The following is a 57,294-nucleotide window of genomic DNA, read 5'->3' on the forward strand; positions in this document are numbered from 1 at the left end:
TCTCTGTATACCGTCACATCGATACTACATGTTAATCAGGTACAGATGCTCTACCTGGCCAGAATGCCACAGCCTGACTTCGGTGCCGGAGAAGAGACCCTCGAAGCGGCGCTGTTCAGCGAAACCGAGATCCCCTGGGATGAACTGGCCTTTGAAACCATCAGTAACGCACTGCGGTTCTATTTCGAAGACCGTAAGCAAGATCAGTTCCCGTTGCGCCATGTAGAGATCGGCGCCAACCGCTAAGCTTCTCCCCCTGTTGGTAGCCTGAAATCGCGGCAAATCGTCACACCGGACAATTTGCCGCGCGTCACTGTGTCACGTTCTCAGCCCTGACCGCCCTGCGTATGATCCGCCTCCGTTTGCCATCGGATGCCATAGGGAGCACACGCAGTCATGCCGATCAGATCTTCAGTACCGTTTTTGGGTCAGCCACTGAGCCTCGCTATTGGCACCCTCTTGCTTAGCCACATTGCCCAGGCCGAACAGGTCGAGCAGGCGGAGACTATGGTGGTCACCGCCAGTCGCAGCGAACAGGCCAGCACCGAGGTCCCGCTCAGCATCGGCGTGATTAATGCCGAGCAGCTGGCACTGGATCAGGGTGCCCATATTGAGGACAGCATAAACGCCGTGGCCGGAGCGACCCTGAACCAGCTTTCCGGCAGCTCCTCCCACAACACCGGCATCCGCCTGCCCCTCAACTACGATGGCTACTACCTGTTCCTGCAGGATGGTATCCCGCTGCAATCGGCCGCCTTCTTTAACCACAATGGTCTGCGCTGGGCCAGTTATAACACCAGCGCCGATCAGATCGAGATCCTCAAAGGCGCCGGCACCACCCTCTATGGCGCCGGCGCGGTAGCCGCCACCATCAATGTGCGCAGCGCCGATCCCGCCTTTGAGCCGGAGAGCAGAGTTAAGCTGCTGGCCGGTGAGAACGACTACAGCCAGCTGCAGTTCAGCCATACCGATGCCATCGCGGATGACCAGGCGATCCTGATCGCCGCCTCGGCCCTGCAGGATGGCGGCTGGCGCGATCACACCCGGCGCGAGCGCCAGGAGCTGTTGCTGAAGCATCTCTGGCAGGGCGAGGAGAGTGAGATTAATACCGTACTGCAGCTGTCACAGCAGGAGGATGAGTCCGCCTCCGGCCTGACCCAGGCCCAGTACGATACGGATATAACCCAGACCGGTCTCAGCGATCAGGTACTGGCGACCGACCCGCAGCGCAGCAGCGACTTTATCCGTCTGAGCATGGAGTGGCTCTACAGCGCCAGCGACCAGCTGGAGATCAGCATCATCCCCTACCTGCGCCACAGCACCAATAACTACGTCGCTACCTGGCGCAGCTATACCCCGGTCGGAGAAACGGCGATCGATTCTATCGGCCTGCTGAATAAGGCCAGCTACCAGCATGATGATGGCAGCGAAACCTTCTTCGGTCTCGATCTGGAACAATCCCAATCCGACGAGCTGAGTTACCAGCCCTTTACCGTCACCACCCGCGGCTGGGGGGCCAACACCTATGTCGCGGGCCACAAGTACCGCGACCAGGAGGTGCAGTACCGCAACCTCTCGCCCTACGTTCAGCACAACCGCTTCCTGTCCGATAACCTGCAGCTGCAGGCCGGTCTGCGCTATGACTACAACCGCTATGAGCTGGAAAATAACCTGGCCGAGGCGGATAACGATAGCTACGGCAACCGCCGCCTGGCCGACCGCAGTGACAGCTTCAGCAGCCTCAACCCAAAGCTAGCAGCCAGCTATCGCCTCAGTGACAGCAGCAACCTCTATGGCCGTATCGCCCAGGCGACCCGACTGCCATCCGCCGCAACCCTATACAACCTCAGCAGTGGCGACAGCAAGAGCCTCGCCGGTGGCGTCGATGAGGAGCGCTCTACCACCTGGGAGCTGGGCTACAAGATGACTTCGGAGCAACTCGACCTGACACTGGCCGCCTACCGCATGGAGATCAGGGATGCCATCGTCCGCGCCGAAGACAGCAAGGGGGACAGCTTCAGTACCAATGCCGGTGAAACCCGCCATCAGGGTGTCGAGCTGGAACTGCTCTACCGCTTTGCCCCGCACTGGAGCCTGCAGGCGGCACTGAGCGAATCGCGCCATAAGTTTATCGACTATATCAATGACGGAACCGACTTCTCCGGCAAGGGGATGATGCGCGCGCCCCATACCAAGGGCTCGCTGGCGCTGAACTGGGTACCGGGGGCCCTGCATACCCAGCTACAGCTGGAGCACTTCGGTACTTACTGGATGGATGATGCCAATACCCAAAAGGCACCGAGTTTCACCCTGCTGAACCTCAAGGCGCGCTATAACATCGAGCCTGACTGGCAGCTGTTCGCCCGGATCGACAACCTGCTGGATCGCCGCTACTCCCACCAGACCGAGATCCGCTATGGCAAGGTGCGCTACTACCCGGGCCAGGGCCTGAACGTCAAAGCCGGTCTCGAATACCGCTGGTAAGGAGAGGAAACCATGACTGCAAATCTCTACCGCTGGCACCGCCGCCTGGCGCTATGGGTGTTACTGCCACTACTGTTCTGGGGCCTCAGCGGCCTGCTGCATCCGCTGATGCGCCTGACCCGGCCGGAGGCGGCCACACCGGTGTATATCGCCCCGGCCTGGCCTGCGGCATTGCAATCGGTAGCACTGCAGCCACTGCTTGAGAAGCAGTCGATCGATGCCGTACACAACCTGCGTCCGGTAAAGCTGGGCGATGACTGGCTGCTGCAGGTTATCCCCAGCGTAGCCGGACCCGGCCGGATGTTAGAGCCCTTAAAAGCAGAGGTGGTCGAAGGGGGCAATCGTGACTATGCGATCCAGCTGGCGCGCCACTTCAGCGGCCTGACACAAATAGCAGTCACCAAGGTGACCCGGCTCGATCAGTTCAGCGCCGAGTATCCGCCGATCAACCGCCTGCTGCCGGTGTGGCGGGTGGAGTTTGCCGATCCCCGGGTCACCACCGCCTTTGTTGATATCCGCCAAGACCGCCTCGGCGCCATCAGCGATGATCGCCGCCGCAGCCTGATGGGACTGTTTCAGACCCTGCACGTCTGGTCCTTTGTGCCGCCCGACCACTGGCTGCGCAGCGCGACCTTTATCGGCCTGATGCTGATGAGTAGTTTTATCGGACTCAGCGGCCTCTACCTCTATACTCTGCTGCCGTTTCGCCAACGCAAACAACCACAACACCTGCACTGGCTGCATCGCCTATCGGGCCTGATCATCTCGATACCGCTGCTGATGTTTACGCTGAGCGGTCTGGTGCGCACCCTGGAGAAACAGTTGCCGGATATCCGCGGCATCCAGCTGGCACAATCGGTTCCCAGCATGCAGCTCGATATCAGCCTCGGCAGCCTGATGGCTCAGGCTCCCGGTATCAACGGCGTGCAGCTGCATAATCTGGATGGGCAGTTACAGTGGCAGCTGCTGCGTCTGCGCCAGCCTGCGCTCTGGCTCGAAGGCAGCCAGTTACAGCCAAGACCCGATGGCGAGCGCCGGTTTGCACAGCAGCTGGTGGCAAAACTGGGCCTGAGCAGTGCAAGTCCCCTTTCCGCCCGGCCGATCCGCAGCTACAGGGATGACCCGGATTACGGCTTTATCGACAAGCGCCTGCCGGTGATGGCACTGGCGTATCCCGGACAGACGCTTTATATCGACAGCCGCGATGCCCTGCTCGCCAAGCAGGTCACAGCCGGCGATCAGCTCTTTGGCTGGGTGTTTCGTTACCTGCATAAGTGGCGTTTTGCCAACAGCCTGGGCCTGAATGGGCGCGATAGCCTGATCGCCCTGGCGATCGGGCTGATCTCAGCCAGCGCCGTCACCGGCGGCCTGATGTGGCTGCGGCGCAAGCGCAAGCAGCGCCGCGCCCATAACGAAAAACGGCCCCAGGCAGTGACTGTCTGAGGCCGTAGGAAAGCTAAGCAGAATTGAGGGTCAGGCAGCGCCAACCAGTTCCGGCTCCGGATTACGCGGCTGCCACTGGCTCAGAATCACCCCGCCGATCACCAGACCGGCGGCCATCATCTGTTCGGCATTCAGGGTCTCGCGCAACACTACATAGGCCAGAATCAGGGTAAACACCGGAATCAGGTTAACGAAGGCGGAGGCCTGGCTGGCTGAGATCTTCGAAACCCCCAGGTTATACATGCCGTAGGCGCCGATATTGATCAGCGTCCCCAGATAGAGGATCGCCAGCACCGCCGGCATCTCGAATGTGGTCGGCATACCACCATCCCAGGCATACACCAGCGGCAGAAAGAACACCGATCCGGCAAAGGCCTGCAGCGCCGTCAGGAACCAGCTCGAATAGCGCTGTGACAGATGTTTCAGACACAGGGTATAACCGGTGGCACAGATCATGGCGCAGAATTCGAGGAAGTTACCCAACAACGGATTCGGCGCACTCTCGCTCTGCTCGCCCGATACGCTGAGCCAGATCGCCCCACACACCGCGATCAAAAAGCCCAGCCAGGCACGTCCGTGCAGACGCTCCTTCAGCAAGAAAAAGGCCCCGACCGCCACCAGCAAGGGTAGCAATGAGGTGATCATTCCCGCTTCCATCGCGGTGGTGTTCTGCAACGCCATCGCCTCAAAGATAAAGTAGAGACAGGGTTCCGAGACCACCATCAGCGCCAGGTATTTCCAGTCTCCGGCACGGTATTCAAACTTTGCGATACGGCGGATCACAAACATAAAGCACAGGGATGCCACCGCCATACGGCCGAAGACCACAAACATCGGATCGTAGTACTGGAACGCCAGCTTCAGGGCGATAAAGGAGCTGGACCACAGCAGCATAGCGGTAAACAGGCTGAATACCGGCAACCAACGGGATTCCATCGGCGAGACCTCAGAAAGAAGAAATTCAAAGATATGTTCAGGTTGCAACGGGACGTTGCCAGAGAGGACTAGAATAGCCCCTTCGCTCAACAAGGAAAATTAATAATCCTGATTGTTAATAAGAAATTCTTATTCTAACAACCGATCAGCCAGGTCCCTTCCTGTGCTAGCATCCGCGCGCATTCAACGTCATCTCAACCTCGATACACACTCATGACACTCATACTCTCAACCTGGGTAAAATTCTTCTTCCTGTTCGCACCCTTCTTCGTGGTGTCGATGTTCCTCTCCCTGACCAAGGGGGCAACATCACAACAACGGGGCAAGACCGCCAATCGTGCCGTGATGGCCGCCTTTCTGACCAGTCTGATCCTGTTCTTCTTCGGTACGCCGCTGTTTGAGGTACTGGGCATCACCCTGGACTCATTCCGTATCGGTGCCGGTATCCTGCTGTTCCTGTCGGCGATCAGCCTGGTGCGCGAGGGCGTGCGGGTCAATGCCGAAGTCCCGGACGACCAGCGGGATGATATCTCGGTAGTACCGCTGGCGATCCCGACCATTATCGGTCCGGCGACCATCGGTACTATCCTGGTCTACGGGGCTGAACTGGAGGGGACCGCCGTGCTGGAAGGCCTCGCCGGTATGGTGCTGGCACTGGTGTGCCTGCTGATCCTGCTGCATCTGGCCAGCCGGCTGGAACGGCTGCTGGGCAATACCGGCCTGAATATTCTCAGTAAGGTTACCGGCCTGATCCTGGCGGCAATGGCCTCGGAGATCGTCCTCTCCGGCCTGCAGGGATTTATCAGCCGCAGCGGGCTTTAACTGCTTCCGGCTGATATTCAGATATCCGCTAGCTGCCAGACGTCGTAGGCCACCTCTTCATAGGGGTGAGCCTGCTTCAAGGTCGCCACCGCCTGCCGAATCAGCGCATCACTGCAGACCATTTCCACCTTCCATTCCGGCAATCTCTCGACCTCCCCCTGCTGGCCGTTATGGGGGTTACTGCCTGCCAGTGGCCGGAACTGCCCCTGCCCCAGGGTTTGCCAGCAACAGCAGTCATAGCCGCCAATCCGTCCCACGCCTGCATCAAACAGCGCCTGCTTCACCGCCTCCAGATCATCCTGCGGCACGAAAAAACTGAGCTTGTACATCCGACCTGCCTCTGCCAATAGTCCTGCGCCCAGCTTAACCAGTTAGCGGACTACTGCCAATGACGCCGTCGCTGCCCCTGCGAGCGATACCCCTCATGGTTGCGGTAACGACGCTCGGCCCGGTGATAGCCGTCGCCATAGGAGTGCTGTCTGCCGGAGTAACCCTGGTCATGACCATGGTGACGGAAGCGATAGGGGCGGTAATGATGCGGCCGCTGATGGTGTGGGCGGTAGTAAAATGGCTGGTAGATATGCGGGCGATAGCGGTGTGGCTTATAAGCCCGATAGGAACGGTGGGGCTTGTAGCGATAATAGCCATGGCCGTAACCACGATAATAGCGATGGCCATAACCGGGATAGCTATGCAGCGAGATAGAACCGCCGTGGTAGCCGTGGATGGGGATATGGATGCTGAAGCCAATGCGGCCTGCCAGGTGCAAGGCGGGGTCAGGCAGAGTCGACAAACGACTGAACGGTGGTATCACCTTTTCAGCTGCGTAGCCGGGGTTGTCAGGATAGCCGGATTGAACCTGCGCCGAAGGTATCTCAACCAGCGCATGTGCGTCCATGCCCAGTAACAACACGGATACCCCCAACAGTAAGAACTGTTTCATGGGAGTGCTCCTCACCCTTATTTCAGGGTATTGCATAGCTCCTTTTTAGCGGGCAACGAATGAATAGGGTGTGAATAAAAAATGAACACACCTTAATCATGGACAACAAGCAGCCGTAAAAGGACTGCAGCCAGATCAAAAATAACAGAACCCGGAGCTTAGCCCGACGGGGTTATCTGCTTAAACCGGCAGGGGAATCGGTCAGAAAGGGTAGAAAATCAGCGGCGATGCGGGCGGGAAGAAAGCAAAGACGCATTAGCACGATGGGGCCTGCGCCTTAGCTGAGGAGACCGATCAGATTTCGTCGATCTGGCGACGGATATCTTCCATCTTACGCGCAACCACCTTTTCAAGGTGTTCCAGCTCTTCCAGCAACTGCTCTTTCTTGGTCGCCGTATTGCGGTCAGCGCTTACCAGCTGATCCAGTTCAGCGACAGCACGCAGGAAGTAAGGGGAGGACTCAGTGGTTGCACGGTAAGGCACCAGGCCTTCGTTGACACGGACGTTCTTGTGCAAACGCTTGAACTTGAATTTCTTACTCTTGGCAAACCATTCGCCCTGGTGGCGGTGGAAATAGATCTTGAGGATATCAGTATCACCCTCGATTCGGGATGTGTACCTTTCGATATCGTATGCATCCTCGATTCCCATCTCCTGAAGGGTTTCGAACTGCTTCTGTGCCATGTCCGTTTATTCTCCTAACATCAATGTTTAGTTGAAGAGTCAGGCCAAAGTGCACCGCTGACTCTTTAGATGAGAACACTCTGCGCAGATATTATCTTTTAGGGTATTTAAATCCGGGAGCCTCTCAGCGACGAGTATAGACCCGTTACCTATACGAAGCTGCCCCCGGGGTCGAAATATCTAAATTCTGCGTATAAATACGGAAACTATTTGCGGCTATCCCGGGGGGGAATTTATACCGCCCGCGCGATTGTCTTCTCAGGCTGAATGGGCACAGACCCAATGGGTGCCATCGGCAAAGCGTTGCTGCAGATAATCCACCAGCTGGCGAACTTTCGGCGACAGGTGACGGCTCTGGGGATATACCGCCCAGACAGCGCCATCACGCACTTCATACTCCCGCAGCACCGGCACCAGCTCGCCGCTTTCCAGATATTGCTCGACGTAGTAATCGGGCAGCTGGGCCACCCCCAGTCCCTTACGCACCGCATCGACAATCGCCAGCCCGGAGTTGGCACGCCAGTTACCGCTTACGCGCAGCTCCTTGGTCTTGCCCGCCACCTGCACCTTCCACTGGTCATTCGAGCCGATCAGGCAGTTGTGGCCGCTGAGCTCCTGCAGGGTATGAGGACGCGGATTGCGCTCGAAATAGCTGGCGGCGGCGCAGATATACTCGCGCCTTGAGATCAGCCGGCGCGCCACCAGGGAGGAGTCGCGCAGCACCCCCATGCGGATAGCGACATCGAAACCTTCGCTGATCAGGTCGACACTGCGGTTGCTCAGATGCAGGTCGATCTCCAGCTGAGGATGCAGCAGCATAAAGTCATTCAATACCGGGGCGATAATATGCTCGCCAAACACCGTGCCACAGCTGATCCTCAACAGCCCCTTCGGCGTGCCCTGATAATCCCTGACCAGATCATCCGCCGCACCGAATCCCTCCAGCAGGTGCCGGCACTGTTCGAAATAGACCCGTCCGACCTCCGTGGCGCTGACCTGCCGGGTCGTGCGGAAAAGCAGCTGGGCATCCAGCTGTTTTTCCAGGAAACTGATCAGCCGGCTGACATGGGACGCGGATACATTCAGTTCCCGCGCCGCAGCAGACAGGCTGCCGTGCCGTACCACGGCGACAAAAGCTTCGATGCCTTCCCAACGATTCATTATTGCTCTCCAGCAAAACTCCTTGCCCCGGGGAAGGATGATCCCCCGCATTTCATGCTCTAGACTGCCTAACCTGAATTAATGATGCAATGCCTGCACATCGCCTCGGCAGGCTGGCCCCACTAAGGCTTCAGCATAACGCGCCAGGCCTCCACGCAACCGGACGGATGAATTAGCGAATTGTCGCTCAGATTGATCCCACAGATCCGGGCATTGCCATGTTACAAGAATAAAGCATCACCGAATTAACCAGAAACCGGAGACTCCAATGAAATCACGCGCCGCCGTGGCCTGGGAAGCAGGCAAACCGCTGTCGATCGAAGAAGTAGATGTACAGGGCCCTAAGGCCGGTGAAGTACTGGTGCGCATCGTTGCGACCGGTGTCTGCCACACTGATGCCTTCACCCTGTCCGGTGCCGATCCGGAAGGTATCTTCCCATCCATCCTCGGCCACGAAGGTGCCGGTGTGGTTGAAGAAGTCGGCCCGGGCGTGACCAGCCTGAAGCCGGGCGACCACGTTATCCCGCTGTACACCGCTGAATGTGGCAAATGTAAGTTCTGCCTGTCCGGCAAGACCAACCTGTGCCAGGCGGTTCGCGCCACTCAGGGCAAGGGCCTGATGCCAGACGGCACCACCCGTTTCTCCGTTGGCGGCAAAGAGCTGTTCCACTACATGGGCTGCTCCACGTTCTCCGAGTACAGCGTAGTCCCGGAGATCTCCCTGGCGAAGATCCACATTGACGCGCCACTGGAAAAAGTATGCCTGCTGGGCTGCGGTATCACCACCGGCATCGGTGCGGTACTGAACACGGCCAAAGTACAGGCGGGCGATACGGTTGCCGTATTCGGCCTGGGTGGTATCGGTCTGTCCGTAATCCAGGGTGCCCGTATGGCCGGTGCCGAGCGCATCATCGCCATCGATGTCAACGAAGACAAGTTCGAGATGGCACGTCAGTTCGGTGCCACCGACTGCGTCAACCCGAAAGACCACGGCGCGCCGATCCAGGAAGTGATCGTCGATATGACCGACGGCGGTGTTGACTACTCCTTCGAGTGTATCGGTAACGTCGATGTGATGCGGTCTGCGCTGGAGTGCTGCCACAAGGGCTGGGGCGAGTCGATCATCATCGGTGTGGCCGGTGCCGGTCAGGAGATCTCCACCCGTCCGTTCCAGCTGGTTACCGGTCGTGTCTGGAAAGGTTCCGCTTTCGGTGGCGTTAAAGGCCGCTCCCAGCTGCCAGGCTACGTTGAGGACTACATGAACGGCAAGATCGAAATCGATCCGTTCATCACCCACACCATGGGTCTGGAAGATATCAACAAGGCTTTCGACCTGATGCACGAAGGTAAGAGCATCCGCTCCGTCATCAAGTTCTAATCTGTGTTTAAACGCCCCCAAGAGGCTGAGTAAGAACGTAATGAGCGCAGGCTAGAGAAGGCAAAAAGACACGAAAAAGCGGAGTCAGCGTGCCCTTTGGGCATTACTGAAGTAAATGAGCATTTTGAGTGTCTTTTTAACGCCCTATAGCCAAGTCGCAATAGTTATTACACAGCCTCGACTGAGAGCGTTTCTATCTGGAGAAACCCTGCATGAGTAACTCTATTGCGTTGGAGCTGGTCAGCGCCAACAAGACCGCTGGCGGCTGGCTGAAGCGCTACCGTCACCGCTCCGGCAGCCTGAACTGCGATATGGTGTTCGCCATCTACCTGCCCCCCCAGGCGGAAGAGCAGTCGGTACCGGCGGTTTACTGGCTTTCCGGCCTGACCTGTACCGATGAGAACTTCAGTCAGAAAGCCGGTGCCTTCCGCGTCGCGGCCGAACTGGGTGTCGCCGTGATCTGTCCGGATACCAGCCCGCGCGGCTGTAACCTGCCGGGCGAAGATGACAGCTATGACTTCGGCAGCGGTGCCGGCTTCTACGTCAACGCCACCCAGGAGCCGTGGAGCCGCCACTACCGCATGTATGACTACGTCAGCGAAGAGCTGCCTTCGATTGTCGAAGCCAACTTCCCGCTGACCGAGCAGCGTGCCATCTCCGGTCACTCGATGGGCGGTCACGGAGCGCTGGTAGTCGGCCTGCGTAATCCTGAGCGCTACAGTTCGATCACTGCATTCTCACCGATCAGCAACCCGATGAACTGCCCCTGGGGCCAGAAGGCGCTGGGCAACTACCTGGGCGATAACCGCGACGACTGGAAACCCTGGGATGCCTCGCAGCTGATCGACCGTGCCGAAGTTAAACTGCCGCTGCTGGTGGATCAGGGCACCGAAGATGAGTTCCTGCACGAACAGCTGAAGCCGGAAGCGCTGCAGCAGGCCTGTGCGGTCAACGAGTACCCGCTGGTGCTGCGGATGCAGCCGGGTTATGACCACAGCTACTACTTCATCGCCTCCTTTATCGAAGATCACCTGCGCTTCCACGCCCAGCATATGGGACTGTAACCGGTAACGCCCGGCCGGACGTTCACTCAGTGGACGTCCGACTTATTGAGTTTTATAGCCTTACGAAGCCTTGCCGACTACGTCCATCAGTTTGGAGTAATCGGTAACAACATCATACTTCACTCGATCCTTATCGATCTGCTCGCTCATCTCGACAAAAAACTTCTTGGCGCACTCAATCTTGGTCTTTTCGATCTCACGCAGCTTCATAGATGACATTGTGCCTTTCGTCTCCGCTACAAAGTAAATGTGGCGCACACTACCATTGCGGAATGAGATCGCCCAGTCCGGGTTATAGTCCCCAACCGGAGTCGGAATCAGGAAGCCTCGAGGAAGCTTGGCGTAAACCACGACCTCACTGCTGGTATCCAACTCTTTAACGAACTCACGCTCCACCGCTGAGTCAGTAATCGCGTAGTCGTAAACATGGTTCTTCAGCTTGGCGGAAGCGCGGGAGAAATCCTGGCTTGTTTGATTTGCCGTAAAGATATCGACACTGTAGCGTTCATCTACTTCGTCATAGGCTAGGCGTTCAATAACCATGGCAGCTTTTTGCTCAGTAATCAGCCTGCTGGCTTCTACTATGAAGTGCTCCGGGTTTTGTTGAAACTGCTTGAAAATAGCAGCCTGAATGCCTTTTAGGATCTCGGCAGTGGTTTGCCGGGTCAGTTGGGTGTTTTCTGCCACCTTACCCAACAGGTCATATTTGACGCGTGAGTGGATGGAGTCACCATACTCTGTCGCGGTCTCTTCAACCCTAAAGCCTTCTCCGTTGCGCAGCTGTTCATCGGTGAGTCCGTCTTGCTGGATGCCTTTACGCACCCAGTATTGCAACGGTGTTACACGCAGCTCTGTATCCAGTGCACTGATGCATTTACGGACCAACTCGTCAGAATCAAAATCCACCTTGTAAACCGCTTTACGATTAATCCGCTCCCAAAGTGCCCGGAACTCTTTCTTATCGAAGTTGGCATTGAGTGGATTGGTTTTCGGCTTGCGACCGTCATCCACCTGGGGTAACTGAGCATCGCTAAAGACGCTGTCAATCAGCTCGAATACCTGATCGGCATAGGGTTGAAGATCGTCCGGCAACGCAGCCAGACTGCTCTCTTCCCTGGACTGCAGGTACAGGTCGGCAATATGATCCGCGTCGTCGGTGTAATCGTTCTTCAGCAGGTAGCGGTAGATCTGTTTGGCCATCACCGCAGTGACTTCAACCTCGCCGTCTTTGGTATTCAGTATCTTGCCGGTAAAGTAGTCCTCATTTGCCTGCCGTGGGCGGGCGGTTAATGTCTCGGTGATCTCCTGCTGAAGGCCAGCAACAAAGTCCGTATAGCTTTCGCTGGCAATGACCGTCAGTACGTTGATGTCATGAACCACCGCTGGGTGGTCCATACGATCGCCATGTTTGTCCACCGCCAGGCGCAGGCCGCGCCCGACTTCCTGACGGCGTGAAATGGTATTATCGCTGTGCTTGAGCATACACATGACAAACACGTTGGGGTTGTCCCAGCCTTCTCGCAAAGCAGAGTGAGAGAAGATAAAGCGTGTAGGCTCCTCGAATGACAGCAGACGCTCTTTGTCCTTCAGAATCAGATCGTAAGCATCCACATCATCGGAATCGACCGACCGGGCGCCAACCTTAGGGTCTTTTAGCCGGTTGGTTTTCTTATCGATCGAGAAGTAGCCGTTATGAGTCTTCTCGGCTGCAATCTGCTCCAGGTGCTTACGGTAAGCTTGGTTATCGATTGCCAGCTCAGACAGATATTCATCCTTCAGCAGCAGGTACTCTTCCTCAAAGATTCGCGCATACTCACCTTTTTCATCGCCCTGCTCGTAATCACGGTATTTGGCCACTTCATCAATGAAGAACAACGACAGCACTTTGATTCCCTGAGCAAAGAGCTGCTTTTCCCGATCCAGGTGGGACTTAATGGTCTCACGGATCTGGATGCGACGTACATCTCGCTCCGAGACATCACCGTGGGCTTCACCCGCCTTCAACACGATGCCATTAGTGAACTCAACGGTATCCGTGTTGTAGTCTATCTGACTAATGGTAAAACCATCCCGGTATTGATCCAACTCACCTGACTCCACAAACAGGTCGTCGCGAAACGCCAAGCGGCGTAACTGTCGCTTTATCTCACCGGACTTCAGCTTTATCTCAAGCTCGATACGGGCCACAGGCGCTTTTTTCGATATATCGATCCCTTCCAGGTATAGGTAGGCGTTAGTACCGGCCAGGCCGCGAGTCTGTATGCCACGTACCGCAATCTTTTTGACCAGCTTCTGGTTGTAGGCATCCAGGGCGTCCAAGCGGTGTATACGATTGTGCTGGGTTTTGTGGGTAGCCGAGTAGCGCAGAATCATCAGTGGATTAAATCGAGGTAGTGCTTCCTGGGTGGCCTTGCCCTCCATCTTTTGCGGCTCGTCCAGAATCAGTATTGGCCGGTTAGCTGCGATAACCTCAATAGGCTTGCGCGACTGAAAATCATCCAGTTCGTCATAAATACGCCGGTTATCCTTTCCTCGGGCATTGAATGCCTGGATGTTCATCACCATCACATTGATGCCAGCATCCGATGAAAAGCTTTCCAGCTCGTGCAGACGTTTGGAGTTGTAGATAAAGAAACGTGCCTTCTTACCGTAGCTCTCGGTAAAATGATCGGCGGTAATCTGCAGCGACTTATACACTCCTTCTCGGATAGCGACTGAAGGCACCATAATGATGAACTTGCTCCAGCCATAGCGCTTGTTCATCTCAAAAATGGTCTTGATATAGCAATAGGTCTTGCCGGTGCCGGTCTCCATCTCTACATCCAGATGCAACCGTGTAGCGGCCAGGGCCCGCTTCTTGTAATCGGCTTTCACCGATACCCGATTGCCTTTCTTGTCGTAGGTGGTAAACCCGGTCAGAGCGTCTGTGACAGACAGATTCTGTCGGCGCTGTACCTTCTGAATATTTTCCAGTACCTGTGCTTCGGTCAGAGCCAGATCCGTATTCTTGAAGCCCTCTTCAAACGCGCTCGCCTGTGCTCTATGGCCAGGATCAATACGATAAGTAATGCCATCAACCTTCGGCTGTCCAGCGAAACATTCCACCACGGATTCGACCGCATTCGTCTGGTAGGCTTGGGTTTTGAATTTGAGCTTCATGCTGTTCTCTATTTCTGCAAAAGTTCTGCATTCTTTTCTGCAAACAACCCTTGCAGAAAAGAATGCAGAAAGCAGTATCTTATTGTTTAGTAAAACAATTTACAGAGTAATATATCTACAAAGGTATGATTTTATTCTGCAAGTTTCCAAATAGGGCTACGGCGTGATCCCGTATTACGAATACGCCCCTGACGCCTCAGTTTGGTCAGTAAGTTGCCGATTTTGTGCTGTTTCTGCTCCAGAGAGAGCCCGTCGCTTAGCTTATCTAACAGCAGTTTATCTATTTCGGCACGCGATGCCTCGCCAAACTTTCCAAGATAATCCGTCAGTAATTTGGCATAGAATTCATCGTCCTGAGCGCGGGTTCGAATGTAATCCGCTTTACCCGCGGTTGCCTTGGCTACTTTTGCAGAGACATAGACGTTGGGCTTACGCCCCTCAATCAGTCCCTCACGCCTAAGCCGTGTCACAGCCTCATCAGGGATCGGCAGCTTTTTCTGCACACGATCCAAGGCCAATATATCCGCCAGTGGCAAGTCAGTCTTCTGAATCAGTAATCGGCTATAGGCCGGGTCAACCACGCTACCGTAAATCGTTAGCTTCACTGCATTTGATGCGCTCAGGTCATAATCCGGCATAGGGAAGTACCGCCGTACCTGACGGGCATACATGTCGTGGATGCCGTAGCCCATGGTATCAATCATATTGAACTCAGCCATCGCCTGGGCCAGAAAAGGATTTCGGTAACGGCGCGGAACCCGGTTCCCTTCCAGATAATCGCTCGGCTCACCCTCAAAAAAGAGGCCGTCATTTTCAAAGATCAGACGGTCCGGTTGCTCAATCACAACCACGCGAGCGTTGCGGCTGTAATCCTGATGGGCGATGCAGTTGTGCAGAGCCTCCAGTACGATCTTCTGGTCATACTTGGAGACCTCTATTGGCACCAGTTCATCCTCTGGTAAAAGCCTGAGCTGAATATTGCGAATACGCTGGTACAACTTGGAACTGTTTAACAGAAAAGGTGGCGTAAAGTGCTCATACGCCCGCTCCGGCCCCTCCAGTTTCCAGGTCATCTGGGCTGGATGCGGTGAAAGTCTCCAGGCCGATTCTGCTTTACCCAATAGCAAAAGTGCGGCGCGGGTGATTTGGCCATTTTGAGTGATACGCGCACGATCCAGAAAGGTTGTCAGCGGCCAGCTTGCCACCTCTTCTGCGGTGAAGCGGTTGGCATATTTTTGAGCGAAAGCTTCCCGTGCTTTTTGGACGGCAGCACCATCCAGGTCATCCAAGGAAGCATCCGCAACCCACTGTGCCGTCCAGTCCTGAGAGATGGTCTGCTGACGAATTTCGTCCTGCTTGTCCAGACCCAGAGGGCTCAGGCTTTCGCCCGCCCTAGCGTAGTAATGGCCTTTCCATGCGATGGGGATACCACGGGGGGCTGCCGGAATTTCGAATAGCACCACACGCCCCGCCGCGTGGCTCAGCACATGTATTTCGCGGAAAGTTACGCTGGGTTCCGTGCATTGGGCCATTTGCTGCTTTAGCCCTTGCAGGCGCTCAGGGTCTTCGCGGTAGTTGGAACCCATCACACTACGGCTTTTATTGTCTACCCCAAACACCAACCAGGCACTGTCCTGCTCATGCAGGTTAGCTTCGTTACTCAGTGCTGAAAAATACTCGCCTATTTTATCGGTCTTATAATTTTCATCCGCCTGCTTGAACTCCACCACCTCGTTCTCCCAGGTGCTGATAAGTTGCTCCAGCAGAGCACTTAGCTCGATTGGCTGCATGCGCTGACCTCAGATCGCTTTGACTTCGGTGGTAGGTGAAAGCTGACGGAAGATCTGCTCAACGTTGATCTTCACCGCATCCGTCTCAAAACCGTTATCACGGAACACTACACGCAGGGGTTCGGACTTCGCCAGCTCCTTAACCAGTGCTTCGCTGATACCCTGATCGAAGCAAGCTACCAGTGCATTATCATCGACATAGAAGACGGTTTTACCCTGAATCGATTCACGGCGTATTGGCAGTGTCAGATCCACCCCCCAATCGACCAGTACCTGGAACAGCAAGTCTTCTGCACTGCGATCAGGCTTAACGTTATCGACCGTATCTAACAGATCGCCCTGGGATAGCTGGTCGGGCCGGTAGTAAATGTCCTTCATACTGGAACTATCCAGCTTGAGAACACGAAAGCCCAGAGGTGTATTCCCATCGCCCTGGAGTTCATTAATGACATTCACCAGGCGTGACCTGCCCATATCGAATATGGTTTTCATTTGAGGCTCGGGAATGCGCAGAGGCTCCGCGATCTGTACGCCGATAAAGCGTCTATTTCCTCCGTCTGTGCGGTTTTGCTCAAGTACGGCATGCGCGGTGCTACAGCTTCCACTAAAGAAGTCCAAAACAATATCGCTACCGTCTGGAGAAGTAGATAACTGTAAAATCCGCTGAATAAGTGCTATAGGTTTAACTGAATTAAAAACATTCTCGGTATTTTCAAAAGGAACATATTTTAGCAGTGTTTTCTTTGCATCTTGAGTATGGCCGACCTCCTTATATACCCATAAAGTCTGAGGAGTCCTGCCAGCAGAAACCTCTGTTAAAAACCGTTTAACAGCAGGTACATTATTTCCACTTTCACCCCACCAAATCCGATTATCAGAGTCAAGCTCCTTGAACTTTTTTTCACTAAACCGCCAATACATTCCTCGTGGAGGTCCGTCTATCAATCTCCCAGATGGACATGTAATAGCATAAACCCCAGCGCTGTAAGGGTTTCTTGCTGAAAGATCTGCCGCTTTCCATACTCCCCTAGGATCATTATCAGGGTTTTTATACCTTGCTTCCATTTCCTCTGTTCTTGGAAGCGCATTAGGAGACCAAGTTTCCTTATTCTTAGCAAAAACCAGAATGAAATCATGATCCTCCGAAAACCATTTGGCTGAGTTTTTCGGGGCATAGACTTTTTGCCAGATAATAGTGGCAATAAAATTTGATTCTCCAAAAATCTCGTTGCCCAGCTTACGAAGGTTGTCTACCTCATTGTCGTCAATTGAGATGAAAACCACACCGTCATCGGAAAGCAGATTTTTAGCAAGGCGTAGCCTTGGATAAAGCATTGATAACCAATCTGAGTGAAAACGGCCATTCGCTTCAGTGTTGGCAATTAAACGGCTGCCCTCTGCATTTCTCTGCCCAGAAGCATCCAGATACTCCCCGGCCTCTTGTGAGTAATCATCGTCGTATATAAAGTCTCGACCGGTGTTGTAAGGAGGGTCGATATAAATGAGCTTCACCCGCCCCACAAAAGATTCCTGAAGCACTTTGAGGACTTCAAGGTTATCGCCTTCAATCAGCAGATTATTGGTACTATCAAAATTTATACTTTCTTCTCTAACAGGGCGGAGCGTTTTCGAGCACGCCTTGTTGGCTGTAACTAGTGCCTCCCGCTTACCCGGCCAATCCAGCCGATAGCGCTCCTGCGGCCCGTCCACAATATGATCACTGAGTTCCTGCTTTAACTGGTCAAAATCGACCGCCAGACGCAGTTCACCGCTGGTTTCATCCCGTGCTTCTGTTACGCAGCCGGGAAACAGCTCGCGGATTTTGGTGATATTGTCCTGACCCAGGTCAGGGCTGTGCATCTTCAATTTTTCCATGGTGGTTCTCTTAACTCTCAGTGGCTCACGGTCAGGGGCCGACTGGACTGCAGCTGCGCCAACTGCTGTTTGACTTCGCGCAGCTCGCGGTTGATGGCGACGCGCTTGTTATACTGTTTTTCGCGCTTTAAACGCGCTTTGATTCGGTCGATCTCTTTCTGTTTGGTATCGATGGCTTCTGCCAGGGCAATCCGCTGCGCTAACGAAGGGACTGCCAGTTCGATGTTTTGTGTAGTGTCGGGCTGGCCGGAAACCTTATAGCCTGGACCTGTATCCCGAACACCGTAGCTGGATGGTGGTACGGACTCTACAACGTTGCTTGCATCGACCAAGGGGCTAAGCAGCAATTTATAAAGCAGTGACAAATCCAGCGCCATTGGCAGCGGCTCACGCTGCGCCTCTTTCGATACCCAGGCGCTTTCAAAGTAACGGCTCAGCGCCCAGCGGCTGTTATCTGTTTCATGGGGGCGTTTGTAGGCAGCAGCCAGCTTGACCTGGCCGCGGTAGGATAACTCAAACAGGATCGGAAAGGGGATCGCCTTATCGATAGCCTGCAGTACCTTGTGATCCAGCCGTGGGGTTTTCAGTTTAACCTGAAATATCTGTATCTCGCTGACCGCTTCGGTCGCCGAGATATTAATGGTTTCCGGGGCCAGCTTATAAGCCCAGGTTAGCTGATCAACTTCTTGTACGAACAGATCCTTGAGCGCTGTTTTGGCATCTGCATGCTGGTAAATCTTGCGTTTAGGTACAGCGCGGCCAAACGCAGCGGTTTGGGGCCAGGCAAAGAGCCTCATGCCGTGGCTCCTTCACTCATGTTACCAACGGTGTCCTCTATCACCAGAAAGGCGATCAGCTCAAAATCATTCAGCCCCGTGATGGAATTGATAAGTGCGCTGGTGCGTCCCCCCCTGAACAGACTGTCGATATCATTTTCTTCCTGCATCTCGATCATCGAGCGAATCGCTTCACTTAACAGATCGGAGTAGGCATCCATCTGACGGCCATCCAGGGTGCGCTGGTTAAATGTGCGACATACATCATGAACAGGCTCAGACCGGCCTTTACAGCTGGACCGAATAAGGTCCAGCAGACGCTTCACATCAGTATGGTCCGCAATCACTTCGCCATCCTCGGCGATATACACCAAATAATAGGGATGAAGTCGGTTCTGCTGGCTGATGTTGACACTGTCGTGCATATTTCTCAGTGCGAAGATCACACCTGGCTGCAACCCTAGCTCAGGCTGAGCAGGGACTACGGCGTGCATGCCCAAAGGCACGCCATCCAGCTCTCCGTGCGTCTTAACATAGTTAAGCAGATCCATACGGAAGTCATTCAGCCCCAGGTCGGTAATGGATATGCCGGTCTTAACATCCTCCAGCTCGATGACTTCGTCCTGAAGCCGTTTGAGCTGCTCCTTACGGTAGGCGATATCGCTGGATTTGGCCGTCAACACGTTGTCATCACCAGTGGCGGTGATATCGGTAATCACCATACGGTTTTCAACGCGTTCCTTGAGGTTGATATATTCATCCAGGCTAATATCGGGCCAGTAGTTAACGAGCTGAACCTGAGCGTTGGGGGAGCCTATGCGATCGATACGGCCAAAACGCTGGATGATGCGTACCGGATTCCAGTGAATATCATAGTTGATCAGATAATCACAATCCTGCAGGTTCTGGCCCTCTGAGATACAGTCGGTGCCAATCAGTATATCCAGTTCCGCGAATTCGTTCGGCAGGGCGATCGCCTTGTCCTTGGACAGAGGTGAAAACAGTGTCAACAGACTCTGAAAGTCGTAGCCCTTTTTCAACGTCGACTTAGGTGCATCTGAACCAGTCACTTTGCCGACATTCAGGTCGAGCTGCTGGGCCAGCGGAACCAGGTTTTCATAGATATACTGGGCAGTGTCCGCAAACGCTGTAAAGATCAGCACCTTACGATTGCCAGGGTTGATCGGCTGTTCAATCTTCTGCTGGATCTGCTGCAGAAGGTGCTGCAGTTTGGCATCGTCTTCAGGAGCGACCTTACTAATGGATTCTAGTAGAGCGTTGATTCGTTCGAGGTCTGTCGATAGTTCATACCGCCAGGATGGCAGATCCATATCAGCCAAACTGATCTTGACCTTCTTACCGACAGTAAAGTCATTAAGCCCGGATAGATCTTCGTCATCCGGATCAAAAGAGCTGAAATCGGACAGGTCATCGCCTATGTCTGCATTGAGGCCGCTGTATTCGAATGTATCAATCGCTTCCAGCGTATTCAGGATATTGCTCTGGAGGACACCTAGGGTCTTTCTGAACGCATAAATAGAGCTTTCCAGCCGCTTTAGCAGGTTCGTGGTCATCAAGGCCTGCAGACTGCGTTCACGGTCAGCCTGCCTTAACTTGCCTTTGCCACCTTCAACCTGGGTATCGTACATCTCTTCGTATTTACGCAATCGGCTGGGCAGGATATAGCTGATTGGCGCGTAGACAGCCAGCCTGAGCAACGACAGCTGGGCAAAAATGGTGTTGAGATCGGCAATATCACGCCGCGTGGTGATCGGGCAACGAAACGATAAGGGTTTACGGCGCTGCGGGAATTGGCCAATTTCACTTGTGTCATAAAAGGTCTGGATATGCTTGCGTGACCGGGCAATGGTCACAGCGTCCAGCAACTCGAAAAAATCGAAATCAAGGGCCTTCAGAATGGATGCAGCGGTGCGTTCTTCTGCCGGCAGGACAGACCATCCGTTAAAGGTTTTTTGCGCCCTGCGGAATATTTCTTCCACACTGGTACGGATATTGAGGTGCTGGCCAAGCGCATCAGAGTCGCCTTCATAGGCCAGAGCCAGTTGGTTGCGCAGATCAGTAAAGCGATTATTAACCGGGGTGGCTGATAGCATTAGTACCTTAGTTTTCACTCCGGCCTGAATCACCTTGCGCATTAGCTTCTGATAGCGAGTTTCCCGGTCGCGGTAGACATCGTTGTTACGGAAGTTGTGAGACTCGTCGATAACCACCAGGTCGTAATTGCCCCAATTCACCCGGTTTAGTGGGATACCGAAAGATTCGCCAGCGGTGCGCGACAGGTCAGTATGACAGAGCACATCATAGTTAAACCGGTCTTTGACGAAAATATTGGTGGTCAGGTTGCTGTTATAGTTGCGCCAGTTATCCGCTAGCTTTTTTGGACAGAGCACCAGCACTGAGCGGTTCCGAAGCTCATAATACTTGATGACTGCGAGCGCCGTGAACGTCTTGCCCAACCCCACACTGTCGGCCAATATGCAGCCATTATGGGTCTCAAGCTTGTTGATAAGGCCAGTGGCAGCATCTTCCTGATAGTTGAAGAGTTTGTTCCAAACTTGAGTATCGCGATAGCCGGTCAGGTCTTTGGGCAGCACGTCCTCGTCAACATCTTCCAGAAAATCGCGGAAAATGTTGTAGAGCATGGTGAAGTAGATGCGCTCCGGCGAATTTTCCTGATAGACAGATTCGATATGATCGCAAATGGCAGCGGTCACATCCTGAACCCTGTTCGGATCAGACCAGATCTGGTCGAACAGATTCAGGTACTGTTTGGCATGTACCGGGTCATCCATGCGGTGGACAAAGTTGGACGTGGCATCGCTGGACTGATATCCAAGATCCATTGCGGTAAAGCCATTGACCGGCATATAGGCCACGCTCTCACCCTGTTGCTCCACATGTACGAATGATTGCATGGAGGCCTTAGTTTTGTTTGAGCGAAAGGTGACTTTCTTACGTATCCATGCAGCGCACTCACGAGCAACGGCACGTTGCGTGAGCTTATTGCGAAGTTGAATCTCGAATTCGCTGCCGTAAAGCCGGGTTTCCCGGTGTTTCATAGGGATAAAAAACTCACGACGCTCCTTCTTCATACGGTCTGTCACTTCATTGGGTACGAAGGTGGGTGCGGTGAAAATAAACTCCAGACTGTCAATATTTGAAAGCTCGGATTTAAGAGCTTCAAATGCATAGATGGAAAAACAAGAGGCCGCAATTTTCAGCCTGGAGTCCGGTGTGATTTGTTCCTTAAGGTCATCACCGAGTAGACGGTTGATGTTGTCGATCATCTCCAAAATCGGCCCTCCCATGGGCATGCCATGCCTGGCTTAACACTTCATCAATGATACATACCAAATGAACCTCAGCAGTCTTGCTATCAGAGTCGCTCTGATGAGAGATGTCATCGATCAGATACCGAATACACCAAGTCACAGCATAGGGCGCTTATCCAAGCACTAAGCCTGTAACAATACGAATTCTAGTGGTGTGATGAGGTACAGAAAAAATTCTGTCTAAGTCCATTATCCGGGGTAGTTTACCGAACTTGAACGCTTTTGAAACAAAAGCCACCCTGGGCGCAGACGATCAATCTGACCTTTATTGATCGTCTGCGCCCAAAGTTATTTGATCCCGAACACCCTGATATCAGTGGACGTCCGGTATCTCCAGATCATTCAGCAACACCGCCCGCATGCCGGATTCCAGCGTCACGCAGTATTCATAGTGTGGATGGTCGACGCCGAAGCTGAGTTCCTGCCCCAGTCGCAATGCCCTGCAGGCTGCCGGATCGAGCTGAAAGCGCAGAAAATGCACGCTGGAGGTCTTCTCTGCGCTATCACGCGGCATATCCTCATCGGCAATCGCATAAACCCTGGCCTGGCCTTCGAGCTGGAACCAGAGATGTCGCTCGATGCCTTGCAGTCTCTTCAGTGCCTTGCGGCGCTGCTTGATGTCGGTATATTCGATCAGCAGGGTCGCCTTCCAGTTATCGCCATCGGGAATCAGTGGGTTGTAGGTATCCAGTTCCTCCTGAATACCATCCGGCTCGAAAATCCGTTCCGCCCTTAACATCTCCTGCACCTGATACTGCATGGTGAGGCGATCCTCAAACATCAGCCGCAGATGCTCTCCGAGACGGATCTGGCGACGCTCTTTATGGGCGATCATCTGACGCCGGAACTCACCCCGACAGCGGGCATACTCCTCCAGACTCCAGAGATCATTCACACTCAGGTGCTTCATTGCTGCCTCCTCAGATTCCGTAGGCGATACGGAGCAGTGACAGAGGGTGGTGTGGCAGGGGATCGCCTTCCGCCATTGAGGCGATATGCGTGGCGGCCATCGGGCAGTCACTGGCAAAGTAATCCGCCTGCTGCTGTTTCAGCTTGCGCGCCACCGGACGACCGATCTTCAGTGCCTTGTCGTAGGTCTCCGACTTCACACCGTAAGTACCGTCATGTCCGGAACAGCGCTCGATCGCATGCACGCGGGTATCCGGCACCAGCTGCAACACATCCCGTGCCCGGATACCGACATTCTGCACCCGCAAGTGACAGGCAATCTGATAGCTGATATCCCCAAGTATGTACTGGAAATCTGTTTTTAGCATACCGCTGCGATGACGCCGCCAGAGGTACTCGAACGGATCATAGAAAGCCGCCGCCACTTTGGCGACCGCTTCATCATCGGGAAACAGCAGCGGCAGCTCCTGCCGGAACATCAGTACACAGGAGGGCATCACGGCGGTCAGGTCGCAGCCCTGGTCGACCAGTTCGGCCAGCATCGGTACGTTTTGCCGCATCGCCGCGGCCACCGATTCCAGGTCGCCCAGCTCCAGCTTCGGCATACCGCAACAGCGCTCGGCCGGGGTCAGGCGCACCGGGATATCGTTGTACTGCATCACCGCCACCAGGTCTTCGCCCACCTGAGGCTCGTTGTAGTTACCGTAGCAGGTCGCGAACAGCGCCAGCTGGCCGCGGGTATCCTTACCGGGATGGGGCGTGATATGCCGCAGCTGGGGCGTCACCCGCTTACGCATCGTCTGGTGATGATAGACCGGCAGATTTGCATCCCGGTGGATGTGCAGGTTCTTCTCCAGCAAGCGGCGCGCCAGCGGGTTTTTATTGGCGGCATTGACGGTGATATCCAGCAGGGGGATCGTCGCCAGCTTAGCGATCGCATCCGTGTTGCTGATCAGGCGGTCGCGCAGCGGGGTCTGGTGCTGCCGGAAGCTGACCGCCTTGGCCCGCAGCATCAGGTGAGGGAAATCCACGTTCCAGGGATGGGGCGGGACATAGGGGCACTTGGTCATATAACACATATCACAGAGATAGCACTGCTCTGTGACCTTGCTGAAGTCAGCCTTATCAACACCGTCAACCTCCAGGGTGTCGGACTCATCCACCAGATCAAACAGGGTGGGAAAGGCATCGCAGAGATTGACGCAGCGGCGGCAGCCATGACAGATCTCGAACACCCGCTCTAGCTCGGTATTCAGGTCATCAGGGTCGTAGAAGGTTTCATCCTGCCAGTCGATCGGGTGCCGGGTCGGGGCCTCCAGGCTGCCCTCGCGCTGAGGTTTATCAGACATAAATATCTCCCGCAGGCCGGCAGGCGGAAAACACAGCGCCTGCCGGCCCGGCTATCGGTTCAGGAAAAAGCAGGGCCTGATCAGTCGAGGGTATCCAGTGCTTTCTGGAAGCGGTTGGCATGGCTGCGTTCAGCCTTGGCAAGGGTTTCAAACCAGTCGGCTATCTCATCGAAACCTTCATCCCGCGCCTCTTTTGCCATACCGGGATACATATCGGTGTATTCATGGGTCTCACCGGCGATGGCCGCTTTAAGGTTATTCGGGGTCGCGCCTATCGGTAGTCCGGTGGCGGGATCTCCCACCTCTTCGAGATATTCCAGATGGCCATGGGCATGGCCGGTCTCCCCTTCGGCGGTGGAGCGAAATACCGCAGAGACATCGTTATAGCCTTCCACGTCCGCCTTGGCGGCAAAATAGAGGTAACGGCGGTTAGCCTGGGATTCACCGGCAAATGCATCCTTCAGATTCTGCTCCGTCCTGCTACCTTTGAGTGACATGATGTTGCCTCCTCTGTTGTCGGGATCACATACAGCTTAGATGGCCGGGTTAATGAACACTAAATAAAGAATGGCAATTCAATAAATAGAATCTGTCTATAATTTAACCATCGACATCCGAACCATCACCTCAGGGATGAGCTCAGATATGTGAACTCATGCTTGCATCACTGCGCCAGCTGTTGCTGACCCTTTTTCTACTCTGTAGCGCCATGACGACACCGGCTGAAGAGCCGGCCGCGCCGGCCGCTGTGCCGCAGGGACAGATCTGGCAGGTCGGCATCAATGGCGTGATCGGCCCCGCCACCTATGACCTGCTCAGCCGTACTCTGGAGGATGCCCGGGACGCGTCGGTGTCGCTATTGCTGATCACCATGGATACGCCGGGAGGGCTGGATAAGGCGATGCGCGGCATGATTCAGGATATTATCGCCTCGCCGGTACCCGTGGCGACCTATGTCTCCCCCAGCGGGGCCCGCGCCGCCAGCGCCGGTACCTATCTGCTTTACGCCAGCCATATCGCCGCTATGGCACCAGCCACCAACCTCGGCGCCGCCACTCCGGTGCAGATCGGCATGCCCGCCCAGCCCAAGCCACCCAGCAGTAAAGAGCAGGATCAGCCGCCCGACAGCGCCGGTGCGATGCAGAAGAAGATTATCAACGATGCCAGTGCCTATATCCGCGGCCTCGCCAACCTGCATGGCCGCAACGCCGACTGGGCTGAAAAGGCGGTGCGTGAGGCGGCCAGCCTGGACGCCGCCAAGGCACTGGAGCTGAAGGTGATCGACCTGATCGCCCGCGACCGGGACCACCTGCTGCAACAGCTGGAGGGACGGCAGATCAAGCTGCTGGGCGAAGCCTATACCCTGCACACCCGCGGCTTCGCCGTGCAGGAGATCACCGCCGACTGGCGCCATGAATTCCTGTTGATTATCACCAACCCCAATGTGGCCTATATCCTGATGCTGCTGGGTGTCTATGGTCTGCTGATGGAATTTTATAATCCCGGCGTCGGCCTGCCCGGCATTATTGGCGGTATCAGCCTGATCACCGCACTCTATGCCTTCCAGCTGCTGCCAGTGAGTTACGCCGGTATGGCACTGATCATTCTGGGGATCGCCCTGATGGTAGCCGAGGCCCTTTCGCCCAGCTTCGGCGTGTTCGGCTTTGGTGGCGTGATCGCCTTTATCTTCGGCTCGGTACTGCTGATGGATACGGAACTGCCCAGCTTCCAGATCGCCCTGCCGCTGATCGCCGCCTTCAGCGTTTTCAGTATTGCGGTCTGCATCTTTGCCCTGGCAATGGCGCTGAAGGCCCGCAACAGCAAGCTGGTCAGCGGCAGTACTATGCTGGTCGGCCAGCAGGCGCAGGCTCTGTGCAACTTCGGCTGCGGCAGCGATACAGACGAAAGCGGCAAGGTGAGCCTCAACGGCGAGATCTGGAACGCCCGCAGCTACGATCCGGTCCACACCGGCGACCGGGTAAAAGTCACCGCCATCAAAGGACTCTGGCTGGAGGTGATCCGCAATGGCCACGATCACAACGGAGACTCCTTATGATCAGTTACTATTTCAGCCTGGCGCTGATCACCCTGGTGCTGGCGCTGCTGATCAGCGCTTTCCGTATCCTGCGGGAATATCAGCGCGGCGTGGTGTTTATGCTGGGGCGCTTTTACCGGGTGAAAGGGCCGGGGCTGATCATCATCATTCCGCTGATCCAGACCATGGTGCGGGTGGATATCCGGACAGTGGTGCTGGATGTACCGACCCAGGATGTGATCTCCAGAGATAACGTCTCGGTTCGGGTGAACGCCGTGGTTTACTTCCGGGTACTGGACGCCCAGAAAGCGATTATCAATGTCGAGAACTTTCTTGAAGCCACCAGCCAGCTGGCACAGACCACCCTGCGATCTGTACTGGGGCAACATGACCTGGATGAGATGCTATCCTCGCGGGATATGCTCAATAAGGATATCCAGTCGATCCTCGATGCCCAGTCCGACGACTGGGGAATTAAGGTCAGTAATGTCGAGATCAAACACGTCGACCTGAATGAGTCGATGATCCGGGCGATCGCCAAGCAGGCCGAGTCCGAACGTGAGCGACGCGCCAAGGTGATCCATGCACTGGGCGAACAGGAAGCCGCCGAGAAACTGCGTGATGCAGCAAGAATCCTGGCAGAACAGCCTCAGGCGATTCAGCTGCGCTACCTGCAGACCCTGACCGAGATCGCGGGCGAACACAGCAACACCATCGTCTTTCCGCTGCCGGTTGAGCTAAGTCAGGCTCTGGGGTCTGTAATCAGCAAAAGGGAGTAAACCCTGCCGCAGTCTTATTGCACCCTTTCGCAGCAGCAGGCAGGATGTAGCCTTTCAGTCCCGTACTCTGCCGCTGCAACCGGCATAGCCAAAACGGGCTTACCAGGGATAAATACACAGGGAAAGGATCCGATGAATACCCAGAATCAGTGTAAGTTTGTCTTTACCGGCTGTGTCGGCGCCGGTAAAACCACCGCTATCAAAACCCTCAGTGATATCCCGCCGGTCCAGACCGAAGCCCGTCCCAGTGATGAGGAGATCGCCGCCCGTAAGCCAACCACCACGGTGGCAATGGATTATGGCCGGATGACGCTGAGCGATGGCTATATCATCAATCTCTACGGCACACCGGGCCAGCGCCACCTGGAGTTTATGAGCGATATCCTCAGCCAGGGCGCGGTGGGACTGGTTATCCTGATCGATAACAGCCACGGCAATCCGCTGGCCGAGCTGGATTATTATCTGCAGGCCAACCATAAGTTCCTCGCCAACGGCCACTGCATTGTCGGCGTCAGCCATATCGATAAAGCCGGCGGCCTCGAAGTAGCGGACTATCAACAGCATCTGCAACAAACCGGTGCCCGCTGGCCGGTCAGCGCTGTGGACAGTCGCGACCGCCAGCAACTGCTTGATCTGCTCGACCAGTTACTTGAAGCCATGGAAAGCGATGAACTGAAAGAAGCCTGAGCCAGCGGCAGGCAAAAAATAACCCGCAGCGGGGGAGCGGCGGGTTATTGGGGGGATGAGTTGTCTGGGGACAACTCGGGAAATCAGATCCGGTGCCGCTCGCCCAGATAACGCCACTCCTCTTCAGGCCACCCTGATACGCCGCAGGACAGCAGCATTAGCGTCCAGGACGAGCCATCAGAAGCGGTAGATAGCTCCCAGCGACGCAGCCCAGATGACCTCTTTATCTACCAGCGGAGAGTTCTGCACCTCTTTATCCAACCAGGCATAACCCACATCGTGCAGCAGCATCCAGTTTTCAGTCAGTTCATACTGCATCTGATAGCCGACATAGGGATGTACTGAACTGTCCGCCGTATACGCCGCCCGGCTGGCCGTCACTTCGTTGCTGCGGACACCAAAGTAATAGTCGGTAAAGTCAGAACTCAGATACTGCACGCCGGCAGCCGGCTCGAAGGTAAAGCGATCGCTCAGTTCCAGCGCCAGGCTGTAGCCTATATCGACGCTGTACCCCTTGTGACTACCGGAGATATCATGCACCAGCGTGGCTGACAGCACACCTGGCCCCGCATCCAGATCGGCACTGAGACCGAAATCGATACTGTCGTCACGCTCTGCCATACCGGCAAACACCGCAGAATAACTGCTGTCGAAGCCGCTACCGGCAGAGGTCAGCACCAGATAGACATTCAGCGGCCGTTCCTTCTCGCCGTAGATACGGTAACCCAGGTCACCGTCGGAAAAGCTGAAGTCTTCACCCTCATAGCTCAACAGCGGTACGACGCCGTCTTCATCATCGAAACCCTGGTAGGGCGAATCCATTTTATAGGCGGCTATACCGACCGCGAACTCACCTGCAAATGCGCTGGCATTCGTCAGCAGCGCGGCTGCGGCGGCCAGAGCCAATGTGGTCTGTTTCATCTTGCTTGCCTCAGTCACTTGAAACCATTGAAGTGAGGCTATGATCGCAAGCTGCGCCAGCTGACAATATCCTGGCTGTGTAAGGCTATGTATTCAGGCTGGGATACAAAGCTCGGGAATCAGCATGCTTAGCCCGCGGGCAGGCAGAGGCTAACCCGGGCGCCGCCCAGTGGCGATACGCTGACCTCCACATGCCCACCGTGCTGCTGCATAATTTCGCGCACAATCGACAACCCGAGGCCATGCCCGCCGGTGGCGCGGGTACGGGCACTGTCCAGCCGCTCGAAGGGTTCGAATACCCGTTCGCGATCTGCCGGAGGAATACCCGGACCGTCATCATCCACATGCAGGCAGAAACAGGGCGGTAATTCTTCCAGCCGGATAGCGATGCGGGACACAGCATGGTTATCGGCATTACGGATCAGGTTACTCAGGGCACGCAACAGCAACCGGCCATCGATACTGGCCGGCATCGGCCGCCGGGCGGGCGTCACTGTCAGGCAATGGTGGCAGCTGCGTTCCAGCCGGGACTGCTGCTCCAGTAACCACTGATCCAGCAGCACCGCCTGCATCTCCAGCTGGATATCATTGCGCTGCATACGGGCATAACTGAGTAGTTCATCCACCAGTTCATCCAGCTCGGTCAGATCCTCCTCCATCCCTTCACTGTACTTCTGGTGCTCCTGTACGGAGAGATCATAGTCCAGCAGCTCCAGCTGGCAGCGCAGCCGGAAAATCGGCGTCCTCAGTTCATGAGCCACGGCATTGGTGAGACGTTTATGGCTGGCGATCAGGGATTCGATCTGCTCCGCCATACAGTTAAACGCATGATTCAGCCCGGCTACCCGCAAGCTTCGGTTTTCCGGTGCCCGGGCACTGAAGTCCCCCTCGGCAAAGGCCAGCGCGGCCCGCTCCAGATGTTTCAGCTTGCGATGCAGCATAAATACCATCAGCGCCAACACCAGCCCTAGCGTGGTGAGCACGCCAATCACCGAAATTTTCGACACCAGCTCTTCTGCCTGACCTAGCCGCGAATCGGGATTAAGCCGGACGCTGAAGATGTCATTGAGGGATTCGATGCGAAAGTAAGCGATATCATCATCGCCGTCGTCTGTTTCCTGAAACATAATCTGCCCCTGCTCCAGCGCCCGCCGGATCGCCGGGTCCAGCTGTTGCGGACTGATCCGCTCCAGTATCTGGTCATTGGCCTCGGCGACACGCCGGGCAGCCTGCAGGGTAGCCTGGTCCCCTTCATAGGGATGCAACCGGTCCAGCACCTCCAGGTACCCCCGGATAGTGCTGCGGGTGTCCTCCACCGCAAAGTCATACAGCATATGCTGCGCCAGGGCGTTGATGGTGAAGACATAGCCGAGCAGAGATCCTACGATCGCCACGTAGAAGGTGATGAAGAGTCTGGCCATAGGGGCACCTAAGCAGGCAGATCGGAGAATGGGTTACAGAGCCACTGTCATTCTGGCATGGCAGGAAATTCGGCGTCAGCTGCGACTCTGTATGGGTTTGTACAGATCCTTACCAACTGTCGGGCACAAACATATAGCCTTTACCGCGCACGGTAATAATCCGATTCGGACGGGCCGGATCATCGGCCAGCTTACGCCGCAGCACCGCAATCTTATTGTCGATGGTACGGTCGACGCCGTCATAGTCGATACCCCGGGTCAGCTTTACCAGCTGGTCCCGTGACAGAGGTTGTCCGGGGCGATCGGCCAACAGCCAGAACAGGTCGAACTCACCCGGCGTCAGGCCGACCACCTCACCCGCCAGCAGGCACCGGCGACGGGTCTGGTCCAGTCGCAGCTCACCGAAGCTAAGCTGGCTCTGCCCAGCCGGAGCCGTATCACTGCCTCCGGCAGCCACCTCAGTCACGCCGGGCGCTGTCGCTGCCGCCTGCAATACCGCAGCAGGATCGGCAGCCGGCTCGGCTAACCGGCGCAGCAACATCCGGATACGTGCCAGCAATACCCGGGGCTGTAATGGCTTACAGACAAAATCATCCGCGCCCATCTCCAGCGCCGCCACCTGATCCATATCGTCATCACTGGCGGTCAGGATCATAATCTTGCCACTAAACAGAGGACGCACCTCGCGACAGGCACTGAGGCCATCCAGGCCCGGCAGCATCAGATCCAGAATCAGCAGATCCGGTTGGTAACGGCTGATTAACTCGCGCGTTTCACCACCGTTATGGCCCACCACAACCTCAAAGCCATTCTTCTCCAGGTAACGGCTCAGGAGCTGGGTCAGCTTCTCATCATCTTCGATCAGCAGTATGCGAGGCTGCATCCGGTATATCCCTTAGTCAGTAGCTACTGATTTATAAGCGGTTGCCCAGGCACTGGCAAGGTATTTCAGTCTGACAGGATACCGGACAATTGCAGGGATCTCCGAGTCTCGTCTTACCCGATTCAGCAGGGTCGGCTGGTTGCACGACACAACCTGAAAGACCGTACCCGGTCACGCGGGTCAGACCTTGATAACCGCATCGCCAATGCGAATCTCACCACTGCTGATAATGCGGGCACAGATACCGCCGTGTCCCAGCATCGCGGCGACCGCCCCCTCCCCCAGCGCCTTCTCCATGCGGGAACAGGGATGACACCAGGCACCGGCCTCAAACTCAGCCCCGCCAATACGAAAGCGCTGGTGACGCAGTGCCGACAGGTTAATGCCGGAAATCACCAGATTCCGCCTCAGCATCGCCGGATCAATATCGGCTAGTCCCATAAAGTGTTCGATCTGGCCGATATACTCACGACTGATCAGGGTCACCTGTCGGCCTGATCCCGGTGTGCCCTGACAGCGCCGGTCGCCCTCCAGGCCCAGCCCCTCTAGCGCCATCACCTGCTCGACCCTGAGCATCGGCAGCTTATGTCCGGGCCGCAGCCCGATCCACTCCAGTCGTCCCGGCGGCAGGTTCTGTGTAAAGCGACTGATCAATCGGCCCTGGGTGTTCATCAGCTTTTTCTCCGGGAGTAGATCTTGCACACAATAAAAAACCCGCCATAGCGGGTTCTTGCAGCATAGCACTCAGGCCTGCGGTATCAGTTCAGGTCCAGCACGTCCTGCATGCTGTAAACGCCGTTATCCTTACCTGCCAGCCATTTGGAGGCACGCACTGCGCCCTTGGCAAAGGTCATACGGGAGCTGGCCTTATGGGTGATCTCGACGCGTTCGCCTTCGGTGGCGAACAGCACGGTGTGATCACCCACCACGTCTCCGGCACGGATAGTCGCGAAGCCGATCTCTTTCTTCGGACGGGCACCGGTCTGGCCTTCACGACCATAGACAGCACACTCTTTCAGGTCGCGTCCCAGGGCATCCGCTACGGCCTCACCCATGCTCAGTGCGGTGCCGGATGGGGAATCTACTTTGTGGTGATGGTGCGCTTCTACGATCTCGACATCGTAGTCATCGCCCAGCGCCTTAGCGGCCATCGCCAGCAGCTTGAAGCAGAGGTTTACACCGACACTCATATTGGAGGCGAATACCACCGGCATCTTATCGGCGTAGCTGTTCAGTTCGGCCTTCTCTTCGTCGCTCATGCCGGTGGTGCCGATTACGATCGCCTTACCATTGGCGGCACAGAACGCCATATTGCCGAGGGTAACCTGAGGCGCTGTGAAGTCGATCAGGATATCGAAGTCATCCTTCGCGGCTTCCAGAGAGGTGACAATGCTGACACCCAGTTTTCCGACACCGGCCACTTCACCGGCATCAGCACCTTCCAACGTACTGCCCGGCTCGACAATCGCCGCGCCCAGCTCGACGCCTTCTGCCTGACAGATCGCTTCGATATTGGTTTTACCCATACGACCGGCTGCACCGATCACCGCAATTCTGATCATCTCTTTTGTTCCTGTTCCGTAATCGCGGCGCGCTTAACTGGCGGTTCCGCTTTTCTGTTCGTCGTGGGTAAAGTTCTGGTCCATATCCAGCGCCGGCTTTTCGCACTCCGGACGCCCCACCACTTTTGCCGGTACACCCACTACCGTGGTATGGGCCGGTACATTTTCCAGCACTACTGAACCGCCACCCACCTTAGCTCCGGCGCCGATCTCGATATTGCCAAAGATCTTGGCACCGGCAGCGATCAGCACACCTTCGCGAATTTTCGGATGACGATCACCTGACTCTTTACCGGTACCACCCAGTGTGACGTTCTGCAGGATAGAGACATCATTCTCGATGACACAGGTCTCACCCACCACAATGCCGGTAGCATGGTCAAACATCACCCCGGAACCGATCTTCGCCGCCGGGTGGATATCCACCTGGAACGCTGTACTGATACGGCTCTGCAGATAGAGCGCCATCGACTTACGGTCATGGCACCACATACAGTGGGCGACACGGTATGACTGCAGGGCGTGGAAACCCTTGAGGTACAGCATAACGGTAGAGAGTTTGCCAATAGCAGGGTCGCGGGTGCGCACGGCCTGCAGGTCGGCACAGGTGGAGCGGATGATCTGGCATTCACTTTTGAATGCGTCTTCAATCAGTCCGCGCAGGGCCACCGCCGGCATAACGTCATCCGCCAGCTTCACCGCCAGAAGGTAGGAGAGCGCGGAGGCCATATTATCGTGGCCGATAATGGTGGAGTGAAAATAGCTCGCCAGAAAAGGTTCGCGTTCGGCTTCCTGACGCGCCTCTTCCTGGATTTCCTTCCATAGAGCATCTGCATCTACAGGAGTTGGAATCATGATGCCTTCAACCTTGTTACTTACCTGAAGGGCAAAAAGGGAGCTTAGAGCTCCCTTTCACTGTCAGGTCATATCTTCAAAGAACTTCTTCACAGAGTCAAAGAAACCGTGTTTCTTCGGGCTGTGTTTGTGGTTGCCCTGATCCATCTCTGACTGGAAGTCACGCAGCAGATCTTTCTGGCGGCTGCTCAGCTTCACCGGCGTTTCGACCACGACACGCACCAGCAGATCACCGGTAGAGCCGCCACGGACAGGCGCCACGCCCTTACCCCGCAGACGGAACAGCTTACCGGTCTGGGTTTCGGCCGGAACCTTCAGCTTGACGCGGCCATCCAGCGTCGGTACTTCCAGCTCGCCGCCCAGGGCGGCATCGACAAAGCTGATCGGCACTTCACAGTAAAGGTGCTTACCGTCACGCTCAAAGATCGGATGATCAACCACGTTGACCTGAACATAGAGGTCACCGGCCGGGCCACCGTTGGTGCCGGCTTCGCCTTCACCGCCAAGACGGATACGATCACCGGTATCAACACCCGCAGGGATCTTCACCGACAGGGTCTTGGTCTTCTCTTTACGGCCACGACCGTGGCAATCGCCACACGGATCGGAGATCACCTTGCCTTCGCCGCGACAGGTTGGACAGGTCTGCTGCACAGAGAAGAAACCCTGCTGCATGCGTACCTGACCGGCGCCGCCACAGGTGCCACACACCTTAGGCTGGGTGCCCGGCTTGGCGCCGGAGCCATCGCAGGTTTCACAACCCACCAGGGTCGGAACCTTGATGCTCTTCTCTATACCGCGTACCGCCTCTTCCAGTGTCAGGTCGAGGTTGTAGCGCAGGTCTGCGCCGCGCTGCACGGAACTGCGTCGACGGCCACCGCCGCCTCCACCACCGAAGATATCACCGAAAACATCGCCGAAGATATCGCCGAAACCGCCGTCAGCACCGCCACCGAAGCCACCCTGGCCATTGACTGCGTCATGACCATACTGGTCGTAGGCGGCCTTCTTCTGTGCATCAGACAGCACTTCATAGGCTTCATTCACCTCTTTGAAGTTGTCTTCCGCTTCCTTGTCATCCGGGTTACGGTCCGGGTGATACTTCATCGCCATACGGCGGAAAGCTTTCTTGATATCCCTGTCGGAGGCGTCGCGGGATACCCCCAGTACTTCGTAATAGTCTCGTTTTGACATAGTCCGAATCTGCTGGTCTGTCAGGCCTCAGTCAGGCTGAAAATGCCTGTGGGCCGGATACAACAACGCGGACTGATGTCCGCGATGCCTGAAATAAGCCCGCAACGGCCAGAGGCCATTGCGGGTTGGTGTAAAAGGTCAGCGAGCAAGAATTACTTCTTGTCGTCTTTAACCTCTTCAAACTCGGCATCTACAGCGTCGTCTGCCGGCTTATCAGCCTGCTCGCCGCCTTCCTGCTGAGCTTCTGCCTGTTCTGCGGCGTCAGCGTACATCTTCTGAGCTACACCGGAGATCGCTTCAGTCAGCGCTGCAGTCTTGCTCTCGATCGCATCTTTGTCGTCGCCTTTCAGGGCTTCTTCCAGTTCAGCGGTCACTTTTTCGATGTTCGCTTTCTCTTCCTCAGTCGCCTTATCACCGGCTTCTTCCATGGTTTTCTTCGCAGAGTGAACCATAGCGTCGCCCTGGTTACGGGCCTGAGTCAGTTCTTCGAACTTCTTATCTTCCTCAGCATGCGCTTCGGCGTCGTTTACCATCTGCTCGATCTCATCATCGCTCAGACCGGAAGAGGCCTTGATAATGATGGACTGCTCTTTACCCGTCGCCTTGTCCTTAGCAGATACGTTGAGGATACCGTTAGCATCCAGGTCGAAGGTTACTTCGATCTGAGGCATACCGCGTGGTGCCGGCGGAATGTCGGCCAGGTCGAAACGACCCAGGGACTTGTTCTGTACCGCCTGCTTACGCTCACCCTGTACAACGTGAATCGTTACCGCAGTCTGGTTGTCATCCGCAGTCGAGAAGATCTGGGACTTCTTGGTTGGGATAGTAGTGTTCTTCTCGATCACCGCTGTCGCCACGCCACCCATAGTCTCGATACCCAGCGTCAGAGGCGTTACGTCCAGCAACAGCACGTCTTTGACGTCACCGGCCAGTACCGCACCCTGGATAGCCGCGCCCATTGCAACAGCTTCGTCCGGGTTCACATCTTTACGTGGCTCTTTACCGAAGAACTCTGCAACTTTAGCCTGAACCATTGGCATACGGGTCTGACCACCCACCAGGATCACTTCGTCGATCTCGGAAGCAGACAGGTCGGAGTCTTTCAGTGCTACGCGGCAAGGTTCCAGAGAACGCTGTACCAGCTCTTCTACCAGAGACTCCAGCTTGGCACGGGTGATCTTCACATTCAGGTGCTTAGGACCGGTCGCGTCGGCTGTGATGTATGGCAGGTTCACGTCAGTCTGCTGGGCAGATGACAGCTCAACCTTGGCTTTCTCAGCAGCTTCTTTCAGACGCTGCAGAGCCAGCGGATCGTTGTGCAGATCGATGCCGGATTCTTTCTTGAATTCGTCCGCCAGATACTCGATCAGGCGCATATCGAAGTCTTCACCACCCAGGAAAGTGTCACCGTTAGTCGCCAGTACTTCGAACTGGTGCTCACCGTCGACTTCAGCGATTTCGATGATGGAGATATCGAAAGTACCGCCACCCAGGTCGTATACGGCTACGGTCTTGTCACCCTTGGACTTGTCCATGCCGTAAGCCAGTGCTGCTGCAGTAGGCTCGTTGATGATTCGCTTAACTTCCAGACCCGCAATCTTACCGGCATCCTTAGTTGCCTGACGCTGCGCATCGTTGAAGTATGCAGGCACGGTGATTACAGCTTCAGTCACCGCTTCACCCAGGTAGTCTTCTGCAGTCTTCTTCATCTTCTTCAGAATTTCTGCAGACACCTGCGGCGCAGCCAGCTTGTTGTCTTTTACCTGAACCCAGGCATCACCGTTATCCGCTTCGATGATTTTGTACGGCACCATTTTGATGTCTTTCTGTACAACATCATCTTTAAAGCGACGGCCGATCAGACGCTTGATCGCGAACAGAGTGTTGTTCGGGTTAGTGACCGCCTGACGCTTCGCCGGCTGACCTACCAGAATCTCGCCATCGTCGGCATAAGCGATGATAGACGGGGTAGTACGATCGCCTTCTGCGTTTTCAATTACCTTGCTCTTATCACCATCCAGGATAGCCACACATGAGTTAGTGGTTCCCAGGTCGATACCGATGATTTTACCCATTCGTTTAAGCTCCAGTTCTGCTCGCTTGCCTCGGCAAGCTGTCAATCAAATTCTTAACTTGAAATCTATATTGGTGCGGTTGCTCAGCTTTCAAGGGCTGAAAAGCAATTTTTATTCGCCTTTTGCTACCATCACCATGGCCGGACGAATCAGACGCCCGTGCAACGTATAGCCCTTCTGCATCACGGCGATAACTGTGTTTGGCTCGGCGTCAGGCGCGGGCACCATAGACATCGCCTGATGCAACTGCGGATCAAAGGTTTCGCCCATCGGGTTAACCTGATCCAGGCTGAACTTAGCCATGCCGTCGATAAACATCTTCAGAGTCATCTCAACGCCTTCGCGCAGCGCCTGTGATGCTTCATCTTCGCCGGCGGATTCAAGCGCGCGTTCCAGGTTGTCAGCCAGCGGAAGCAGTTCGTTGGCAAACTTCTCGAGACCAAACTTATGCGCTTTCTCCACATCCATCTCGGCACGACGACGAATATTCTGAGACTCAGCCTGCACCCGCAGCATCTGGTCTTTCAATTCGGCAATCTCTGCCTGTGCAGCAGCCAGTTGCGTCGCCAGTTCAGCAGCGTCCGGCAGCTCAGTTGCTTCGGCCTGTTCAGCCGCAGCGTCAGACTCGGCGGCCTGTTCGATTACCTGCTCTTCTACCGGAGTCTCGGTTACGTCCGCCTGGGTCTTTTCTTCGTTTGCCATCGGTTTTCTCCAACTTGATCCACAGCTAAATCATTTCTGCCGCTTTATATGGGGTTATAAGCCAGGTATTCAACACCCTCTGATGATTAATTTTTTGTTGAATCGTTGCACATCATTCAAATTTACCTTATACAGTAAAAAACACTGTATAAAAAAACAGGCATTCAAAGATGCTCAGCCAGCTCACTATCCGAAATTACGCTATCGTTGAAGCACTGGATCTCGAACTCAACGCCGGTATGACCGTGGTCAGCGGCGAAACCGGGGCCGGTAAATCGATCATGCTGGACGCCCTGGCGCTATCGCTGGGCGCCCGCGCAGAGAGCGGTGCCGTGCGGCCGGGCGCAGAAAGGGCCGAGATCATCGCCAGCTTTGAGATCCGCGAGATTCCGGAAGCCCGACTCTGGCTGCAGCGGAATGAGATGGAGCAGGAAGGGGAATGCATCCTGCGTCGGGTGATCACCCGTGAAGGCCGCTCGCGCTGTTACATCAACGGCCGCCCCAATCCGATCAGCGCGGTACGCGAACTGGGTCAGTACCTGGTCGATATCCACGGCCAGCATGAACATCAGCGCCTGCTGCACAAAGAGCACCACCGTACCCTGCTGGACCAGTTCGCCGGCAGCCAGGCGCTGGCCGACTCCGTCCGCAAGCGCTTTAATCTGTGGCGTAAGCTCAGAAACGAGCTGAAACAGCTGACGGAACAAAGTGCCGAACAGGCCGCCCGGGTTCAGTTGCTCAGCTACCAGATTGAGGAACTTGACCAGCTGGCGCTTGCGGAGGGCGAGCTACAGTCCCTGGAGCAGGAACAAAAACTACTGGCGAACGCCGGTGATATACAGAATCAGGGTTACCAGTTGTTACAGATCGCCTGCGAAGGCGATGGCGATAACTGCCTGCAGATGCTGAACCGCTGCCAACAGCTGCTGGCAGGGATCAACAGTGAGTCTCCGGCCCTGGCGCAGGTCACCGAGATGATCAACAGCGCCCAGATTCAGATCGAAGAAGCCGGTCATGAGATGCGCCACTTCCTCAACGGCGTCGAGCTGAACCCTTCACGTCAGCAAGAGGTGGAAGAGCGCCTCAGCGTCATCTACGAGATTGCCCGCAAGCACCGTCTATTGCCGGAACAACTGGCAGACTTTCATCGCGGCCTGCTGGAGGAGCTGCGCGGCCTGAGTCGCTCCGACGAAGAACTGGAACAACTACAGGAAGAGGTAAACCTGGCTCGTCAGAGCGGTGCAGAAGCCGCCCACAAGTTAACAGACAAACGCGCCAAAGCAGCCCGGAAGCTCGGCAGGCTGATCGATCAGCAACTCCATAGCCTGGGCATGCCCGCCGCAGAATTTACCATCGCTCTGCAAAGCACAGAGCAGCCCGAACTTAGTGCCAACGGCTTTGAAGAGATTGAGTTTCTGATCAGCACCAACAAGGGATTACCCGCCAAGCCTCTGGCAAAGATCGCCTCCGGCGGTGAGTTATCACGAATCAGCCTGGCCATTCAGGTGATCACCGCTCAAACCAGCTCGACCCCTACCCTGGTATTCGATGAGGTCGATGTCGGGATCGGCGGAGCCATCGCAGAGGTGGTTGGACGCATGATGCGTGAACTGGGTGAACGCACACAGATCCTCTGCGTTACCCATCAGCCACAGGTTGCCTCTCAGGGACACCAGCACCTGTTCGTCAGTAAGAAAGCTCAGCGCAACAATACCCAGACCCGTATCAATCAGCTGGACAGCGACCGTCGGGTACAGGAAATTGCCAGGATGCTGGGCGGTATCGATATCACGACCCGCTCAGTTGAGCACGCCCGTGAGATGCTGGGATTCGAGTGACCCAACAAAACACAGGGTTTTTGCAGGCATTAAAAAAGCCAGCAGATGCTGGCTTCTTCAGACGCCCGAAAGAGATTTACTCGTCATCACCCTTAAAGATACCGTACAGGTAGATCGTACGGTCAGTCACGGTGAAGCCGAGGCTTTCAGCAATTTCGTCCAGCAGTTCGGTCAGGCGCGGATCATTAAACTCTTTTACCTTGCCGGATTTAACGCAGACGATGTGATCGTGTTGCTCATCACGCGCCAGCTCAAACACCGAGTGCCCACCTTCAAAGTGATGACGGTGTACCAGGCCGGCTGCCTCAAACTGAGTCAGCACCCGGTAAACGGTCGCCAGGCCCACATCTTCTCCCTGAGACATCAATAGCTTATAGATGTCTTCCGCACTGAAGTGGTCACCCTCTCCAGCCCGTTCCAAAATCTGATAAATCTTTACACGTGGCAGGGTAACTTTCAGACCTGCTTTGCGTAACTCCTGGTTTTCGAGCGCCATAATAATTCTCTATACTGTTCATAACACGGAGTGATAAACTCTATTATCCGCGTTTACAGACGATAGTGGAAGCCAGTTTCAGATGCAAAAACTTCTTGTTAGCCTTTTTTTAACTGCTTTTCTGGCAGGTTGTTCAGGCTTTCCCGGCGTATATAAGATTGATGTCCCTCAGGGCAATGTTATTACTCAGGAAATGGTCGACCAGCTCAAACCCGGACTGACCAAGCGCCAGGTCCGCTTTGTAATGGGCTCGCCACTGGTGGAAGACAGCTTCCATAGCGACCGCTGGGATTACATCTATACCCTGCAGAAAGGCGACGGCAGCTATGAAAAGCAGCAACTGCGCCTGTTCTTTGAGGGTGACAAGCTGAGTTCACTCAACGGCGACTTCCGCCCCTCACCCGGCAACTGATTCTGCGAATCAGTCTCGTGCAGCCTTCTCTTCAGCCTCTTTCTGAGCTTTCATCTTGGCTGCGCGTTTTGCCCGCGCTTCCTTAGGATCTGCAATCAGCGGCCGGTAGATCTCAACCCGCTGACCATTTTTCAATACCGTGGTTTTAGGGTCCCGGATCGACTTGCCAAAGATCCCCATCGGATCGTTTTCAGGATCGATCTGAGGATACACCTCCACGATGCCGGACTTAATCACCGCCTCATAGGCCGTGCACTCCTCATCCACCTGTAAAGCGATAATTTTCTGCTCTGTCGGCAGGGCAAACGCCACTTCCACCACCATCATGATGCTAAATCCTCAGACGTAGATTTTGTCGGCGCGGCTGACAAAGGCATCCACCATTGAACTTGCGACCTGGTTAAAGACTTTACCCATCGCCAGCCCGGTCAGCTTACCGGAGAAGTCAAAATTAAGGTTCAGGGCCACCTTGGACGCTTCTTCACTGAGCACAGTAAAGGTCCAGACACCTGAGAGGGAAGAGAAAGGCCCGTCCACCAGTTCCAGCGTCATTTCAAGCGGACGCTTCAGGCGGTTACGGGTAGTGAAGCTGTATTTGAGGCCGCTTTTGGCCAGATGTAAGGTCGCAACGAGTTCATCCTCGCTGCGACTGATCACTTCAGCTGCTGCACACCATGGCAGAAACTGTGGATAGGATTCCACATCATTGATCAGATCAAACATCTGCTCTGCGGTGTGCAGCACAAGCGCACTGCGCTCAACCTGCGTCATACTGAGACCTCGTCAATTCAAGTAGCGCGAGATTATACGCTCTTTGCCACGCTATTTCAGAGGTCTCAACGTCAACTTAACTTACAGGTTCAGACAAAAGACGATGCCCACTGCGATTGGTGCCACAAAACGTACCAGCACATACCACAGTTTATAGACGCCATCAGACAAGCCCAGTTCCTCTTTGCTGGCATGCTGCTTAACGAACCAGCCCGCAAACACTGCGATAAAGATACCACCCAGCGGCAGCATAATATTCGCGGTTGCGTAGTCCAGCAGGTCAAACATGTTCTTGCCGAACAGAGTGAAGTCAGACATGAAGTTAAAGGCACCCAGACAGGTGATACCCAGCCCCCACACCAACAGCCCCAGGATAATACAGGCCGGCAGACGCTTGAGGCCGAACTTCTCTACCATAAAGGCCGCTGCAGGCTCGATCAGCGAGATCGCCGAAGTCCAGGCCGCAACACCGACCAGTACGAAGAACAGGAAGCCAAAGATCTGACCACCCGGCATCTGACCGAAAGCCACCGGCAGGGTTACGAACATCAGGCCCGGGCCTGCGCCCGGATCCATTGAGTTGGCAAATACGATCGGGAAGATGGCCAAACCCGCAATCAGAGCCACGATGGTATCCATCGCCGCAATCGTCAGTACCGTACTACCGATTTTGGCTTTCTTCGGCATATAGGAGCCGTACGCCATGATCGATCCCATACCCAGTGACAGAGTAAAGAAAGCATGCCCCAGGGCAACCAGTACCGCTTCGCCAGACAGCTCAGACGGATCGAAATGGAACAGGAAGTCGAAACCCTGTGCAAAGCCGTCAGTGCTCATGGAATAGCCCAGCATTACCAGCAGCAATACGAACAGGGCTGGCATCATGATGCGGGTAGCACGTTCCAGACCTTTGTTCACGCCACCGGCGACAACTGCGATCACCATCACTACGAAGACTGTGTGCCAGATCAGCAGGGTCTGCCAGTCGGCCAGCAAGCCGTTAAAGATCTCGCCCGCCTGCTCAACACCTACGCCGACCATATCGCCGGAACCCATCAGCGCGATATAGTGCAAAACCCAGCCGGCAACGACAGAGTAGAAGGAAAAGATCATAAAACCGGCCAGTACGCCCATGATCCCGACCAGCGACCAGTTCGGCGAGCGTCCGGATTCTATTGCCAGATCACGCATAGCGTTAATCGGGCTCTGGCGGGAACGACGGCCAATGAAGACCTCCGCCATCATGATTGGCACACCGACCAGCAAAATACAGAACAGGTACATCAGAACGAAGGCACCGCCACCGTTCTCGCCCGTGATATAAGGGAATTTCCAGATATTACCAAGACCGACGGCCGAGCCAGTTGCCGCCAGGATAAAGATCCAGCGGTTAGCCCAGGCACCATGGATAGACTGCTTCTCTTGCATGGTTATAGTTATCTCTACTATTTAAGTCATTAATCTTACGCACAACGTAGTATTGGCCATACCAAGGGCGATGTCTCCGGGACTGGCAGCTAATACCAGCAATGACACATTCACCGACTTCCCTAACTTAGTCGACCCGCCGCAGTCCAGATGTCCCCCTAAAACCGCAACTAGAGTCGCCAGCCAACCCACGAAAGGGCGCAGATTGTCCAAATATTATCCGCCAGCGCAACCTCTACAGTCATACCAGTTGCAACTTTCCTGCAAAATTACGTAGTACTACGGTAACAAAGGCCAAAGCGGCGCTTTTCCTGACCCCTCCGGCTCTATATAATCCCCCGCCATGGCTAAGAAAAAGAAATCCCAATCCGGTGGCAACACCATCTGTCTGAACAAAAAAGCACGTCACGAATATCACATTCAGGATAAATTCGAGGCGGGCCTTGTGCTGACTGGTTGGGAGGTTAAGAGTTTGCGCGAAGGACGCGCTCAGCTGATCGATTCTTACGTGATCTTTGAAGGTGGCGAGGCCTGGTTGGTCGGCGCGCACTTCACTCCACTGAAGACGGCCTGCCACTATGTGGTGGCTGATCCGCTACGCGACCGTAAACTGCTCCTGCATAAACAGCAGATCGACCGACTGGTTAACGCAACCCAGGCCAAAGGCCATACCTGCGTAGCCCTGGCGCTCTACTGGAAACAGGGCCGCGTTAAGTGTGAGATTGCCCTTGTAAAAGGTAAGCAGCTTCACGACAAACGTGAAACCGAAAAAGAGCGTGACTGGAACCGTCAGAAGCAGCGTATTCTGGCAGCAAAGTAAAAAACGCTGTATTTTCTTAGGCTTAAACCAGCTATACTGGCTGGTATATGGGGGTGACTTGGCTTCGACGCTGGTTACAAAACCTCAGGTGCATGTCGAGTTTGTAGTGAATCTCGTAAATCCGTCACTACACAGTTATAGTTGCTAACGACGATAACTACGCACTAGCAGCCTAAGGGCCGCTACGCCATGCTCAGGGCGTCTATGACCTGAGATTATATGGTGTCATTATTTGTAGACTCGCCCGGCGGCTTTGTCTCAAGCCAAACGGTTAAAACTTAAAGAGGCTCGCCCTAAACACCCTGGCTCTCGGGTCGTGATGGGTTAATTGAGTAGAGATGCCTAAGCATGTAGATCTTGTGGCGGCGGATTGGCGGACGCGGGTTCGAAACCCGCCACCTCCACCAAATACCATACAAAGAAGGCTATCCGACAGGATGGCCTTTTTTGTGCCCGCTGTCCCGTCCTGATAGCCGTTGCCCTCTGGCTACATCAGATTGCGGAAGACTGATGAAGGTGAACCCCGGCAGCCTTATCAGCAGCGGAGGGGCATCTTCACAATGACTGCAGAGGCCCTCAGCGCCCCTGCAAGACTGTCAGTTGAAAAGATCCACAGCCTGATTGCCCCTCTGAGGCATCCCGGTATACTCGTGCAGAGAGCCTTCAGCCGGGAAAACCTATCTGACCATGTACCAGCCCTCGACTATTCAGTTCCCTGATACCGCACCCTGCCTCGATTATGAGATGCTGCAGCACACCCGCCTGCCTGATAAGGATAGTTACCAGAAAACATTGAAAAAGCTGCAGAAGCGAATGCTGCAGGTACAACAGGCATATCACCAACAGGGGCACCGGGCGATTATTGTCTTTGAGGGCTGGGACGCCTCCGGTAAAGGCGGCGCTATAAGGCGCCTGACTGAGAAGCTGGATCCGCGTGGCTTTAGGGTACACCCGATAGCGGCCCCGGAAGCCGATGAGCAGAGCAAGCATTACCTGTATCGCTTTCAGAAGCGGCTGCCTAATGCAGGCAGCTTCGCGATATTCGATCGCTCCTGGTATGGCCGCGTCCTGGTGGAGCGGATTGAGGGCTTCGCCTCAAAGCCTGAATGGCAACGCGCCTATCAGGAGATCAACGAGTATGAACGCATGCTCAGCGACGACGGTGTCCGCATTATCAAGCTATTCCTGCATATCGATCCTGACGAACAGCTCAGCCGCTTTGAAGAGCGCCTGAATAATCCGATAAAGCACTGGAAACTGACGCCCGAAGATATTCGCAACCGCAGTCGCTGGGCAGAGTACGAACAGGCCAGCAACGAAATGTTCCGGCATACCTCCACCCTGAACAACCCGTGGCAGATCATCGCCGCCAATCATAAATGGTCCGCCCGCATTGAAGTACTCAGATATGTTACGGACAGGCTGGCCGAAGACATCGACATCACACCCGCCCCGCTGGATCCGGAAGTGATCCGACAGGCCTGTGAACAACTGGGGATCAGGCCGCGTTGATCAAGCAACTATCCTCCCCGGCAGCCGAAGACCAACTTACCGACCAGCTCATTTTCGTTGACCTGGAGACCACCGGCCCTTCACTCACCACGGACCAGATCATCGAGATCGGCCTGGTCTGGTACGAAAACGGCAAGGGCTGGCAGCACTGGCAGCAGCTGCTTAACCCCGGAATCGCCATTCCGCCGTTTGTCAGGAACCTGACCGGTATTAGCCAGGCTATGGTAGACGACGCTCCGGACTTTACTGAGATGGCCGCCGAAATCAGAGAGAAGCTGAAAGGCCGTATACTGGTCGCCCACAATGCCCGCTTTGACTATGGCTTTCTGAACCGCGCCTTCTGCCGGGAAGGAACGCCCCTGAGCCAGCGCCACCTCTGTAGCCTGCGACTGGCCCGCAGCCTGGAACCTGAGCAGCGCAAGCATGGCCTGGATGCGCTGCAGCAACGCTGGCCAATCCGTATCGAGAGCAAGGACCGTCACCGGGCTCTGGGTGACTGCCTGCTGGTCGCTCAGCTATGGCAGCAATGGCAGCTGCACTATGGTCTGACGGAGCTGGAGACACTGACCCGTCAGAGCTGGCGCGAAACTCACTTGCCGCCGGAGATCAACGCAGAGATGATCGGGAAGATTCCAGCCACGCCGGGGGTCTACCTGTTTTACGGCGAAAATGACGCCCTGCTATATATCGGCAAAAGCATCAATATGCGCGAGCGGGTGCTATCACACTTCTCAGAGGCACTGCGCAGCAACAAAGAGATGAAGCTGAGTCAGCAAACCCGTCGTATAGAACATATCCCCTGCGCCGGGGAGCTGTCCGCACTGCTGTTGGAATCAGAACTGATTAAGCAGCGCCAGCCAGTCTACAACCGCCGCCTGCGCCGCAGTCGCCACCAGTTCAGCTGGTATCTGCAACCCACCCCGGAAGGCTTCCTGCAGCCCCGTCTGATCGACCTCAACGACAGCCTGCATAAGGGGATCGAGCACTGCTACGGCATCTTCAAGAAAGCATCGAATGCCCGTGAAGCCCTGCAGGGTCTGGCTAAAAAACACCACCTCTGCCTGATCCATAGCGGGTTGGCAAAAGGCCCCGGCCCCTGCTTTGGCTATCAGCTGAAACAGTGCAGAGGGGCCTGTACCGGCGAACAGACCACGACGGAGTTTAACCAACAGCTGATGCTGAGCCTGCGTAGCATTCAGATCGCCTGGTGGCCATTCAGAGGCGCGATCGCAATTCATGAATACAACCAGGAGAACTCTCTGGAGTGCTGGCACCTGATTAACCAGTGGCACTATCTGGGGGCAGTCAGCAAACTGAGCGAAGCAGAATCAAGACTCAGCGCTGCCGAGCATTCGCCCTTCGATCTGGATTGCTACCGCATCCTGCAGCAACAGATGCGAAAGCTGGAGCGCGAGCAGCTCATTGTATTCGAATAACAGCAGGCTATTTTCCGGCGCAATTTGACCGGGGTCAAAATAAGCGCCAATTGCAATATCCCTGAAATATCAGACCCGCACTATATGCCCACTACAAAGAAGAGGACATATAGATGACACATCACCATCTAAAGGCGCAGCTGGAACAACTTCTGCGCGACGGCTACTCCATCGAAGATATCCGTAGCCTGGTAACGGCACCAAAAAACCTTATGGATCAAGCAATTGCAGCCCATAAATCTGATCGCGTAGCGCAGAAAAAAGCACGTAATCTGCAGCGTAGCCAGGCAGAATATGCGATGTGCCTGGGCAGTCAGCGCTAAGAGGATCGACACCGGAGATCGGTAACAGACCCTTTGGTATCAGACCTTAAGCACTAGCTGTTCAGTCATTGTTCACCCGGATTTGTGTATTTACACTAGTAGTCGCTTTTGCCTAAACTCCTGCCAGCATTACAATAAGGCTGGAGTTACGGAGGCCAAAGGTCTGACACTGTCAGCAATGCTACTCTCGCTGACGGAAAACGACTCCCGCCTCTGCGAACTTTCACTTGTGAGCACTGAAGGAAAACATGATGAAAAAAGCTCTGATCCTGGCTACTGCAGCTGCGCTGCTGATGCCTGCCGCTGCTATGGCTGACCGTACTGGCGAAGAAGTTTACAAAACCAAATGTGCCGTATGCCACGCTTCCGGCGCAGCAAATGCACCTAAGCTGGGCGATGCTGCTGCATGGAGCTCACGCGCGGCCCTGGGAACTGACGCACTGTTGGAAACAGCGAAGAAAGGCAAAGGCGCAATGCCACCTAAAGGCCTGTGCATGGACTGCAACGACGGCGAGCTGAAAAGCGCTATCGAATACATGGTAAACAACTCCAAGTAATCGGTCCGCTGCTGCAGATACTAAAAACCCGGCCTGCGCCGGGTTTTTTGTGTCTCGGGATTCTGTGACGCTAACGCCTAGAAAATATCATCCGGCTTGAGATTCATCAGGTCCGGAGTCTCGCCGTTGCCGAATGCGTTCAGCTTCTCAAGCGACTCCAGGTCGTCTCCCTTCTGAATAATAATCTCCACCCGGCGGTTCTTACCACGCTGTTCAGGCGTGTCGTTCGGTACCAGCGGCTTAGTCGACGCCATCCCTGAGACAGTGAAACGACTCTGGTCCATACGGGTATCACTGAACAGCTCATGGGCGACGGCCAGGGCCCGGGTTGCCGACAGATCCCAGTTGGACTCAAAGCGGCGTCCCTTATAAGGGATATTATCGGAGTGACCTTCGATCACCACCTTGCCTTCGGTACCCAGCAGAATATCGCGGATTTTTGCCAAAACGGGGATCGATTCGAAACGCAGTTCAGCCGAGCCCGAATCAAAAGAGCCGTTCTCCTTGATACGCACGATAATCTTGCGCCCCTCTTTCTCCACCTCTACGGTGCCCATACCGATCTCCTGAGACAGCGCCGTGGCGAAGATCACCGCCTCCTGTTCAGCTTTCTGCTCCATATTCTTGAGCATCTCCTGAACCTGGCCTTTCTCCTTGTCGGGCGAATCACTCTCGCCCTCCTTCGATCGGATATCGAGGGTATTCATATCATTGTTGACCGTCATCTGCCGCACCTCATTCAAGGGTGTCGGCTCCGGCCGGCCAGGGCTGAATTCCTGCGCGATAATCGAGGTACCCTTGGGGATATCCTCGACCTTGATCTGATTCTGAACACCAAAAGCTTCACGCATGGAGCCTGCCAGCTGTTTAAACTTCAGTACATCCATCTCGGAGAACGAGAGCAGCAGTACAAAGAAGCACATCAGCAGCGACATCAGATCCGCAAAAGTCGCAAGCCAGCCCGGTAACCCCGCGGGGCACGGTGGACATTCGTCTTCGCTATCGTCACTCATTGACTATATCTCCAGCGCCGCATCAACCTTCAGTCGCACGCTTTTTCTCTGGCAGGTAGTTCTTCAGCATCTGTTCGATTACGCGCGGGTTCTGTCCCGCCTGAATAGCCAGCAGACCATCGATTGTCAGCGCCTGATTCAGCGCCTCCTCATCTTTACGTACCGCCAGCTTATCGGCGAATGGCAATACCATCATGGTGGCCACAATCGCCCCGTACAGCGTTGTCAGCAGTGCTACCGCCATCGCCGGACCGATCGATTTCGGGTCACTCATGTTAGACAGCATCTGTACCAGACCAACCAGCGTACCGATCATCCCCATTGCCGGTGCCACATCCCCCATCGCCTTAAACATATCGATGCCGAGGTCATGGCGGCTCTGGGCCAGCTTGGTTTCTTTAGATAACAGGGTGCGAACCACATCCGGATCATGCCCATCCACCAGCAGCTGAATACCCCGCTGCATAAAGTCGGTGCTGACCTGCTTATCTTCCAGCGACAGCAGTCCGCCTTTACGGGCAGCATCAGCCAGTTCAACGGTTTCAGCAATAATGTCTTCCGGCTTGACCGATTTGAACATGAACGCTTTACCGGCCACTTTACCTGCGCCGAGAAAGCCACCGAGAGTGAACTTCATCATTGCGACAAAAAGCGTACCGCCGACAACGATCATCAGGGACGGAATATTGACGAATACGCCAACATCACCACCCGTCACCATTGAGGCGATAACCAGGCCAAAGCCTCCGAGCAAACCTATGAGCGTAGCTAAATCCACTCACCTATCCTCTTACAAGTAGCTTCATGAACGCGATATCGCGGCCACAGTTGCAGTGAACAATCATAACAAAATTTAACCAACTGGCACGCTACAAACATACGTTTAACCGAGATTTATGCCAAGGAATCTGCGAATACCGGCGCGGCATTGCTGAGGGACACCATCAAGCTCAGGTAAAACACTGACCGGGGGCGCGACTAATATCCAGCAGCCAGAGAGCAGGCCAGCCCAGTCCGCTGCCGCAAACCAATTGATTCTGCCTGTGGCCTTAGGTAACGTTGGTGCCTTTCACCACTCAGGACGCTGTAATGCCGCGCAAAAAGAAAGCCCCGGACTTTGAACAATCACTGACCGAACTGGAAGGTCTGGTCGGCCGTATGGAACAGGGTGATCTCTCCCTGGAAGAGGCGCTGGGCGCCTTTGAAGAGGGGGTTAAACTGACGCGCGAATGCCAGCAGATTCTTGAACAGGCTGAACAGAAAGTGCAGATGCTGGTCGAGAAAAACGGCGAACTGCACAGCCAGCCATTTGCCAGCGATGAGGATGCCTGACCCGTGTCTCTGAAAAACCTGTTGCAGCAGTACCACCAGCGTGTCGATCGCTATCTGGAAACGAGCATCCGACGCGACAGTATCGAACCGCGCCTGCAGGAGGCAATGGCTTACTCGCTGTTTAATGGGGGTAAACGGGTACGTCCGGTACTGGTCTATATGGTTAACCAGCTGCTGGGCGGTGAACTGCAGCAGGCTGATCGTGCCGCAGCGGCAATCGAATGTATTCACAGCTACTCGCTGGTCCATGATGATCTGCCGGCGATGGACGACGACGACCTGCGTCGCGGCAAACCCACCTGCCATATCGCCTTTGATGAGGCGACCGCAATACTGGCCGGTGACGGCCTGCAGTGCCTGGCCTTTGAGCTGCTCAGCGATGACACTGCAGCCGATCCGGCGATCCTGCTGCAGCTGATCAGAACACTGGCGATCGCCAGCGGAGACCGCGGCATGGTGGTGGGGCAGGCCTTTGATCTGGCCCATGTCGGACAACCCCTCAGTATCGAGCAGTTACAGGCGATGCATCGTCACAAGACCGGAGCCCTGCTGAGCGCCGCCATTGAGATGGGCGCTATCTCCAGCACGCAAGCCACGACTGCAGATATTGAAAGCCTGCGGCGCTACGGTGCTGCCATCGGCCTCGCGTTTCAGGTAAAAGACGATATCCTTGATATTGAGGGTGATACCGAGACCCTTGGTAAGCCCCAGGGTTCTGACCTGGACCAGAATAAACCCACCTATCCCGCGCTGCTAGGGCTGGAAGGTGCTAAAGCCAGACTGAAGCAGCTGCAGCAACAGGCGCATGAAGCGCTGCAGTCATACGGTACGGACGCCGATCCCCTGCGTCAGCTGGCTGACTATATCGTAGAACGCGATCACTGATGTTCCATGAAATCCCCCTGAGCCGGCCGCTGACACCGCTGCTGGACGCTATTGCGTCTCCGGCTGATATGAAAAAGCTGCCTGTCGAGCAGCTCCCCGAACTGGCAGAGCAGCTGCGTGCCTACCTGCTGTACAGCGTAGGCCAGAGCGGCGGGCACTTTGGTGCCGGGCTGGGCGTGGTCGAGCTGACCGTCGCCCTACACTACCTGCTGCACACGCCGGATGATCACCTGGTCTGGGATGTCGGGCATCAGTGCTATCCCCATAAGATTCTCACCGGTCGCCGTGAGCAGATGCCTGCAATCCGTCAGAAGCAGGGACCGGCCCCATTCCCCAAACGGGCCGAGAGCATCTACGATGATTTCGGCACCGGCCACTCGAGCACCTCGATCAGCGCAGCATTGGGCATGGCCCTGGCCGATCGTATGCAGGGCAAGCAGCATAAATCAGTCGCTGTGATCGGCGACGGGGCCATGACGGCCGGGATGGCGTTTGAGGCACTGAATCACGCCGGACATACCGGCGCTGATATGCTGGTGATCCTGAATGACAATGAGATGTCGATCTCACACAATACCGGCGGCCTGGCCACCTATCTGGCCAGGAACCTGAAAAACCGGACACCGGGTGAGACCACTGCGGCACTGTTCGAGGCACTGGATTTCCACTACACCGGTCCGGTGGATGGCCATGACCTGGCCCAGCTGATTCCGGCACTGAAGTATGCCCTGAACAGTCCCGGCCCGCAGTTTCTGCACATCAGTACCCGCAAGGGTAAAGGCTTCGAACCCGCCGAAGCCGATCCGGTGGGATACCACGCGATCACCAAGATAGAACCGATCAAGAAGGCCCCCGAGCCTAAACGCATCAAGTGGGCCAATATCTTCGGCCAGTGGCTCTGTGATATGGCCGATCGTGATAAACGCTTGTGCGCGATCACCCCGGCGATGTCGGAAGGCTCCGATATGCTGGCCTTCGAAGCCCGCTACCCGGAGCGCTTTTTCGATGTCGCCATTGCCGAACAGCACGCCCTGACGCTGGCAGCCGGTATGGCCTGCCGCCACAGCAAGCCGGTGGTTGCCATCTATTCCACCTTTCTGCAGCGCGCCTATGATCAGCTGATTCATGACGCCTCTATCCAGCAGCTGGATCTGTTACTGGCCGTCGACCGTGCCGGACTGGTAGGGGAAGATGGCTCGACCCATGCTGGGGTGTTTGATATTGCCTACCTGCGCTGCCTGCCGGAGATGGTGATCATGACACCCTCGGATGATCAGGAACTGCGCGATATGCTCTATACCGGCTATCGCTATCCGGGCTGTGCCGCCGTGCGCTATCCACGCGGCAATTCGCAGGGCTTCCCGCTGCGTCAGGCGATGCAGGAGATTAAACTGGGCCAGAGCCGCCTGATTAAGGCAGGCAAACAGGCTGCCATCCTGAACTTTGGCCCGCTGTTACCTGCCGCTCGCCAGGTCGCCCAACAGCAGGGCTATACGCTGGTGGATATGCGCTTTGTCAAACCCCTTGATCATGCCCGTATCGAGCAGCTGGCGGCCAGTCATGAACTGCTGGTGACGCTGGAGGATCATGCCATACAGGGCGGCGCAGGCTCTGCTGTCGGGGAGTACCTGCATCGGAGCAGACTCACTATGCCGCTGCTGCAACTGGGTATTCCGGATCGCTGGATCGAGCATGCCAGCCGTGGCCAGCAGCTGGCTGAATGCGGGCTGGATGCTGCGGGTATCAGTGCCGCGATCAGTCAACGCCTGACGGGATAACGGATTTCAGCCACAAAAAAGCCCTGCTCCGGCATTCGGAACAGGGCTTTTTTGTGGCCAGGGTCAACGCTTATTCAGCGTCATCCCGGAAATGGTGCTCGGTCATCATATGCCCCAGTTTACCCATCTTGGTAGCCAGATAGTCTTCATTATGGCGGTTTTTACCGACCTGCAACGGCACCCGTTCGGCGACACGCACATTGAATTTCTCCAGTGCCTTCACCTTACGCGGGTTATTGGTCATCAACCGCACCTGCGCAATTCTCAGATGCTCCAGCATCGGTACGCACATGCTGTAATCGCGCATATCAGCTTCAAAGCCCAGCTGTTCGTTGGCTTCGACCGTGTCAGCGCCGCCATCCTGCAGGTGGTAAGCACGCACCTTGTTCAGCAGGCCAATACCCCGCCCTTCCTGACGCAGGTAGAGCAGCACGCCCTCGCCCGCTTCGCTGATACGCTTCAGCGCTTCCTGCAGCTGGAAGCCACAGTCACAGCGCAGGCTGAACAGCGAATCGCCGGTGAGACATTCAGAATGAACGCGAGCCAGAACCGGCTCTGAGCCATCGGGCTCGCCATAAACCAGGGCAACATGTTCTTTGCCGGTGACCTCGTCTTCAAAGCCCACCATCTGAAACACTCCCCAGGGAGTCGGCAGCTTACATGAGGCGACGTAATTAACTGACACTCAACTAACCTCAAATTCTCAGGCCGCATATCTTAGCAGCAACTACACCATAGATGGTGCCTATTTTTTATATTACAAGCCTTTAACAAATAAATGCTTATCCTGTGCCTTACAGGGCCGGATCAAGCGCTATTGGCTATTTTGGCGTCGCAATGGCTAGGGAAACGCACCCGTGCCCGCAGTCCGCCGAGGCGCTCAGAACGGTCCAGCACCATCACGCCGCCATACTGCTTCACAATATCACTGATGATACTCATGCCCAGGCCATGGCCGTCGGTCGACTCATCCAGCCGCTCTCCCCGTGCCATCAGCCGATCCCGCTGCTCTTCGGCAATCCCCGGCCCGTTATCTTCCACCAGTATACTGACACACTGCTCGGTGCTTTCGGCAGAGATGCGAACCTTGTCGGTGGTCCATTTACAGGCGTTATCCAGCAAGTTACCCAGCAGTTCCATCAGGTCGTCCCGCTCACCGGGGAAAAACGCCTGTTCATTAATATCGTTCTGAAAGTGGATCGCCTTCTCGCGGTAGATCGCTTTCAGGGTACGCTCCAGCTTTTCCAGCTCCTGACTCAGGTAGACCCGCTGTCCGGGCAATGCCGCCCCGGCGATGCGGGCCCGGGTCAGTTCCCGGTGCATCAGGTCACGCAGGGTCTTGGATTGCTCGGCGATGGCATCGGCACAGGCCGGCTGTTTCTGTCGCAGGGCCTCAATATGGCGATCGATCACCGTCAGCGGCGTCTTAGCGGCATGCGCCAGATTGCCAACTGAATTGCGCGAACGCTGCAGGCGCAGCTCAATCGACTGCACCAGATAATTAATTTCGGTAACCAGCGGCTCGACTTCAGAGGTTTCGGCGTGGGGTAACTGACGTATTTCCCCCTGCTTCAGCCGCGAGATCTGCTCCTGGACGTCCACCAGCGAACAGAGGCCGCGCCGGATCACCACCACCTGAATCAGCAACATGCCAGCCAGAAACAGCATACCGATACCCGCCACCAGCCAGCCGAGCTGGTTCAGTGACCGCTCGATCCGGCTGACATCCTCTGCCAGCACCAGCCGCATGCTGCGGCCCTGTTTCATAAAGCGCTCGTCGAGGATCAGCCAGGGCTTGCCGTCTTTCGTGATCTGGCGGACATTTTCCTGCCCGACCGGCATCCCTTCACCGACCGGAATACGGGCATCCCACAGCGAACGGGAGAAGTGCCAGTCATCATTCACTTCAAGCTGGAAGTAGTGGCCGGACATCGGCTGCTGATAGACCGGATCGATCTTTTCCGGATTCATCTGCCACTCGCCACGGTCATCCATCTCGACGGCACGCAACAGGGCGAAGGCATCACTGGAAAGGCGGGAGGAAACAGATTCATAGGCGGTCTGGCGCAGAAACCACTGCATCGAAAACCACAGCACGACGAAGGCGATCAGGGAGATCGCCACAAAAGCGAGGTTGAGACGGGTCTGAATGGACTTCACTATAACCCTACCCGTTAGCCGACCGTCGCGACAAAGATATAGCCCTGTCCGCGTTTGGTCTGGATACGCTCTTTGCCGATCTTCTTACGCAGCATCTTGATATAGGCCTCAATCACATTGCTGTCATTCTCAGCGCCGTCATCATAGAGATGCTCGACCAGCTGCAGCTTGGACAGCACACGCCCGGGGTTATGCATAAAATAGCGCAACAGGCGATATTCCGTCCCGGTCAGGGCCACTTCATCACCCGCTGACAGTACCACCGACTGTGTTTTCTCATCCAGCGCCAGCCCTTCAACCTCCAGCTGTGAACTGACCTGCTGATGGGAGCGGCGCAGCAGGGCTGTCATGCGCACCAGCAGCTCTTCGGTATGGAAGGGTTTGCCCAGGTAATCATCAGCCCCGGCTTCAAAGCCATCCACCCGCTCCTGCCAGGCCGAGCGAGCGGTCAGCACCAACACCGGTATATTATTCTTGCGCCCGCGCCAGTTGCGCAGCACTTCAAGCCCCGGACGCTGCGGCAGGCCCAGATCCAGCACGGCCAGGTCATAGATATCCTCAAACCCCATCGCCTCGGCATCAACACCGTTGTCGACCAGATCGACGGCATAGCCACTCTTGGTTAGTTCGGTACGCAGATCCGGCCCCAGAACCGGGTCATCTTCTACCAATAAAATACGCATCTACTGTTCCTTTGCGAAATATCTGACAGGCACCTGATATACAGGAGGAATAATAAGGATATAGGGAAATTTTAGCTGAGCGGAGACAATCAGGCAGCCCGGGATTTCAATGGCTGCCGGGATGCCTGTTATCGTGTGAGCAGGGAACCGGTTGTGGCATCCACGTAGATTGTCCGGATGACTCCGTCATTACCGGCTACTTCCATTTCGTAGACATACCTGCCGTCCCGGCTAAGCAGTACCGTATCGAGCATACGGCCACTGGTCAGCGCCTGAACCCGGGCCATCAGTTCGGACATAGACAGGATCTCGCCCTCCTCTACCAGCGTACGGCAGGCCTGATAGTCGAGGCGATCCATATCTTTAGACAGCAGCGTCGGCGTATACCCCTGCAGCAGGAGAACCGAGCTGATAATCGCCAGATGGCGCAGTTTTAACATGCATACCTCCCTCAGTCACATACCAGGCGCCCATCCTTGCAAAGCAACCAGTAACGCTTTAAGGCCCGCCCCGGCGGGCCGGTCTGCGACTAAATTGTGCTACGTATTAGTCATACGCATTGATTTCGCCACCACTGGAGTCTCTGAGAGTGCCACCGTGGACATTAAAAGTCGAATCAGGTCCTTCCTGTGCTGCCATATGCCCTTCACGCGGGCTGAAAGCAGGGTCCAGTGGATATAGCGCAGCAGCATGAGCCTGAGCAACCAGTAATGAGCCGGCAATCAGGGCTAGCGTCAGTCGTTTAATGCTATTCATAACGCGTTCTCCGGTTTATAGACCTTCGAACTTAACGTTAACCACAGTAACTGAAATTAAGCTGAAACCTGCCTGACCAGCTTATATCGGTTAGCGATTAATTAATGCGCTGTAATAACTACGATGAGTTGGAGCAGCAGAAAGGCATAGATACCGGCCAGAATATCATCCAGCATAATACCCCAGCCGCCTGAGACCTTTTTATCTGCCCAGCGGATCGGCCAGGGTTTGAGGATATCGAACAGGCGAAACAGCACAAAGCCGGTCAGCAACCAGCCCCAGCCCGCAGGGGCGGCAATCATGGTGATCCAGAAGCCGACAAACTCATCCCAGACGATGCCGCCGTGATCATGGACACCGATATCGTCCGCCGTCCGGCCGCAGAGCCAGATCCCCACCAAGGTCGCCACAACGATCAACAACAGGTACAGCGGCAGGGAAAGCGTGTTGAGCCAGAACCAGGGGATGATAGCAGCCAGGGTACCGAAGGTTCCCGGCGCAAAAGGTGCGGCACCACTGCCAAGCCCAAAGGCCAGAAAATGGATCGGGTTGCGCCAGACGCTGGCAGGAACGTTATTCATCCGCAGTGGGTATCCTTATCAAAATGATCAAATCCGGCCGCGGTTAAGCGTTGCTCGCCGCTGTCTGTGACCAGAACAATGCCCTCCCCCCGGGAGACCTCTCCGATCACCGAGGCCCTGACGGGCAGGCGATCCAGCACGGCTCGCTGCGCGGGTGGCAGCGTGAAGCAGAGTTCGAAATCCTCACCGCCACTGAGAGCCCAGTCCCGGGCCTTATTCAGCTCGGTATAGTGCTGCAGCGCGTCAGACAGGGGCAGCGCAGCGGCCTCCAGCCTGGCGCCGCAGGCAGACTGCTGCAGGATATGGCTCAGGTCAGAACTGAGTCCATCAGAGATATCGATGCAGGAGGTTGCGATGCCCCTAAGGGCAATACCTGTCGAGAGGCGCGGTTCCGGCTGATAGAAGCGCTGGCGCAGGTGACTGATCGCAGCGCTGTCGGCCTCATCCCTTAACAGGGTTTCCAGGCCGGCACGACTGTCGCCCAGCGTACCGGTGACACAGACAAGGTCACCGGGTTTGGCGCCGCGCCGGGTCAGCGCCTGCCCCGGCGGCACAAATCCATGTACCTGAGCAGACAACGCCAGCGGGCCGCGGGTGGTATCCCCGCCGACCAGAACCAGGCCGTACTCACGGGCCTGTTGCGCGAGTGTCGCCGCAAAGGGTTCTAGCCACAGAGGATCAGAGTGGGGCAGTGTCAGGGCCAGGGTCAGCCAGGCAGGCTGAGCGCCCATGGCGGCCAGATCACTGGTTGCCGCGCCGAGTAAGCGGCGGGCGATAAATGCGGGATCGGTCCCCGGCAGAAAGTGGGTACCTTCCACCAGAGTATCGATCGAAACGGCTAGCTGCTCTCCGGCCGGAGGCAGCAGCAGGGCGCAGTCATCACCGATGCCCAGCGCTACGCTGTCATGCTGTTGACCAGTGACAAAGTAACGCCGGATCAGCTCAAACTCGCCCAGTGCCATCAGAACCTCAGCGTTTCGCTTTAACTTCGGCCTGACGTACGTGCTGTGCCACTTTATCCAGTACACCATTGACGTAACGGTGGCTGTCGGTGGCACCAAACTTCTTGCTCAGCTCTACACTTTCGTTGATCGCAACGCGGTAAGGCACCTGTATGCGCTGCATCAGCTCGAAAGTACCGATACGCAGCACGGTCAGCTCGATTGGATCAAGCTCATCCAGGCTACGATCAATAAAGCCGCTGAATTCGCCGTCCAGTTCCGATTTACGTGCAGCCACACCGTGCAGCAGTTCAGAGAACAGCTGCATATCG

55 protein-coding genes and 1 other RNA gene (2 of these 56 running past the window's edge) are annotated in these 57,294 nt (G+C 55.6%); 20 read left to right on the forward strand and 36 right to left on the reverse strand.

The genetic code is table 11. The annotated features are described in order from the left end of the window. The 3 genes from Q354_RS0118695 to Q354_RS0118705 all read left to right on the forward strand — a co-directional run. Positions 1 to 246: the end of an NUDIX hydrolase gene (locus Q354_RS0118695; RefSeq protein ID WP_027858935.1), read on the forward strand. 291 nt of this gene lie to the left of the window's left edge; the window shows 246 of its 537 coding nt (coding positions 292-537); its start codon lies beyond the left edge, outside the window; it ends in the stop codon at positions 244 to 246. A 150-nt stretch (positions 247 to 396) separates the two neighbouring features. Beyond that, on the forward strand, positions 397 to 2,484 hold the full coding sequence (locus Q354_RS0118700; RefSeq protein ID WP_051560336.1) for a TonB-dependent receptor: 2,088 nt from the start codon (positions 397 to 399) through the stop codon (positions 2,482 to 2,484). Positions 2,485 to 2,496: 12 nt separating this feature from the next. Then, complete coding sequence (locus tag Q354_RS0118705; RefSeq protein WP_027858937.1) at positions 2,497 to 3,927, forward strand: PepSY-associated TM helix domain-containing protein; 1,431 nt, start codon at positions 2,497 to 2,499, stop codon at positions 3,925 to 3,927. Between the two features lie 30 nt (positions 3,928 to 3,957). Here Q354_RS0118705 and Q354_RS0118710 read toward each other — a convergent pair whose 3' ends face one another. Further along, positions 3,958 to 4,863 (reverse strand): DMT family transporter, encoded by a 906-nt coding sequence (locus tag Q354_RS0118710; protein WP_027858938.1) that lies wholly within the window; start codon positions 4,861 to 4,863, stop codon positions 3,958 to 3,960. A gap of 213 nt (positions 4,864 to 5,076) precedes the next feature. Here Q354_RS0118710 and Q354_RS0118715 point away from each other — a divergent pair, with 213 nt between their 5' ends. After that, positions 5,077 to 5,685, forward strand: a complete 609-nt coding sequence (locus Q354_RS0118715) for a MarC family protein (protein WP_027858939.1) — start codon at positions 5,077 to 5,079, stop codon at positions 5,683 to 5,685. A 17-nt stretch (positions 5,686 to 5,702) separates the two neighbouring features. On the opposite strand, the gene Q354_RS0118720 is transcribed toward Q354_RS0118715, so the two are convergent. From Q354_RS0118720 to Q354_RS0118735, 4 genes are all read right to left on the reverse strand, one after another. Then, a complete protein-coding gene (locus Q354_RS0118720; RefSeq protein WP_027858940.1) occupies positions 5,703 to 6,014 on the reverse strand; it encodes a Nif3-like dinuclear metal center hexameric protein in 312 nt (103 codons plus the stop codon). 50 nt (positions 6,015 to 6,064) lie between these two features. Further along, entirely contained in the window at positions 6,065 to 6,628 is a 564-nt protein-coding gene (locus Q354_RS28360; RefSeq protein WP_156948425.1) for a hypothetical protein, read from the reverse strand. 294 nt (positions 6,629 to 6,922) lie between these two features. Further along, entirely contained in the window at positions 6,923 to 7,312 is a 390-nt protein-coding gene (locus tag Q354_RS0118730) for a DUF3461 family protein (protein ID WP_027858942.1), read from the reverse strand. A gap of 258 nt (positions 7,313 to 7,570) precedes the next feature. After that, positions 7,571 to 8,473: a LysR family transcriptional regulator gene (locus Q354_RS0118735; RefSeq protein ID WP_027858943.1), complete on the reverse strand. Its 903-nt coding sequence runs from the start codon at positions 8,471 to 8,473 to the stop codon at positions 7,571 to 7,573. A gap of 268 nt (positions 8,474 to 8,741) precedes the next feature. Between Q354_RS0118735 and Q354_RS0118740 the strand changes: the two genes are divergently transcribed. Continuing rightward, positions 8,742 to 9,851 (forward strand): S-(hydroxymethyl)glutathione dehydrogenase/class III alcohol dehydrogenase, encoded by a 1,110-nt coding sequence (locus tag Q354_RS0118740; protein ID WP_027858944.1) that lies wholly within the window; start codon positions 8,742 to 8,744, stop codon positions 9,849 to 9,851. A 212-nt stretch (positions 9,852 to 10,063) separates the two neighbouring features. Continuing rightward, positions 10,064 to 10,915: an S-formylglutathione hydrolase gene (gene fghA / locus Q354_RS0118745; protein WP_027858945.1), complete on the forward strand. Its 852-nt coding sequence runs from the start codon at positions 10,064 to 10,066 to the stop codon at positions 10,913 to 10,915. Positions 10,916 to 10,975: 60 nt separating this feature from the next. Here fghA and Q354_RS0118750 read toward each other — a convergent pair whose 3' ends face one another. The 8 genes from Q354_RS0118750 to Q354_RS0118785 form a co-directional block, all read right to left on the reverse strand. Continuing rightward, positions 10,976 to 14,074 carry a type III restriction-modification system endonuclease gene (locus Q354_RS0118750; RefSeq protein ID WP_027858946.1) on the reverse strand — a complete coding sequence of 1,033 codons (3,099 nt, stop codon included), beginning with the start codon at positions 14,072 to 14,074 and terminating at the stop codon, positions 10,976 to 10,978. A gap of 131 nt (positions 14,075 to 14,205) precedes the next feature. Continuing rightward, complete coding sequence (locus tag Q354_RS0118755) at positions 14,206 to 15,864, reverse strand: RNA-binding domain-containing protein (protein ID WP_027858947.1); 1,659 nt, start codon at positions 15,862 to 15,864, stop codon at positions 14,206 to 14,208. Between the two features lie 9 nt (positions 15,865 to 15,873). Next, positions 15,874 to 17,739, reverse strand: a complete 1,866-nt coding sequence (locus Q354_RS0118760) for a site-specific DNA-methyltransferase (protein ID WP_027858948.1) — start codon at positions 17,737 to 17,739, stop codon at positions 15,874 to 15,876. Between the two features lie 17 nt (positions 17,740 to 17,756). Next, positions 17,757 to 18,536, reverse strand: a complete 780-nt coding sequence (locus tag Q354_RS0118765) for a DUF4391 domain-containing protein (protein ID WP_027858949.1) — start codon at positions 18,534 to 18,536, stop codon at positions 17,757 to 17,759. Next, positions 18,533 to 21,823 (reverse strand): helicase-related protein, encoded by a 3,291-nt coding sequence (locus Q354_RS0118770; protein WP_211252295.1) that lies wholly within the window; start codon positions 21,821 to 21,823, stop codon positions 18,533 to 18,535. Before Q354_RS0118770 ends, Q354_RS0118765 begins: the two co-directional genes overlap by 4 nt. A gap of 358 nt (positions 21,824 to 22,181) precedes the next feature. Next, complete coding sequence (locus tag Q354_RS0118775; RefSeq protein WP_027858951.1) at positions 22,182 to 22,778, reverse strand: DUF3501 family protein; 597 nt, start codon at positions 22,776 to 22,778, stop codon at positions 22,182 to 22,184. Positions 22,779 to 22,788: 10 nt separating this feature from the next. Continuing rightward, a complete protein-coding gene (locus tag Q354_RS0118780; RefSeq protein ID WP_027858952.1) occupies positions 22,789 to 24,126 on the reverse strand; it encodes a heterodisulfide reductase-related iron-sulfur binding cluster in 1,338 nt (445 codons plus the stop codon). Positions 24,127 to 24,206: 80 nt separating this feature from the next. Then, positions 24,207 to 24,623: a rubrerythrin family protein gene (locus Q354_RS0118785; RefSeq protein ID WP_027858953.1), complete on the reverse strand. Its 417-nt coding sequence runs from the start codon at positions 24,621 to 24,623 to the stop codon at positions 24,207 to 24,209. Positions 24,624 to 24,781: 158 nt separating this feature from the next. Between Q354_RS0118785 and Q354_RS26470 the strand changes: the two genes are divergently transcribed. From Q354_RS26470 to Q354_RS0118800, 3 genes are all read left to right on the forward strand, one after another. Further along, positions 24,782 to 26,182, forward strand: coding sequence for an NfeD family protein (locus Q354_RS26470; protein WP_051560337.1), 1,401 nt, complete (start codon positions 24,782 to 24,784; stop codon positions 26,180 to 26,182). Beyond that, positions 26,179 to 26,940 carry a slipin family protein gene (locus Q354_RS0118795; protein ID WP_027858954.1) on the forward strand — a complete coding sequence of 254 codons (762 nt, stop codon included), beginning with the start codon at positions 26,179 to 26,181 and terminating at the stop codon, positions 26,938 to 26,940. Before Q354_RS26470 ends, Q354_RS0118795 begins: the two co-directional genes overlap by 4 nt. 132 nt (positions 26,941 to 27,072) lie before the next feature. After that, positions 27,073 to 27,627, forward strand: coding sequence for a GTP-binding protein (locus Q354_RS0118800; RefSeq protein ID WP_027858955.1), 555 nt, complete (start codon positions 27,073 to 27,075; stop codon positions 27,625 to 27,627). A 177-nt stretch (positions 27,628 to 27,804) separates the two neighbouring features. Here the strand turns inward: Q354_RS0118800 and Q354_RS26475 are convergent, their stop codons facing one another. The 9 genes from Q354_RS26475 to grpE all read right to left on the reverse strand — a co-directional run bounded on the left by Q354_RS26475 (position 27,805) and on the right by grpE (position 37,240). Further along, positions 27,805 to 28,548, reverse strand: coding sequence for a MipA/OmpV family protein (locus Q354_RS26475; protein WP_051560338.1), 744 nt, complete (start codon positions 28,546 to 28,548; stop codon positions 27,805 to 27,807). A gap of 128 nt (positions 28,549 to 28,676) precedes the next feature. After that, positions 28,677 to 29,969, reverse strand: a complete 1,293-nt coding sequence (locus Q354_RS0118810; RefSeq protein ID WP_027858956.1) for an ATP-binding protein — start codon at positions 29,967 to 29,969, stop codon at positions 28,677 to 28,679. Between the two features lie 109 nt (positions 29,970 to 30,078). Further along, positions 30,079 to 30,852 (reverse strand): response regulator, encoded by a 774-nt coding sequence (locus tag Q354_RS0118815; RefSeq protein ID WP_027858957.1) that lies wholly within the window; start codon positions 30,850 to 30,852, stop codon positions 30,079 to 30,081. Positions 30,853 to 31,032: 180 nt separating this feature from the next. Continuing rightward, positions 31,033 to 31,554, reverse strand: coding sequence for an MOSC domain-containing protein (locus tag Q354_RS0118820; RefSeq protein WP_245601088.1), 522 nt, complete (start codon positions 31,552 to 31,554; stop codon positions 31,033 to 31,035). 56 nt (positions 31,555 to 31,610) lie between these two features. Beyond that, positions 31,611 to 32,414 (reverse strand): 4-hydroxy-tetrahydrodipicolinate reductase, encoded by an 804-nt coding sequence (gene dapB / locus Q354_RS0118825; RefSeq protein WP_211252291.1) that lies wholly within the window; start codon positions 32,412 to 32,414, stop codon positions 31,611 to 31,613. A gap of 33 nt (positions 32,415 to 32,447) precedes the next feature. Further along, entirely contained in the window at positions 32,448 to 33,269 is an 822-nt protein-coding gene (cysE, locus tag Q354_RS0118830; RefSeq protein ID WP_036230643.1) for a serine O-acetyltransferase, read from the reverse strand. Between the two features lie 63 nt (positions 33,270 to 33,332). Then, on the reverse strand, positions 33,333 to 34,463 hold the full coding sequence (dnaJ, locus tag Q354_RS0118835; RefSeq protein WP_027858961.1) for a molecular chaperone DnaJ: 1,131 nt from the start codon (positions 34,461 to 34,463) through the stop codon (positions 33,333 to 33,335). A 152-nt stretch (positions 34,464 to 34,615) separates the two neighbouring features. Next, a complete protein-coding gene (gene dnaK / locus Q354_RS0118840; RefSeq protein ID WP_027858962.1) occupies positions 34,616 to 36,538 on the reverse strand; it encodes a molecular chaperone DnaK in 1,923 nt (640 codons plus the stop codon). A 111-nt stretch (positions 36,539 to 36,649) separates the two neighbouring features. Further along, entirely contained in the window at positions 36,650 to 37,240 is a 591-nt protein-coding gene (gene grpE / locus Q354_RS0118845; RefSeq protein ID WP_027858963.1) for a nucleotide exchange factor GrpE, read from the reverse strand. Positions 37,241 to 37,410: 170 nt separating this feature from the next. On the opposite strand from grpE, the gene recN reads away from it, so the two are divergent. Further along, on the forward strand, positions 37,411 to 39,078 hold the full coding sequence (gene recN / locus Q354_RS0118850) for a DNA repair protein RecN (RefSeq protein ID WP_027858964.1): 1,668 nt from the start codon (positions 37,411 to 37,413) through the stop codon (positions 39,076 to 39,078). Positions 39,079 to 39,154: 76 nt separating this feature from the next. Here recN and fur read toward each other — a convergent pair whose 3' ends face one another. After that, positions 39,155 to 39,574, reverse strand: a complete 420-nt coding sequence (gene fur / locus Q354_RS0118855) for a ferric iron uptake transcriptional regulator (RefSeq protein ID WP_027858965.1) — start codon at positions 39,572 to 39,574, stop codon at positions 39,155 to 39,157. Between the two features lie 82 nt (positions 39,575 to 39,656). On the opposite strand from fur, the gene Q354_RS0118860 reads away from it, so the two are divergent. Continuing rightward, positions 39,657 to 39,986, forward strand: a complete 330-nt coding sequence (locus Q354_RS0118860) for an outer membrane protein assembly factor BamE (protein WP_027858966.1) — start codon at positions 39,657 to 39,659, stop codon at positions 39,984 to 39,986. Positions 39,987 to 39,995: 9 nt separating this feature from the next. Here Q354_RS0118860 and Q354_RS0118865 read toward each other — a convergent pair whose 3' ends face one another. The 3 genes from Q354_RS0118865 to Q354_RS0118875 all read right to left on the reverse strand — a co-directional run bounded on the left by Q354_RS0118865 (position 39,996) and on the right by Q354_RS0118875 (position 42,185). Then, positions 39,996 to 40,313, reverse strand: a complete 318-nt coding sequence (locus Q354_RS0118865; RefSeq protein WP_027858967.1) for an RnfH family protein — start codon at positions 40,311 to 40,313, stop codon at positions 39,996 to 39,998. 12 nt (positions 40,314 to 40,325) lie between these two features. Further along, positions 40,326 to 40,757, reverse strand: coding sequence for a type II toxin-antitoxin system RatA family toxin (locus Q354_RS0118870; RefSeq protein WP_027858968.1), 432 nt, complete (start codon positions 40,755 to 40,757; stop codon positions 40,326 to 40,328). 81 nt (positions 40,758 to 40,838) lie between these two features. After that, a complete protein-coding gene (locus Q354_RS0118875) occupies positions 40,839 to 42,185 on the reverse strand; it encodes a sodium-dependent transporter (RefSeq protein ID WP_027858969.1) in 1,347 nt (448 codons plus the stop codon). Positions 42,186 to 42,528: 343 nt separating this feature from the next. On the opposite strand from Q354_RS0118875, the gene smpB reads away from it, so the two are divergent. From smpB to Q354_RS0118900, 6 genes are all read left to right on the forward strand, one after another. Continuing rightward, positions 42,529 to 43,005 carry an SsrA-binding protein SmpB gene (gene smpB / locus Q354_RS0118880; RefSeq protein ID WP_027858970.1) on the forward strand — a complete coding sequence of 159 codons (477 nt, stop codon included), beginning with the start codon at positions 42,529 to 42,531 and terminating at the stop codon, positions 43,003 to 43,005. Between the two features lie 49 nt (positions 43,006 to 43,054). Beyond that, positions 43,055 to 43,412: a transfer-messenger RNA gene (gene ssrA, locus Q354_RS28025) on the forward strand. Between the two features lie 280 nt (positions 43,413 to 43,692). After that, a complete protein-coding gene (locus tag Q354_RS0118885) occupies positions 43,693 to 44,517 on the forward strand; it encodes a polyphosphate kinase 2 family protein (protein WP_027858971.1) in 825 nt (274 codons plus the stop codon). Beyond that, positions 44,514 to 45,953 carry an exonuclease domain-containing protein gene (locus tag Q354_RS0118890; RefSeq protein WP_051560340.1) on the forward strand — a complete coding sequence of 480 codons (1,440 nt, stop codon included), beginning with the start codon at positions 44,514 to 44,516 and terminating at the stop codon, positions 45,951 to 45,953. Before Q354_RS0118885 ends, Q354_RS0118890 begins: the two co-directional genes overlap by 4 nt. 113 nt (positions 45,954 to 46,066) lie before the next feature. After that, positions 46,067 to 46,276, forward strand: a complete 210-nt coding sequence (locus Q354_RS0118895) for a hypothetical protein (protein WP_027858973.1) — start codon at positions 46,067 to 46,069, stop codon at positions 46,274 to 46,276. A 251-nt stretch (positions 46,277 to 46,527) separates the two neighbouring features. After that, positions 46,528 to 46,833, forward strand: a complete 306-nt coding sequence (locus tag Q354_RS0118900) for a c-type cytochrome (RefSeq protein ID WP_027858974.1) — start codon at positions 46,528 to 46,530, stop codon at positions 46,831 to 46,833. Between the two features lie 77 nt (positions 46,834 to 46,910). On the opposite strand, the gene Q354_RS0118905 is transcribed toward Q354_RS0118900, so the two are convergent. Then, a complete protein-coding gene (locus tag Q354_RS0118905; RefSeq protein ID WP_027858975.1) occupies positions 46,911 to 47,846 on the reverse strand; it encodes a flagellar motor protein MotB in 936 nt (311 codons plus the stop codon). Positions 47,847 to 47,868: 22 nt separating this feature from the next. Further along, the gene (gene pomA / locus Q354_RS0118910) at positions 47,869 to 48,624 is read right to left on the reverse strand and encodes a flagellar motor protein PomA (protein WP_027858976.1); all 756 of its coding nucleotides are present in this window, start codon (positions 48,622 to 48,624) and stop codon (positions 47,869 to 47,871) included. A gap of 311 nt (positions 48,625 to 48,935) precedes the next feature. Here pomA and Q354_RS0118915 point away from each other — a divergent pair, with 311 nt between their 5' ends. Genes Q354_RS0118915 through dxs form a run of 3 tightly spaced genes read left to right on the forward strand, consistent with a single transcriptional unit; the run spans position 48,936 to position 51,841 of the window. Beyond that, positions 48,936 to 49,178 (forward strand): exodeoxyribonuclease VII small subunit, encoded by a 243-nt coding sequence (locus Q354_RS0118915; protein ID WP_027858977.1) that lies wholly within the window; start codon positions 48,936 to 48,938, stop codon positions 49,176 to 49,178. A gap of 3 nt (positions 49,179 to 49,181) precedes the next feature. Next, positions 49,182 to 50,063: a polyprenyl synthetase family protein gene (locus Q354_RS0118920; RefSeq protein ID WP_027858978.1), complete on the forward strand. Its 882-nt coding sequence runs from the start codon at positions 49,182 to 49,184 to the stop codon at positions 50,061 to 50,063. Continuing rightward, entirely contained in the window at positions 50,063 to 51,841 is a 1,779-nt protein-coding gene (dxs, locus tag Q354_RS0118925) for a 1-deoxy-D-xylulose-5-phosphate synthase (protein WP_027858979.1), read from the forward strand. The genes Q354_RS0118920 and dxs overlap by 1 nt, the downstream gene beginning before the upstream one ends. 70 nt (positions 51,842 to 51,911) lie before the next feature. Here the strand turns inward: dxs and ribA are convergent, their stop codons facing one another. The 8 genes from ribA to nusB form a co-directional block, all read right to left on the reverse strand. Then, on the reverse strand, positions 51,912 to 52,526 hold the full coding sequence (ribA, locus tag Q354_RS0118930) for a GTP cyclohydrolase II (RefSeq protein ID WP_027858980.1): 615 nt from the start codon (positions 52,524 to 52,526) through the stop codon (positions 51,912 to 51,914). A gap of 122 nt (positions 52,527 to 52,648) precedes the next feature. Further along, the gene (locus Q354_RS0118935) at positions 52,649 to 54,001 is read right to left on the reverse strand and encodes an ATP-binding protein (RefSeq protein ID WP_245601090.1); all 1,353 of its coding nucleotides are present in this window, start codon (positions 53,999 to 54,001) and stop codon (positions 52,649 to 52,651) included. 14 nt (positions 54,002 to 54,015) lie between these two features. Next, positions 54,016 to 54,684: a response regulator transcription factor gene (locus tag Q354_RS0118940; RefSeq protein WP_027858982.1), complete on the reverse strand. Its 669-nt coding sequence runs from the start codon at positions 54,682 to 54,684 to the stop codon at positions 54,016 to 54,018. A 128-nt stretch (positions 54,685 to 54,812) separates the two neighbouring features. Beyond that, positions 54,813 to 55,124, reverse strand: coding sequence for a PepSY domain-containing protein (locus Q354_RS0118945; RefSeq protein WP_027858983.1), 312 nt, complete (start codon positions 55,122 to 55,124; stop codon positions 54,813 to 54,815). Positions 55,125 to 55,230: 106 nt separating this feature from the next. After that, positions 55,231 to 55,440, reverse strand: a complete 210-nt coding sequence (locus Q354_RS0118950; RefSeq protein ID WP_027858984.1) for a hypothetical protein — start codon at positions 55,438 to 55,440, stop codon at positions 55,231 to 55,233. Positions 55,441 to 55,541: 101 nt separating this feature from the next. Then, on the reverse strand, positions 55,542 to 56,021 hold the full coding sequence (locus tag Q354_RS0118955) for a phosphatidylglycerophosphatase A family protein (RefSeq protein WP_027858985.1): 480 nt from the start codon (positions 56,019 to 56,021) through the stop codon (positions 55,542 to 55,544). After that, entirely contained in the window at positions 56,018 to 56,983 is a 966-nt protein-coding gene (gene thiL / locus Q354_RS0118960; protein ID WP_027858986.1) for a thiamine-phosphate kinase, read from the reverse strand. Before thiL ends, Q354_RS0118955 begins: the two co-directional genes overlap by 4 nt. Before the next feature lie 7 nt (positions 56,984 to 56,990). Beyond that, positions 56,991 to 57,294, reverse strand: the 3' portion of a protein-coding gene (gene nusB / locus Q354_RS0118965) for a transcription antitermination factor NusB (RefSeq protein ID WP_027858987.1). 161 nt of this gene lie beyond the right edge of the window; 304 of the gene's 465 nt are visible here — the last part of the coding sequence; its start codon lies beyond the right edge, outside the window; it ends in the stop codon at positions 56,991 to 56,993.

The sequence above is a fragment of the Marinobacterium jannaschii DSM 6295 genome, from assembly GCF_000620085.1.
GTDB classification, from domain to species: Bacteria; Pseudomonadota; Gammaproteobacteria; order Pseudomonadales; family Balneatricaceae; genus Pontibacterium; species Pontibacterium jannaschii.

Bases quoted from the DNA above. Each gene is read 5' to 3' on its own strand.
- Q354_RS0118800 (WP_027858955.1), top strand. From the start codon at position 27,073: ATGAATACCCAGAATCAGTGTAAGTTTGTCTTTACCGGCTGTGTCGGC.
- Q354_RS0118760 (WP_027858948.1), bottom strand. From the start codon at position 17,739: ATGGAAAAATTGAAGATGCACAGCCCTGACCTGGGTCAGGACAATATC.
- Q354_RS0118720 (WP_027858940.1), bottom strand. From the start codon at position 6,014: ATGTACAAGCTCAGTTTTTTCGTGCCGCAGGATGATCTGGAGGCGGTG.
- Q354_RS0118895 (WP_027858973.1), top strand. From the start codon at position 46,067: ATGACACATCACCATCTAAAGGCGCAGCTGGAACAACTTCTGCGCGAC.
- grpE (WP_027858963.1), bottom strand. From the start codon at position 37,240: ATGGCAAACGAAGAAAAGACCCAGGCGGACGTAACCGAGACTCCGGTA.
- Q354_RS0118785 (WP_027858953.1), bottom strand. From the start codon at position 24,623: ATGTCACTCAAAGGTAGCAGGACGGAGCAGAATCTGAAGGATGCATTT.
- Q354_RS0118770 (WP_211252295.1), bottom strand. From the start codon at position 21,823: ATGATCGACAACATCAACCGTCTACTCGGTGATGACCTTAAGGAACAA.
- Q354_RS0118715 (WP_027858939.1), top strand. From the start codon at position 5,077: ATGACACTCATACTCTCAACCTGGGTAAAATTCTTCTTCCTGTTCGCA.
- Q354_RS0118940 (WP_027858982.1), bottom strand. From the start codon at position 54,684: ATGCGTATTTTATTGGTAGAAGATGACCCGGTTCTGGGGCCGGATCTG.
- Q354_RS0118870 (WP_027858968.1), bottom strand. From the start codon at position 40,757: ATGACGCAGGTTGAGCGCAGTGCGCTTGTGCTGCACACCGCAGAGCAG.
- Q354_RS0118900 (WP_027858974.1), top strand. From the start codon at position 46,528: ATGAAAAAAGCTCTGATCCTGGCTACTGCAGCTGCGCTGCTGATGCCT.
- Q354_RS0118780 (WP_027858952.1), bottom strand. From the start codon at position 24,126: ATGTCTGATAAACCTCAGCGCGAGGGCAGCCTGGAGGCCCCGACCCGG.
- Q354_RS0118740 (WP_027858944.1), top strand. From the start codon at position 8,742: ATGAAATCACGCGCCGCCGTGGCCTGGGAAGCAGGCAAACCGCTGTCG.
- smpB (WP_027858970.1), top strand. From the start codon at position 42,529: ATGGCTAAGAAAAAGAAATCCCAATCCGGTGGCAACACCATCTGTCTG.
- Q354_RS0118905 (WP_027858975.1), bottom strand. From the start codon at position 47,846: ATGAGTGACGATAGCGAAGACGAATGTCCACCGTGCCCCGCGGGGTTA.
- Q354_RS0118865 (WP_027858967.1), bottom strand. From the start codon at position 40,313: ATGATGGTGGTGGAAGTGGCGTTTGCCCTGCCGACAGAGCAGAAAATT.
- dnaK (WP_027858962.1), bottom strand. From the start codon at position 36,538: ATGGGTAAAATCATCGGTATCGACCTGGGAACCACTAACTCATGTGTG.
- Q354_RS0118875 (WP_027858969.1), bottom strand. From the start codon at position 42,185: ATGCAAGAGAAGCAGTCTATCCATGGTGCCTGGGCTAACCGCTGGATC.
- Q354_RS0118750 (WP_027858946.1), bottom strand. From the start codon at position 14,074: ATGAAGCTCAAATTCAAAACCCAAGCCTACCAGACGAATGCGGTCGAA.
- cysE (WP_036230643.1), bottom strand. From the start codon at position 33,269: ATGATTCCAACTCCTGTAGATGCAGATGCTCTATGGAAGGAAATCCAG.
- Q354_RS0118885 (WP_027858971.1), top strand. From the start codon at position 43,693: ATGTACCAGCCCTCGACTATTCAGTTCCCTGATACCGCACCCTGCCTC.
- Q354_RS28360 (WP_156948425.1), bottom strand. From the start codon at position 6,628: ATGAAACAGTTCTTACTGTTGGGGGTATCCGTGTTGTTACTGGGCATG.
- Q354_RS0118710 (WP_027858938.1), bottom strand. From the start codon at position 4,863: ATGGAATCCCGTTGGTTGCCGGTATTCAGCCTGTTTACCGCTATGCTG.
- Q354_RS0118950 (WP_027858984.1), bottom strand. From the start codon at position 55,440: ATGAATAGCATTAAACGACTGACGCTAGCCCTGATTGCCGGCTCATTA.
- Q354_RS0118700 (WP_051560336.1), top strand. From the start codon at position 397: ATGCCGATCAGATCTTCAGTACCGTTTTTGGGTCAGCCACTGAGCCTC.
- Q354_RS0118795 (WP_027858954.1), top strand. From the start codon at position 26,179: ATGATCAGTTACTATTTCAGCCTGGCGCTGATCACCCTGGTGCTGGCG.
- Q354_RS0118735 (WP_027858943.1), bottom strand. From the start codon at position 8,473: ATGAATCGTTGGGAAGGCATCGAAGCTTTTGTCGCCGTGGTACGGCAC.
- Q354_RS0118945 (WP_027858983.1), bottom strand. From the start codon at position 55,124: ATGTTAAAACTGCGCCATCTGGCGATTATCAGCTCGGTTCTCCTGCTG.
- Q354_RS0118810 (WP_027858956.1), bottom strand. From the start codon at position 29,969: ATGGCCAGACTCTTCATCACCTTCTACGTGGCGATCGTAGGATCTCTG.
- fur (WP_027858965.1), bottom strand. From the start codon at position 39,574: ATGGCGCTCGAAAACCAGGAGTTACGCAAAGCAGGTCTGAAAGTTACC.
- Q354_RS26470 (WP_051560337.1), top strand. From the start codon at position 24,782: ATGCTTGCATCACTGCGCCAGCTGTTGCTGACCCTTTTTCTACTCTGT.
- dxs (WP_027858979.1), top strand. From the start codon at position 50,063: ATGTTCCATGAAATCCCCCTGAGCCGGCCGCTGACACCGCTGCTGGAC.
- Q354_RS0118815 (WP_027858957.1), bottom strand. From the start codon at position 30,852: ATGCAGCCTCGCATACTGCTGATCGAAGATGATGAGAAGCTGACCCAG.
- Q354_RS0118730 (WP_027858942.1), bottom strand. From the start codon at position 7,312: ATGGCACAGAAGCAGTTCGAAACCCTTCAGGAGATGGGAATCGAGGAT.
- Q354_RS0118765 (WP_027858949.1), bottom strand. From the start codon at position 18,536: ATGAGGCTCTTTGCCTGGCCCCAAACCGCTGCGTTTGGCCGCGCTGTA.
- Q354_RS0118955 (WP_027858985.1), bottom strand. From the start codon at position 56,021: ATGAATAACGTTCCTGCCAGCGTCTGGCGCAACCCGATCCATTTTCTG.
- Q354_RS26475 (WP_051560338.1), bottom strand. From the start codon at position 28,548: ATGAAACAGACCACATTGGCTCTGGCCGCCGCAGCCGCGCTGCTGACG.
- recN (WP_027858964.1), top strand. From the start codon at position 37,411: ATGCTCAGCCAGCTCACTATCCGAAATTACGCTATCGTTGAAGCACTG.
- Q354_RS0118775 (WP_027858951.1), bottom strand. From the start codon at position 22,778: ATGAAGCACCTGAGTGTGAATGATCTCTGGAGTCTGGAGGAGTATGCC.
- Q354_RS0118755 (WP_027858947.1), bottom strand. From the start codon at position 15,864: ATGCAGCCAATCGAGCTAAGTGCTCTGCTGGAGCAACTTATCAGCACC.
- Q354_RS0118860 (WP_027858966.1), top strand. From the start codon at position 39,657: ATGCAAAAACTTCTTGTTAGCCTTTTTTTAACTGCTTTTCTGGCAGGT.
- dapB (WP_211252291.1), bottom strand. From the start codon at position 32,414: ATGATCAGAATTGCGGTGATCGGTGCAGCCGGTCGTATGGGTAAAACC.
- thiL (WP_027858986.1), bottom strand. From the start codon at position 56,983: ATGGCACTGGGCGAGTTTGAGCTGATCCGGCGTTACTTTGTCACTGGT.
- Q354_RS0118915 (WP_027858977.1), top strand. From the start codon at position 48,936: ATGCCGCGCAAAAAGAAAGCCCCGGACTTTGAACAATCACTGACCGAA.
- Q354_RS0118705 (WP_027858937.1), top strand. From the start codon at position 2,497: ATGACTGCAAATCTCTACCGCTGGCACCGCCGCCTGGCGCTATGGGTG.
- dnaJ (WP_027858961.1), bottom strand. From the start codon at position 34,463: ATGTCAAAACGAGACTATTACGAAGTACTGGGGGTATCCCGCGACGCC.
- fghA (WP_027858945.1), top strand. From the start codon at position 10,064: ATGAGTAACTCTATTGCGTTGGAGCTGGTCAGCGCCAACAAGACCGCT.